Here is a 57,193-nt window from a genome sequence, read left to right on the forward strand (position 1 = left end):
GTTATCGGAGTTGAAGTCAACCTACGAAGAATTCCTTCAAACTGCTTGACACAACATAGGAGCATCACAGGGGATTTGATTACGATGCGGTTCTTAGGCTAGCAGAACCCCGCTCCTCAAACACGACCGGTGCGAGATATTTACACCAGGAATGTCGGCGCACCGTGTTATACCGAGCACACCAGCGGAAAACGTCTCGGCGACACATCAACTGGTTGGCAAACGTCTTGGAATCTTGAAGTACTTCCCGCTTGAGTGCGGCGTTGAAGGACTCCGCCAAAGCATTGTCCGCACTGGTACCAATCGATCCCATCGACTGCTTAATCCCCAACTGGGTGCAGGTGCCTTGGAATGCTCTCGAGGTATACACACTTGCGTGGTCAGAGTGAAAAATGGCACCCTTGAGGTCCCCTCGCTGGCCTTTAGCCATCAACAACGCATCCTGAACTAAGGACGTGCGCATGTGATCCGCGATCGCGAAACCCACCAACCTACGGGAAAAACAATCAATAACCGTGGCTAGGTACATATTCGAACCATCAGCAATCGGCAAGTAGGTAATGTCGCCGACATAGACGCGATTAGGTGCGGGAGCAGTAAATCTACGCCCCACCAGGTCAGGGAACACTGGTTTCTTCTGACCGGATACCGTGGTAGTGACCTTGCGTTTCTTGGTGTAGCCGAACAATTTCAACGACCGCATCACCCGAGCAACCCGCTTATGATTAGCCGGCTCATGACCTGCTTGGTCTTTCAGCTCAGCAGTGATGCGTTTAACCCCGTAGCAACTTTGTTCTGTGGTGAATACAGCCTTAACTCGGGCACCGAGGATAACATCACTGAGCAGTCGTTTCTTCCGCGAAATATTTGGCCGCCTTACGCAGGATATCTCGTTCTTCACGAAGAAGTGCGTTCTCCCTTTTTGAGCTGGCGGTTTTGTTCGACAACGGATACTGCTGTGGCCGCATTGCTGTTACGCGTGGACGCAGTGGACCCGTACTTGGTGACCCAGTTTTTCAGTGTGACTCGATTGATCCCAAGATCGGTGGCAATCTTCTGAATCGAAGCACCGTCGGAATTCTCGTACAATGCGACCGCGTCACGGCGGAACTCCTTAGAGTAGGTCTTGCTTGGCATGATGTGGAGATTACCTTTCGTTCCCAAGAAGTTGGGATATCAGGTGTCTACCAAACGGGGGTCAGGTCCCTTTCCCCGCCGTGTCAAACGCATCAGACCCTGACCTCGCCGCACTGCAAGCAAGCAGTATCACCCCAGTCAACGACAACCGTATCGCGGCCTTATGGTCAGTGATTCCAGGTCTGGATGATACGGACGGCAAACGTCTTCGACGTGACTGTACCGCCAGCTATGTGGGAGATAATTTTTGGTTGACCGCACACCACTGCGTCTCCAGTACCCCTTTTATGGATGGATTCCTCCAACAATCGGACGGGGATACCGCGGGCATCGCTGCAATCTATACCAAATCTTCCACCGATGATGTTGCCCTCATCAAGGTGGGAGATGGAATCAACGCCGATCCCCTCGTACTGGCCAACCGACCCATGGAAATAGGCGATCAAGCCCTACTAACCGGATATGGACAACCGCATGACTATGCTTCTTCAGCCCTAACAGTCATCTCTGAAGAAGTGGAGTCCCTAAACTTTGGAAACGTCACTTACACAGACCTTTTCAAAGGAAGATCATCAACGGCCTTACGATCCTGTGGCGGCGATTCAGGCGCACCTGTATACAAGGGCGAAGTTCTCTATGCCGTGCATACTGCCGGCGGTTTTAACCCAACTTGTAGTGATGGGCAAGACCGCCCTATGTGGCACACCAATATTGTCCGCAGAGTTCCTTGGGTTGAAGAAACCCTACACAACAACACGGGACTGACAGACCGGGAAAAATCCAAAGCAGATACTGGGCTGAATTATGCGGCCGCCCTCTTTCCCGACTCCAACGAGCACCAAGCGCAAAATACTCCTTCCTCATTAAGTGAAAGCCCATCTAGTTCTTTCGCGCTATCAAGTACACGGGCTCACTAGAGCCGAAACGGACCGGGCCCGAGAGAAAAGCCGGGGTTGCCCGTGCCGCGGCTTAGGGCTTCGCAATTTCCTAGAGCCGTTCCCTGTTGAGACTTCGAGGGCGGGAATGTCCTGAGGAGGGGCCGGTGAGCGTAGCCTTTCCTATTCATACTTTGGTCTAACCATTAATGAGTGGAGACTGGCCATCATTTCGGGGGTAGTTCCCAAGCGAGCTTAGACTGGGGCCATGAATTCCCCATTGCTTGAACTGACGTTGCCAGAGGACGTCGACGTGCGGACCTCGCTGATAGAGCGCACCAAGTACGCCTCCGATGCATCGCACTATTTGAATGTTCCCCAGGCTGTCATTGTGGCCAAAAATGCGGGGGAGGTGGCGCAGGCTTTCGCCGAGGGCGCCGCACGAGGAGTGCCCGTGACCCTGCGCTCCGGCGGAACGTCCTTGGCTGGTCAGTCCTCGGGAGAGGGCATCTTGGTCGATGTTCGTCGGCACTTCAAGAGTGTCGAGGTCCTCGACCGTGGCCAGCGCGTGCGCGTGCAGCCCGGATCGACTATTCGCTCGATCAATGCGCGGCTCAACCTTTATGGGCACAAGCTGGGCCCAGACCCGGCTTCGTCTAGCGCGGCGACCATCGGCGGCGTCATTGCCAACAACTCCTCCGGAATGGCCTGCGGTACTGAGTTCAATACTTACCGCACCCTGGAATCGATGACCTTCATCCTGCCCTCGGGCACCATGATCAACACCGCGGATGCGGATGCCGATGATAAACTGGCGCGCCAAGAGCCGGAGTTGGTGGAGATCCTCATTCGCCTGCAGCGCCGCGTGCGCGATAACGCGGAATCGGTGGCCACTATTCGTCGCCACTTCGCCCTCAAAAACACCATGGGTTATGGGCTCAACTCCTTCCTGGACTTTGATAGCCCAGTCAAGTTGCTCGAGCACCTCATCATCGGCTCGGAGGGCACCTTGGCCTTCGTCGCCGAGGCCGTATTCCGTACCGTGCCGATCTCCAAGTTCGCCACGACCACCGTCGCGGTATTCGACGATCTTGATTCGGCCACCCGTGCGCTGCCGGATCTGCTCGATACCGGCGCCGCCACCCTCGAGCTCATGGATTCCTCTTCCATCAAGGTGGGCCAAGCACTCAAGGGAGTGCCGGAGGCTATCACCGGCTTCGATGTGGATAAGCAAGCCGCCCTGCTCATTGAGTACCACGCCAATGAGGCCGAGGAGCTGCATTCCCGCGAGCAGGCTGGTGCGAAGCTCCTGTCTGAGCTGCCTTTGCGTTCCCCGGCGGCTTTCTCCCAAGACGCGGTCGATAGGGCCGTGGCCTGGGCATTCCGTAATGGTCTCTATGCCTCCGTTGCCGGTGCCCGCAAGTCCGGCACCACGGCACTGCTGGAGGATGTCGTCGTCCCCGTGGGCGATCTAGCACCCACCTGTGAGTCCCTCCAAGAGCTCTTCGTACGCCACGGCTACGATGACGCGGTCATCTTCGGCCACGCTAAGGATGGCAACATCCACTTCCTCTTGACCGACCGCTTCGAGGGCGATGAGGCGCTGGGCCGCTACAACGACTTCAACGAGGGTCTGGTTTCCCTCATCCTCAGCGCGGAGGGCAACCTCAAGGCTGAGCACGGCACCGGCCGCGCCATGGCACCTTATGTGCGCCGCCAGTACGGCGACGAGCTCTATGAGGTCCACCTGGAGCTCAAGCGTGCCTGTGATCCCCGCGGCATCATGAACCCGGGCGTCATCATCGATGAGGACCCAGAAGCGCACATTAAGAACATCAAGCTCAACCCGCAGGTGGAAGAGCGCATCGACAACTGTGTCGAGTGCGGTTACTGTGAGCCGGTGTGCCCGTCCCGCAACCTGACCATGACCCCGCGTCAGCGCATCGCCGTTCGTCGCGCCTGGGTCAAGGCTGTGGAGGAAGGCCGCACGGCCGATGCCGAGGAGCTCGCGCACGATTACGAGTACCAGGGCATCGATACCTGCGCGGTGGACTCCATGTGTGTCACCGCCTGCCCGGTCGGCATCGATACCGGCAAATACGTCAAGGAGCTGCGCGCCAAGCGCAATAATAAGGTGCTCTCTACTGGTTGGGCGGCCGCAGCTCAAGCCTGGCCTGCTGTGCCGGCAGTGGCGTCGGTGGCCTTGACCGGAGTTTCTTTCCTGCCCACCGGGCTGGTGAAGAAGATTACGGATGTCGGACGCGCGCTGGTCGGCGATGACGTCATGCCGCAGTACCAGCCGGAGCTGGGTAAGGGTGGCAAGCTGCGCTCGCGCATGGGCACGCTGGTGGGAGACAAGACTGCCACTCCTACCGCCGTCTACGTCCCGGCCTGCGTCAATACCATGTTTGGCCGGGCCGAGGGCGGGGATAATATTGGCACCTCCAACGCCTTCATTGCCTTGCTTGAGCGTTCCGGGCAGTCCCTCATGGTTCCCAAAGAGATTGACTCGATGTGCTGCGGTACCCCGTGGACCTCGAAGGGCATGACCAAGGGTCACGAGATCATGGAACAGCGCGTTCAGCACATCCTGCTCAACGCCACCGACCACGGCCGTCTGCCCGTTATCTCTGATGCCTCGAGCTGTTCCGAGGGCTTCAAAGCCATGGCGGAGAAGGTCGGAATCACCGTCATCGATGCAGTCGCTTTCACTGTCGATCACATCTTGCCGCAGCTTGAGGTTAAGCATCCGCTCGAATCGCTGACAGTGCACCCAACCTGTTCCTCGAAGCACTTGGGCATTATCGACGACTTGGAGACCGTCGCGCGTGCTGCGGCCAAGGAAGTTCATATTCCGGTTGATTGGAATTGCTGTGGTTACGCGGGTGACCGTGGCATGCTGCACCCAGAGCTTACCGCCTCGGCAACTCAGGCAGAGGCGGCGGAGGTCAAGGAGCTAGATTCGCTCTACCACGCATCCTTGAACCGTACGTGTGAGCTGGGCATGGAGCGCGCTACCGGCCGCGAGTACGAGCACGTCCTAGAGCTGCTCGAGATCGCCAGCCGCTAGCACTTAAAGTGCTAGCGTTTAAAGCGTCAGCACTTAAAGCGCGGGGGAGAGGCCGGCATCCTGCTGGCCGCTTACGCGGTAGAGGTGCTCGTTAACAAACTCGCCCACGCCCCAGCGTGCGAGCTCGCGGCCATAGCCGGAGCGGTTAACTCCGCCAAAGGGGAGGCCCGCACCGGTTACGGAATGCTCGTTGACGAAGGTCATGCCGTCATTTAAGCGCTGGGCCACCGCGAAGGCGGCATCCAGGTCAGTGCCCCACACGGAGCTAGAGAGCCCGTAATCGGAGTTGTTGGCTATCTCGATCGCCTCTTCCACGTCCTTCGCCTTGTAGATGATGGCCACGGGACCGAAGATCTCGTTGCAGCCGACGTCGGCTGTGGGGTCGACATCGCTAAGCAGCGTCGCCTCCATGTAGGCACCGTCACGGTCTAGCTTCTTGCCACCCACGCGGATGGTGGCGGTTCCCTCCTGTGCCGCCTTGTCTAGGCGCTCGACAATCTCGTCGCGCGCCCCGATGGAGGAAAGCGGCCCAAGATCAGCCTTATCGTCCTCATAGGTGCCGACCTGCATGGCGCCGATCTTCTTCTCGAGATAATCGACGCTGCGATCGTAGAAGTCCTCCAAGACAATGAGGCGCTTGGGCGCATTGCAGGCCTGGCCGGTGTTGTACATGCGGATCAGGGTGAACTGGTCGAGGACCCACTCCAGGTTGTCATCATCGATGACGAGGAAAGGATCGTTTCCGCCCAGCTCCAGAACGCTCTTCTTGTAATTCTCGCCGGCGGTCTTAGCCACCGCAGCACCGGCAGTCTCGGAACCAGTGAGGGAGACGCCCTTAATGCGCTTATCCGCCACGAAAGCGTCCATCTGGGAGCCCGAAGCGTAGATATTGATAAAGGCGTCCTGGGGTAGGCCGGCCTCCTCGAGGAGATCCTGGCAGGCCTGCGAGGAGAGCGGGCAAATCGAGGCGTGCTTGAGCACGATGGTATTGCCCAGCAGTAGGTTCGGTGCCGCAAAGCGCGCGACCTGGTAGTAGGGGAAGTTCCACGGCATGATGCCGAGCAGCGGGCCTAGAGGTTCCTTGCGCACGACGGTCTTATCGGCGCCTTGCGCTGGGAGGTATTCGTCCGCGAGCAGCTCGTGGGCGTGTTCGGCGTACCAGCGATAAATATCCGCCACGATCTGGACCTCTGCCTTGGCCCAGCGGGTGAGCTTGCCCATCTCGCGGCCGATGTGATCAGCCAACTCATCGGCGCGCTCCTCATAGAGGTCCGCGGTGCGGGCCAGGATGGCCGCGCGCTCGCTGATATCCGTGTCCTTCCACGACGCAAAGGCCTGCATAGAGCGGTCCAAGATGTCGTCGCGCTCGGTGTCGTCGATACGGTTGAACTCTTGTTCTTTCTTTCCGGTACTGGGGTTTTCGATAGCAAATGTACTCATGTGTGCCCTGTGTAGTCGCCATGCTCACATCTCGCAATGATCTCCCCTCATAGCCACGGTATGCGCGCCGCCGGGAGGACCTGCTTCCTCGCAGCGGAGTGGTGCTTTCCCCACCTGCGGAATAATGTGGTGGTCCATGCAAGAAAATACCGAGAACCCCGCCGAAATTGTCGTCAGCGCCGTCGTCTTCCGCGACTCAGCCGGCAAGGTACTCACCGTGCGAAAGAGGGGAAGCATGCTCTTTCAGCTCCCCGGCGGAAAGCCGGAAGCAGGGGAGAGCCCCCGCACCACGGCAATGAGGGAGGTTGCCGAAGAAATCGGCGTAGCGATTCCGCCCAGCTCCTTGCATCCTTTAGGTAAGTTCAGCGCACCTGCTGCCAACGAGCCACGGTGCAGCGTGACAGCGACAGTCTTTTGCCATTCCGGCTCCGTAGAACCGCATATCGATGCGGAGATCGAAGAGATGGCCTGGGTCAATCCTTCGCATCCGGATCGGCCGTTGGCGCCGCTTTTGGCGCAGAAGGTGCTCCCCGCCATTTAGCCTTCTCCTGCTCCGACTTCCGGTGATTGCGGATAGCCAGGATACCTATCACCAAGCCGATGAGGATGGGGACCCAGATCTTCGAGTAGTCGAGGAGAAAGAGTACCCACTCCGGCAGTTGCGGGATGTCGAAGTGTGGCAGAGACGGCAGCGGGGGCCAGTCCGGCACAGGCAGGTGAATCTGCGGCAGGGCGGGAAAGTTGATATCGAAGGAAGGTAGGCGCAAGTTCCAGTCGGGGAAGAAGCTCAAGATCCATTCAATCAACCGGCCCAGCAGCGGCCCGAGGATCACAACTGCCAGCGCCCAACCGCCCTTGCCCAGCCCGGCCACAAGCGGATAGGCCACCCGCTTGAAGCCGCTGTCCTCCATCTCTTTTCGGCGTTTCTCACCGCGGCTTCCCGGCGGGGCCGCGAACTCGACCACCTGAGAGCCTTGGCGGTATTCCACGTTGAGGATGTCGTTGAGAACGCTGGCCTGAATATAGACGTGTGGCTTGTTGCGATTGACCAAGGCATAAGTCGAGGCCAATGTTCCTAAATCCGCAGCTTTCTCTAGCGCGATCCGGCCCGTCGATACCGTGGCATAACGCGCCCGTACCTCGCCATTGACCTTGAGCTGCAGCCGCACCGAGGGGTTGGAGGCAAAGCGTTTAATGCGCTCGGGCAGTTTGGCATCGGGACCCGCCTCGATGAAGTCAGGTTCTGTTGTTTCTTGCTTGGCCCCAGACTCAGCCTTGGTCTTGTTCTTCTGTGGCCAGTCGGGATAGAGCTGGGCGAATTCCGAGTCGTATCCCCGCTCGACCTCGATGAGTCCGAGTTCAGGGTGGTTGAGTGACCAGGTTTCCATCAGCGTGCACCCTCTTCGGAATTCTCCACGGCAGGGGAGTCTTTGGTTGTGGGTTTCTCGGGGCGAATCCTCGCGCCCAGCCACTGGCCCACAACGAGCAGGATCAGGGCGCCGAGGACGTAGACCCAGGTCCCAGAGTTGTAGAACATCCGCGTGGCCTGCCAAAAGATGGCGGCGCTGATCAACGGGAAGGAGAGGTTGAAGCGGAATACAGCGCCGTCAACTAGCCCCAGACCGAGGGCGATGAGCGGCAGGGAAACCAGCGTGACGATTGTCGCGGCATCTGGGCTGAGCAGCGTTGCAACCGGGAATGGTAAGACCAAAAATGCCAATACCGGACCCAGATAGGTCAGGTACTGACGCGCAGTTCTGCCGCCCGGTTCCGCATCGTTGGTGTTCTCAGACATGGTGTCTAATATAGGTTACAAAGGGCAACGCTATCCATTCTGGGTGCTAGGCGGCAGGCCAGGTGCACCAGCCTCTGCTTAGGGGATGAAACGTGGAGCTTTCACGGGTGAATCTAGTTTGAAGGACGGCGCAGAACACGCAGGTTTTCCCACGTCAGGGCAATGATGAAGGTAACGCTCAGCGTTAGGGCGATTGTCATACGAGGTACAGTGTGCGCGGTGTCGGGCCAGGCAGAGGGGGCGAAGATCCACAATGCGGAATCCGCGAGCACGTCCCCGCCGATGGTCGCCGAAACGACGGCGAGGATGATGGTCACTATTAGCGCAGGCGGATTCCCCAGGCGCAGAACTAAGAGTAAGGAGAGCAAGAAGAGCGCGCAGCCGACGGTGATGTACAAGATTAGTCGCCGCAATTCCTCGTCGAGCGGGGCGCCGCCCGCCAAGCCTAGGAGGAAGGCGAGGAGGCTAAGGCCGGCGATGCAGAGCGCGGAGCAGCCAAGGATAGCCCTGGGGCAGTGGAAATTCTCCGTGAGCATGAGCGGCCAGGCGTCGCGCAACGTGGGCCAGAACAGGACGGGTAAGAGACCCGTGCCCACGGGCAGGATCAGAAACACGAAGAGCGCATGGACATAGGAACCCGGGTAGACGGTTGCGGTGAGGGCAAGCGCTAGAACAGAAAGCGCCAGGCAGGAGATCAACGCCGGGGTTAAGATGACGCGGCTTATCGCGGCCGTGATGCGAAGGCTGCCGGGTGTGCGGCCGCGAAGAGCGGGTTCCAGGCCCTCGGAGCTTCCGAGATCGAAGCCGCTGAGCGCGGCGTCAGCATGTGGGCGAGGTACAGTCTTGCCGCGCGCGAATGACAGGAGTGGGTGCACCCGCAGCCGCAGTCTATCGGGAATGAGGACGGCCGCAGCGATGCCGAGAGAGGCCAGTGCCAGGCACAATAGCAGGGCCGTCCAGGGATCTTCCGCAGCTAGGGCTGAGCCGGGCTCGAGGGGCGTGGCGTTTTGATGGATGCGAGCTACTGGAAGCACTAGGCGTAGCGGCCAGGCCATCGGCCACAACCACCACGTCCTGCCCTCGACTACCGAGGGCAGGATCCCAATGAACTGCCAGGCTACGAAGACGACCAGCGTCGTGATGAGATTTGTCACCCGTGCTAGTGCCGAGGCGAGCCCGGCGATTCCCAGGCAGCCGACGAAGGCTAGCAGGCCCAGCCATAGTATGCGCAAGCTCCCAATTCTGCCCGTCAGCACGCTGGCCAGCCAGGTTCCGCCGAAGTTGAGAAAGTGGAAAGCCGCCAGGGATAACACGACGACGAGCAGGCGGGCGATGTGCTGAACCTTCTCATTGATGGGAAGCCATGCTGCTCCGCCATAGTTGGCGGCCTTCTCCCTGGCTTCTGCGGAGGCCGCGAATACCGCTATCAGCGGTGCTGCCATGCCGGTGAGGTAGAGCGCCTGCCAATATAAGAGCGCGGTCGCATCCCCGGTGGAGAAGCTAAATCGAGAGAAGTTGAAGGTCATCAATACGAGGGGCAGCGCGAAGAGCGGGAGCCACTGTAGGGCGGTACCGCGCGCTGAGAGTAGTTCGGCGGGGAGATAACGGCAAGCGAAATGTTTAAGCATGTTGAGCACCAGTGGTGAGGCGGAAGAACTCCTCCTCCAGGTTGCCGCTCGGCGCGAGCTCGTTGAGTGGGCCCGAATAAGCGACGCGGGAATCTGAGATGATGGTGACATCATCGGCCAGGTGCATCACCTCACCGAGTTGGTGCGAGGAGACCAAGACCGTTGCACCGCGGGCTGCCCAGTCCCGCAGCAGATGGCGAAGATCGCTAATGCCCTGCGGATCTAGCCCATTTTGCGGCTCGTCGAGGACGAGGATTTGTGGGTTGCCCAACATCGCTTGCGCCAATGCCAGGCGGGCTTTCATGCCGGTGGAAAAACTCTTGGCCTTCTTCTTGCCAGTGTCCTGCAGTCCGACGATGGCAAGAGTCCTATCTGCCTCGGTGGCAGGCAGCCCCAAGAGCTTGGTGTGGACGAGCAGATTGTTGCGGGCACTGAGGTGGCCGTAGAACGCCGGGCCGTTGATCGAGGCGCCGATATTGCGCAGATCCACGCGACTAAAAGGGTGGCCGTCGATTGCTACCTTGCCCGAGTCGGCCGGGAGCAGGCCTAAGAGGATGGAGAGCAGAGTGGATTTGCCCGCGCCGTTGCGTCCCAGAAGGGCGTGGACGCGGGCGGGGGAGACTTTAAAACTGATTCGGTCGAGGACCTGGTGTTCCCCAAAGCACTTGGAAACGGCCTCAAATTCGATCTTCGGTGTGTCCATGCTTTAATCCTGGCCCCGGAACGCTAGGGGAGGGATCCGCCTGGAAAAGGAAATGTCTGCGGGGAGCCTCCTACTGCGGTAGGAGGCCGGCTCTATGCGTGATGAGCACCAGCGCGACGCGATCGCGGGCGTGGAGTTTCGATAGCAGCGCGGAAATATGAGTCTTGACCGTCGTCTCAGCGATGCACAGACGCTGCGCGATCTCCCGGTTGCTGGCGCCGGAGGCAATGGCGAGCAGCACTTCTCGCTCGCGCGGCGTGAGCAACGCCAGGCCCTGTTCCTGCTCGGGCGAGAGTGATTTCTTGTGGCTTAGGGAGGCGCGATAGGCCGAGATGATCGGCTCGGTTACTGCGCTGGCCAGCACGGACTCGCCCGCGTGTACCGCGCGGATGGCCCCGATGAGCTCCTCCGGCTCGGCATCCTTGAGTAAGAAGCCATGAGCGCCGGCCTGCAAGGCAGCCGATACATATTCCTCGTCGCCGAAGGTGGTGAGCATGATGACCTTGATGTTTGGTTTTCGCGCGAGGATGGCTTGGGCGGCGGCGATGCCGTCCATGCCGGGCATGCGGATATCGATGACGGCGACGTCGATTAGGCTTTCCAAAGCGCTCGCGATCGCCGAGGCGCCGTCGGATGCCGTGGTCTTGACCTCGATATCCTCCGCCGAGTTGAGGATGGTGGATAAGGCCGATACCAGCAGCGTTTGATCGTCGGCGATGAGGACCCTAATCATGATTCGCTCCTGGTCGGTAGCTCGACGCGGAGCAGGAAATGTTGCGCATCCCCGCAGGATTCGAGACTCCCGCCGAGCACCTCGGCGCGCTCCTTGAGCCCGATGATCCCGGTTCCCGTTCCCTCCCTGGCGGGGCCAACTGCTGCCACGAGCGCATCCTCTCGCTCCCTGTCCTCAGCCAGGGCCTGCCAGGATTCGACGCGGAGCTGGACGGTGGCATCGATCTGCACCGAGACAATGACTCTGGAACCCGGGCCTTGATGGCGCAAAACGTTGGTCAGGGCCTCGGAGATGATGCGTGTAAGCGCTAGCTGCAACACCGCAGGGAGGTGATAAGCCGCAGGATTGAGATCTTCTTCGATTGAGAGTCCGGCGTTGCGGAAGCCGCTCAGTAGCGCTTCGAGATCGTGGAGTTGATGGGTAGGTTGTCTGCTCTCTGATTGTGGGGAGCGTAAGGTATGCACAATTCGCCGTAGCTCCTTCAGAGCTTCGGCGGAGGTGCCTTTGATGCTTTCTAGTGCGGCCGATGCCGCGCCGGGATCCTTGTCCGCGGCAATGAGCGCCGCGCTGGCTTGCACCTTAATCAGGGTCAGGGAGTGAGCTAAGACGTCGTGCAACTCCCTGGATATCAGCAGCCGCTCCTCCTCTTGGGCAGCAAGCAGGCCGCTGAGGCGTTCCTTTTCTCGCGCACGGCGCTCCTGTGCCTGTCCGCGCAGCCGAGTCGCGGCGAGATAGGCGGATACCAGGATCAGCCAATGAAAGGATAAGCCGAAGAGCCAGGGCTTTCCGGTGGTATAGGATAGCGTCAGGTTATCCTCGAGCGCCCACATCGCCGGCGAAATTACCGAGGCCACCATGGTCAACCCGAGGATGGAACGGGGAATGCGGCGATCCGGGCAGTATCGAGCGTTGGAGAATACCGCCATTGGGGCCGCGAGAAGCCAGGGTGTGATACCTGTGGAGTAAGGCAGTCCCCACAGCCACGTCGCAGACCATCCAGCGAGGCAGAGCAGCAGCCCTGTCGCGCTAAAGACCGGTCGCGAGCGCCAGAACCAGCAAAAGGGCACAAAGCACCACGCAAGGATGGCCTGGGTGGTGGCTATGCCTGTCGGGATATCGCCGGGGGAAAGGCTGTAGAAAATGGCTAGGATGGTGGCCACAATGGCGAGGATTTTATCGCCGAGTTTTGCGGAGCTCATGGCCGCCATCCTATTCCCTGCCAGTCGGGCTGCTGAGCAAGCGCATGCCAAGCAGGATGCGAGAGGATCGATGTGAACGATAAACAAGGCGCCACCGCCGCCGAGAGCGTGGGCTCTACCGTCGACGTCATCGTTGGAGCCATCGACGGTGAAGGCCGCTGCGCGCATTGGCATGCTGCGGTGGATGTGGTGGCGAACAGGTGCGCCACCTGCAATAAGTGGTTCGCGTGCTCGTTGTGTCACGCGGAGATAGCTGATCATCCCTTCGGCCCTATGCCGCTAGACGTTCCTGCCGCGATGTGCGGAGCCTGCGGACACACCATGAACTATCACGAGTATTCTGCTGCCACCTCCCGCTTGGCCCGCCCAGCCTGCCCCGCCTGTGGGCACGGATTCAATCCTGGCTGTGGGCTGCACGCCGGCATCTACTTTGAGCTCTAGATCTGTTCCGCGTGTGGCTTAGGCGGAAAGGAAGCGGTGCACCAGGCTGTCGTAGCCGCGCACGGTGAGCTCGAGGTCCTCGAGGTAGAGGTGCTCGTCGTGGCTGTGTAGCTGCGAATTGGCGCTGGCCATATCGCGGTTAGCGGCGTGGAGGGCAAAGCCATAGGCGTTGCCACCCAGCCGGCGGGCAAAACGCAGATCGGAGCCGCCGGTGGCTAGGACGGGGAGGACATCCTTGTCGGGGAAGAATTCCTTGGCGGTGGCTTCGATGGCATGCCACAGGGCGGTATCGGTGGAGGATTGGGTGGCGTCCTCAGTGATGAGGTGCTCGATCTCCACCTCATCGGCGAGATCACCTAAAGCTGTGCGCAGGAAATCATCGAGGTCATCCTGGGTTTGACCAGGGAAGGGGCGAATGTCCATCTCGAGGTAAGCATGGGAGGGAAGCACGTTGATGGCGTTGCCGGCACGCAGGACCGTCTCCGCGATGGTGGTGTGGCTAAAGGCATGGGCGTAGGCTGCCAGGGAGCCGAAGGCGCTGTAGTCCCCAGTGCCATCGATAAGCGCGGCCTCAGTGGCCGGATCGAAGCCGAAGGTGCGGACAAAACCTTCCCAGACCTCATTGGATACAGCCGGGGGCTCGGCGGCGGCGATGCGGCGGGCCACCTCGCCTATCTTGACGATGGCGAAGTCCTTCCCGTAGGGTGTGGAGCCGTGCCCGGCGTCGCCGTGGACGTGCAGGCGGCGCTGGCCAGCGCCCTTTTCCCCGACGTTGAAGGCGATTGCGCCCGGCAGGTGACTCCCGCCCGTCTCGGAGAGGCAGTTCTTCCAAGAGAAGGCGTCAGGGTGGTTCTCCACGAGCCACTTGCCGCCGAGTCCGCCGCGCGCCTCCTCATCGGCCATGCCCACAAAGGTCAGCTCGCCGCCGGGGTTACCCTCCTGGGCCACCTTCTTGGTCACTGCGGCCATTGAGGCGGTGATAAAGAGCATGTCTACGGCGCCACGGCCGTAGATTTTTCCATCCTCAATGAGCGCCTCGAAGGGTGGTTTGCTCCACTTGGGGGCGTCGATAGGCACAACATCCGTGTGGCCGAGCAATGTCAGTGGCTCCTTGGAGGGATCCCCGGGGACGGTAAAGGCGATGGAGACGCGGGTGGGGTGGGATTCGAAGCGCTGGATCTTGACTGGGGTATCGGCGAAGAAGCGCTCGAGGGTGTCGGCGTTGCGGACCTCGTTGCCCGAGTCGGGGGTGAGATCATTGACGCAGGCATTGCGGATGAGTTCCTGCAGGAGTTCTAGGGTTTCTTCATAAAGGTTCATGGTGGCTAAGGGTAATACTCTTGGCGGATATGCGAGCCTTTAACCAAACCTGAACGTCGTTCAAGTATGGTGCTTTTCATGAGCATTATAGATATCGCCCGGACCAAGACCCTCGAGCAGGGCATCGGCCTCAACGAGGAAGAGATCCTCCAGGTGCTGCGTGTGCCCGATGAGCAGCTAGAGGGAATCGCCGACGTTGCCCACCAAACTCGTCTCAAGTGGTGCGGCCCCGATGTCTCGGTGGAGGGAATCATCTCCATCAAGACCGGCGGCTGCCCGGAAGATTGCCACTTCTGTTCCCAATCCGGTCTCTTCCAATCCCCGGTCCGCGCCGTGCGCCTCAACATCGCCGAGCTAGTCGAGGCGGCGCAGAAGACCGCCAAGACTGGCGCCACCGAGTTCTGCATCGTCGCCGCCGTGAAGTCCCCCGATGATAACCTCCTTGACCAGGTGGGTGAGGCCATTGCCGCCATCAACGATGCGGTAGACATCGAGATCTCCTGTTCCCTGGGCACGCTCACCCGCGAGCAGGCGCAGCGCCTCAAAGACATGGGTGCCCAGCGCTACAACCACAACCTGGAGACCTCCCGCTCCTTCTTCCCTAACGTTGTGACCACCCACAGCTGGGAGGAGCGCAAGGACACCCTCGACCACGTCCGCGCCGTGGGCATGGAGGTCTGCTGCGGCGGCATCATCGGCATGGGTGAATCCGTGGAGCAGCGCGCCGAATTCGCCGCACAGCTCGCGGAAATTGACCCCTGTGAGGTGCCGATGAACTTCCTCGACCCGCGGCCTGGCACCCCCTTCGCGGATCGTCCCTTGGTTCCCCTCGGCGAGGGGCTGCGCGCCGTGGCGGCCTTCCGCTTGGCGATGCCGCGTACCACCCTGCGCTTCGCCGGCGGCCGAGAACTCTCCCTCGGTGACGACGGAACGGAAAAGGGCCTGCTCGGTGGCATCAACGCCATCATCGCCGGCAACTACCTGACCACCCTGGGCCGCCAGATTGAAAAGGACGTCGACATGCTGGGGCGCATCGATCTGCCGATCAAGGCGCTCTAATGCGCACGAGCTCATCCACCGAGCTGGCCGCCGCCGTCCTGGCGGGGGAGACCCCAATCTTCCACCCCAATACAGGCGAGCCCTTCGGGGAAGTCACGCACCTGCACCCGGCGGCCGCCGCCGGTTTAGACGTGCCGCGCTACTGCCAGCTGTGCGGGCGGCGCATGATGGTTCAGGTGCGCCCCGATGGCTGGCTGGCGCAATGCTCTCGGCACGGTGAACTCGATTCCGAGTGGCTCTATGAGGAGAAACTGCCGGACTAGGGTTTCACCCCAGCGTGATTAGACTGGGGGACATGGTTTTCGAGGATGCGGCAGTAGATCATGCCCACCAATCCGCGCTGCGTTCGATCGCGCGCGTAGTTAAAGAGACTGCCCCGCACACCCCCAGCGCGCAGGCCTTGCAGGAAGTGACCCAGCAACTGCGCCGCGGCGGGGTCATGGTGCTCACCGGGGCAGGCATCTCGACCGATTCTGGGGTTCCCGATTACCGCGGCCCCAACGGTAGCCTCAGCAGGCACCGCCCGATGACCTACCAGGAATTTCTCCACGATCCGGCGGCCTCGCACCGCTACTGGGCGCGCAGCTTCCTGGGCTGGCGGGTCATGCGGCAGGCGCGTCCCAACCGTAGCCACTTCGCCCTCGTTGAGCTGGAGCGCGCCGGGCTAATAAGCGGTGTGGTTACCCAAAACGTCGACGGCCTGCATAAACAAGCCCGAACGCGCAATCTTATCGCTGTCCACGGTGACATGGAGGAAATCGTTTGCCTCAACTGCGGCTACCGCGAGGAGCGCGGTTTATTCGACGCGCGGCTTGCGGCGGCGAATCCCGGCTACGCCGACAGCGTCATCGTGGCCTCCCAAGAGGTTAATCCAGACGGCGATGTCACGCTCAGTGCCGCTGACGTCGCCCGCTTCAACATGGTGGGCTGTAGGAATTGCGGCTCGGTATTGCTCAAGCCCAACGTGGTCTACTTCGGCGAATCGGTCCCAGCCCCCGTGAAACAGGCCGCCGACAAGCTCCTGGAGGACTCGGACTCGCTGCTCGTGGCCGGTTCTTCCCTGGCCGTGATGAGTGGCCTGCGCTTCCTTCTCAATGCCCGCAAGGCCGGCAAGCGGGTGTCCGTCATCAACGGTGGCCCGGGCCGCGGCGATGACCGCGTCGATACCTTGTGGCGCACGCAGCTGGGCCCGGCTTTCGACGCCATTATTGATGAGTTGAGGCTTTAGGGTTGCGCTGTTATGTCCAGGGAGTTAGTTGATCTGCTCGAGCAGCGTGCGCACGATGGCATGTACCCGCTTGTCCATGGGCATGTCTTCGTGCAAGACCACTGCTCGGCGGTCGAAGTCCTGGACGTAGATATTGCGTACCGTGCCTTCGGGCGCATGGCGTGGATCAAGAAAGCAGGTCTCAGGGGGCACGACCACGGCATCGCTGCGGGTTGCTATGCAGGTATAGCTCACGCCTGGTTCCAAGTCTCCGTCCCGGTTGACTGCGAGCAGGGTCTCGCTGCCGACAATCTGCTCCATTCCAGCCGGGCCGAACCAGCTGTCGATGATCGAGCGCATCACCGATTCTTGGCGTGGTCCTCGCACGAGCCGGCTGGCGATGCCGCCTTGGGTGGTCCCGTGGTTCGGGGAGCTGATGCAGATAAGGTGGCGCACGTGATCCGCACCGCCGTCTATGCGCATCCAATAGCGAGCCAGCAGGCCACCTTGGGAGTGGCCGATGAGAATCGCTTTCTCGGCGCCAGTGACCTCAAGTACCGCCTCGATATAAGCGCCGAGCTGCTGCGAAGATTGCGGGAGGGGTTGCGTGGCACGGTTGCCGTAGTCAGGGGCGAAGACCGCCCAGCCATCGGCGCGAAGCTGGATGCCGAGAATCTCCCAGATCCCCTTGGTATCGCAGGTTCCGTGGATCAAGATGACCGGCCATGGGCGCTCCTTGCTGGGGCGGGCTGCCCAATCATCCTCGAAGATGCCGCGCGGTTTGAAGCGCGCGCCTAGGGGGAGGCTCGCCGCCGTGGCTATTCCGAGGGCTGCCTCACCAGGGGTTTCGTCACTATTCTGGTGGAGGAGATCCCCAAAGCCACGCCGCTCTTGCCGCAGCCGGCCAGCGATTTCGGCGGCCACATCCTCGCGGAGGCGACTCGGCGGCGCCGGGGAGACTATGCCGATGCGCGGGGAATCAACTGCCGGGGGAGCAGTTACTTCCGTGTCGTTGGAAGCATCTTCGCTGGGGTCGGCGCGCCAAAATCGGCCCAGTTGTTCGGAGATAGTGGCGCGGAGTTCCGCGATCGGATCAGTTGGCATCGCCGCCATCCTACCTGTTGTTGCTGCTAGGTGCCTGTTGTGGGATCTTTTTTAAAGCAAGATTAAAAAAGATTGGCCCGAGGGGTTGACCATCAACCAAAAGGTTTATAAACTAAGGCTTGCCTAATCACGGGTCGTTGTTTGGGGGAGATGCGCTCCACTTCTCCGCTAAGCACCGAAGATTAGTCATGGGGAGAGAGCCCGCTAGTGTGCAGCTAGCGGGCTTTCATTATTTCTGTATCTTAGACACGTTGTGCGGGCTAATGCTCAGAATGTGTTGTTTTGCAGCGCCATCTAGTTGCCTCCTTGGACAGCGTCCTGTTTAATTTTCCCTTTACACACGCGGCATAGAGGCTGGCTTTTGGAACAAAGAACAGGAACTCGTAGCTACTAGCATGCTCTTGGCCTAAAGCGCGGTATTGACCGCATAAAGGGCGTTTATATTCCAACAGGGAATATAAATCCGGGATTTACGCACGCTCACCAGCGTAAAGAGGAAGATCTAGACACACTTCCTGAACTCGGTGATCACCAGCACCATCGGTACCGTCCTAGAAGTCACCCTCGCCATCTTCTGTGCCTATGCTTTCGCGTTCATCCGCGCGCCGTTTAAAGGCACGCTTTTCGTCATTCTCTTGGGTTCGATGATGCTTCCCGGTCACGTGACCTTGCTGGTCAACTACATCACCATTGCCAAGCTGGATTGGCTCAACACTTATCAGGGTTTAATCTTGCCCGGCATTGGTACCGCTTTTGTGATGTTCCTCCTGCATCAGCAGATGCAGCAGGTACCGAAGGAACTGATCGATTCCGCCCGCATCGACGGTGCCGGCCACTTGCGCCGCCTGTTTTCGATCGTGCTGCCGATGAGCTCTCCGATGGTCATCACGGCCTCACTCATTGTCTTCATGGGTAAGTGGAACAGCTATGTCTGGCCCCTCATCGTCACCAGCACGGTGGAGATGCGCACCCTGCCAATCGGGCTGAAGTTCCTGCAGAGCCAAGAAGGCTATACCAACTGGGGTTCGGTGATGGCTGGTGCCGTCATCGTCTCCGCACCGATGCTCATCGTGTTCTTCCTCGCACAGAAGCGCATCATCGGCGGCATCAGCGCCGGTGCACTCAAGGGCTAAGCCTTTCACCTCTCATGTACTCCCATCATTCAAACTTCAAGAAAGAAGCACATTCTCATCATGCATAACCGCCGTGATCTCATTTTGAGCCGTCGTTCCATACTCGCAGCTATGGGCCTTGGCGCTGCCGGCCTCGGCTTGAGCGCCTGCGTAGGCGTCTCCAGTGAAGGCTCGAAGGGCGCAGACGCCGCCGAGGGCAGTAGCTTACGCGCCGATTTCCAGCAGGCTCCGGTCGAAATCCCTGCGGAGTATAAGGATCGCACCCCCATCGTGTTCTGGGCACCTTTTACCGGCGTCAACTTCGACGCGGTAACGAAGCTTTTCGACGAGTTCAACAAGTCCCAGAGCGACATCTACGCGGCAGCTCAATCCCAAGGCAGCTACAACGATCTCTATCAAAAGTTCACTGCTGCACTGCGCGCTCGCAAGGTACCGGACATCGTATGCTTCCCCGAGCACCGTTGGCTCCAGTACTGGGAGGCCGATGCTTTGGCACCGCTTGACGGTTACTTCGATGATTCCTGGTCTCTCGACGTCTACATGGAGAACTACGTCGGAGAGGGCCAGGTCGGGGACCAAACCTACGTGGTGCCTTTCGCTCGCTCGACCCCGCTGTTCTACTACAACAAGGATCGCTTCCGCGAGGCAGGCCTTCCTGAAGAGGGGCCGAAGACCTGGTACGAGTACGCAGAGATGGCTCCGGACCTGCTGCGTCTCGATGCCGGCGGAAACCCGCTAAGCGCCTTCGCCTTCAGCAACGGTGACCAGTGGTACGGCCAGTCCCACATCTGGGCCTGGGGCGGCAACTTCTCCCGCGATACCACCATCACTGTCGACGAGGGGCCGATGACTGAGTGGCTCGACTGGAAGCGCAAGTTCATCCACACCGACCACTTCGGCTACATGGCGAAGTCCGGTTTCACTGATTTCACTACCGGAATTGCTGCAGCCTGCCACGGCTCTACTGCCTCGCTCGCAGGAGCAAAGAAGACTGCGGAGTTCGAGATTGGTACCGCCTTTATGTTGGGCAAAGACACTGCCGGCCCCAAGGTTCCCACCGGCGGTTCCGGCCTGTCCATTGTGAAGTCGGAGTCCCAAGAACGTCAGGATGCCTGTGCTGAACTCTTCCGTTTCTTGGCTCAGCCTGAGAAATCCGCACAGTGGCACCAAGAGACCGGCTACCTTCCTATCGTGAACGCTGCTCGTGACACCGACATTGTTAAGAAGCTCGTCGCCGAGGATCCGAACTACAAGACCGCGCTCGACCAGGTTCCCAATGCACAGACCGCTGACACCATCACCTGGTGGGAGGCGCCCGTTGAGAAGATCGACGAGGCAATGGCGGCCGTTTATGGCGACAACGCAGATCCTGCGGGCGAGGTCAAGAAGCTTCAGGCCGCCTTGGAAGACAACATGAAGAAGTACGCTGACACCATCACCGAGGTACAGCAGTGAATGAGCAACGCCTCCTAGTCATCTCCGTCGATGCGATGGAGGATGTCGACGCGAACTATGCGCGAACACTTCCCTCCTTCGCGCGCGTGCTCGAGGGCTGTGCCCAAGCGCAGATCCGCTCGGTTTATCCCACGTTGACTTACCCGGCCCATTCGGCACAGCTCACCGGGTGTCCGCCGGCACAGTCCGGAGTGTTTAATAACGTGCTCATGCAACCCGGCATCGATCACCCAGATTGGTTTTGGGACTATTCATTCTTGAATGTGCCTTCTATCTTGGATGCCGCGCATGAGGATGGACGTCGCGTCGCTGCAGTGCAATGGCCAGTCACGGCTGGTGCGCCCTTCGACATCATCATTCCGGAGATCGGAAATGTTGAGTCCACAGGAGGACTGCAGGCAACGATGCACTCGGTGTGTTCGGAGCGTGGCTTCGAGCTCTTTGAGCGGCATCAGGGCAAGATCATCACGGAACCGAAGACCAACCACGGCCCCTTCGCGGCGGCAGTGGGGGCGGATATATTGCGTGAAGATCATCCGGAAGTCATGTTCATTCACTTTGTGGAGCTCGACAGCGCGCGCCACAAGTATGGGCCAACCGGGCCACACGTCAATGCCGCACTCGAGGCCGTTGATGAGCGTCTCGGCGTTCTCTTCGCGGGACTCGATGATTCAGGTCATGCCGAGCAGACCAATATCGTCATTGTTTCGGATCACGGGCAGCTAGAAACACTCCAGCACACCAACCTCAATATCCTTTTCCGGGATCGGGGCTTTTTGAAAACCGATGAGGAAAACAATCTCCTCGATTGGGATATTTACCTGCATAGTGCGGGTCTATCTGGGCAGATCTTCTTGAAGGAAGGGCTCAGTTCACAGCGCCTGCGCGAGATCGAGGACCTTTTGGATGAGATCGTGGCGGAGCCGAAGTATCGCATTCGCGAGATCCTCACGGCAGCGGATGCACGCGAGCTCCACGGACTTGACGGTCCGTTTAGCTGGATCGTGGAATCCGAGCCGGGCGTTATCGTGGGCGGTGCCCTTGACAGACGCGTCGTCGTTCGGCGCCAGGACGAGGATTTCCGTGGCTATCTTGGAAATCACGGTCACCATCCCACGCAGGGGAATCAGCCGGTGTTCTTTGCCAAAGGCCCGGCGTTTCTGCCGGAGGCGGACGGCGGGCGCCGCGAGATGATCGAGGAGGCCGCGACCTTTGCCAAGGTTCTCGGTGTCGAACTGCCCACCGCGGTCGGTTCGGCGATGAGTGATCTGCTCATTCCTGAGCTGCGCTAGAAAAGGTCGGACGCTCGCTTTTCGCGTGCGTCAATAAGGGGTGTCTCGGCATGTGCGGCACCCCTTGGCCTACTGTGGGGCCCCTATCAGTTACTTTCTGCCGCCCTGCTGAATCGCAGTCCGGCAACTACACTTGTATGCATGACTGACCTGCAGCAAGTCCATTCTGTGGATGAGGCCGTCGAACGCCTCATTGAGCTCTATGACACCTCGTGCCTCTTGGCAAAACAGGCGTTGTCCACTGGAAATTACGAGGAATACCGTTATGTGACCTATCCCAAGATTGCGGTGGAGGTCCGGGAGTGGACGCCAATCGATCGTTCTGAGCCCTTCGGCTATGTTGATGAGGCGGGGCGTTATAGCGCGGTTATTTCCAAACCTCACCTCATCCGGGCGTATCTCCGCGAGCAGCTGGCGCGACTGGCAGGCAACTACCATTGCGATATATTTGTTGGCTACTCGGATCAGCGAATCCCGCCTGAGTACATCCGTGATTCGGGTGATGCCTCCGAGGCGCGTAGAGCAGGGGATAAGGCAGCCGAGATTCCGCGCCCCACTCTCGATGAGGTCAATGACGCGATCATTGACGGGGAATGGGAAGCATTCCATGGAGAGGAAAAGCCCCTCTTTCCCTTTGGGCCCCAGCGCTTTGATATTGCTTGCGCGCGCATCGAGCATTACACCGGCATTGAGGTGGACTCGGTGCAAAAGTACATCCTCTTCACCAACTACGCCATGCATACCACCGAGTTTGTATCCTTCGGGCTGCGCGAGCTAACGAAGGAAGACTCTCGGTATAAGGCGCTAGTCTTGCCCACTGGGGAGACCATTCATCCCAACGATGCGGTGGCGCTCGATATTGATGAGCTCACTTTAACGTCCCGTTTCCAGATGCCACGTTTCGATCTCATCACCGATGTAGGGGATGGAATCACCATGATCAATATTGGCATCGGCCCCTCTAATGCCAAGACGATCACGGATTGCCTAGCGGTCTTGCGCCCCGAGGCTTGGATCATGATCGGGCACTGTGCAGGCCTGGATGGGCGCATGCGCATCGGTGACCTCATCTTGGGCAACGCCTATCAGCGTGAGGATCATATTCTCGATAACCGGGTGGCCACGGGGAATCCCATTCCGGCTATCCCGGAGATTCAGCGGATGCTGGAAGCCTCTGTGGACGAGGTCTATGGCAGTGACAATCCGCTGATGCGCACGGGCACAGTGCTTTCCACCGATGATCGCAATTGGGAGTGGCGCACCAACCGTGACCTTTGGGGTTGGCTCCAGCATTCGACGGCGGTGGCAGTGGACATGGAATCCTGCACTTTGGCTGCCAACGGTTATCGTTATCGCATTCCCTATGGAACACTGCTTTCGGTCTCGGATTTACCCTTGCATGCGGTGCCGAAGCTGCCCGCCCAAGCCCAAGCATTCTACTCCAACTCCAAAGAAGCCCACGTCATGTGTGCGGTACGCGCGATGGAACAGTTGGCGGAGAATCCGGAGCGGCTGCGCACGCGCAAGCTGCGCCGAACCTTGGGTGAGGTTCCTTTCCGCTAAACGTCTGATACTCGCCCGGTACCTACCTGCCACTCTTTTGGGCAGTTTTTGACGCTCTTTTCTCCCATGACGCGTGGCCTCGCTACACTATGGGGAAAGCCAAAAGGATTCTTCTAAGGAGCCAGCTGCATCGTGAGCGTCAATAACACCCCGGAGTGGGTTCACCCAGAACGCGAGAACCTAACGTGGGAGACGTTCGGCGAAGCCAGCCGCAACCTCTCTCAGCAGATCATTGACTCGGGGTGGTTTCCGGATCTGATCGTTGGCGTTGCTCGAGGCGGTCTCATCCCGGCCGGCGCCATTGGCTATGCCATTGGTGTCAAGGCCATGGGCGCCATCAACGTGGAGTTCTATACCGATATTGGTCAGACTCTCCCGGATCCGGTCATCCTCGACCCACAGCTAGATACCGCCTCTTTGCGCGACAAGAAGGTCCTCATCATCGATGACGTGGCGGATTCAGGCAAGACGCTCGACTTGGTGGTCAACTTCTTAGAGGAGACCGCGTCCGAGGTACGCTCCGCGGTGATTTACACCAAGCCGACCACCATCTTCGAGCCGGACTTCTCCTGGCTGAAGACGGATAAGTGGATCAACTTTGCTTGGTCGGTCCTGCCGGTCATCACCGCTGATGGCTCCTTTAGGGAAGGCGCCTAAAGCGCACTACACTGCTGTTGCGTGCCTAAACAACAGCAATCAGCGTCCGCCCGCTCGAACGCTAACGCCGCGCCCACCGGCGTCATCGCGAGCTTCCGCTATGCCTTTTCCTCCCCCGCACGGTTGCGGATGGAGGTATTCGGCGGCATTGCGGTCGCCCTCGCGCTTATCCCCGAGGTCTTGAGTTTTTCCATCTTGGCCGGGTTAGATCCGCGCACGGGCCTGTATGCCTCGGTCATCATGGCTATATCCATTGCATTTACCGGTGGGCGCCCAGCAATGATCTCGGCTGCGGCCGGCGCGGTGGCGCTGGTCATTGCGCCTTTGGCCAAGGCTCATGGCCTCGATTATGTGGTCGCGGCTGTGCTTCTGGCCGGTGTTATTCAGATAACTTTGGGCCTGCTCGGCTTTGCCAAGCTCATGCGGTTTATCCCGCGCAGCGTGATGATAGGTTTCGTCAACGGTCTGGGCATCTTGATGTTTCTGGCGCAGCTGCCCTACCTGCACGATGTGCCGTGGACGGTCTACCTCCTCGTTGGCCTGGGCTTGGTCTTGATGCTGGGATTGCCCCGCCTCAACCCCGCCATTCCGACACCCCTAGTCGCCATCGTCGTTGTCACCGCCGTGGCGTGGGCCGCGGGCTGGCGGGTCCCCGAAGTTGCAGATACGGGCGAGCTTCCCAGAGGCTTGCCCGGCCTATTTCTGCCGCAGATTCCTTGGAACATGGAGACGTTTATAGTGATTGCGCCTTATGCGGCCGCCGTGGCTTTGGTGGGTTTGATGGAGTCGTTGTTGACCGCCAAGCTCGTTGATGACATCACGGATGTGCACTCCGATAAGACCCGCGAATCGCTGGGGCAGGGCGTGGGCAACATACTTTCTGCAGCCATTGGTGGCATGGGTGTGTGCGCGATGATTGGGCAGACCATGATCAACGTCAAGACTTCCGGAGCACGCACGCGCTTGTCGACGTTCCTCGCCGGCGTCTTCCTCCTCATCCTCTGCCTCGGGCTGGGAGACTTCGTGGGCAGGATCCCCATGGCGGGGCTCGTCGCTGTGATGATCGTGGTGGCGGCAACGACCGTGAATTGGCATTCGGTACGGCTCCGCACGCTGCGGCTGATGCCGCTTTCGGAGACCCTATGTATGGTGATCACCGTCGTGGGAACCGTGCTGACAAAGAACCTTGCTATCGGGGTTATTCTGGGTGTAATCGCCGCCACCTTGGCCTTTGCGCAGAAGGTGGCGCACCTAGTCAGTGTCGAGGAAACCGCGCCAGGGAAGTATCAAGTGCTGGGACAACTGTTTTTCGCTTCCTCGAATGACCTGGTCTATAGCTTTAACTACCGCGCTGCGGAATCCACGGTCATCATCGATCTTTCCAAGGCGGAGATCTGGGATGCTTCGGCCGTTGCCGCGCTGGATTCGGTGAGGCATAAGTACAGCCAGCATGGAGTCATCGTGGAGTTTCGCGGCCTCGATGGTCCGAGCCAGAGGCGTTTAGCGCGCCTGAGCAAGGCGATGGGGGAGTAGCTGCGAGTAGTACTTTCGAACCAATTTTCATTCCCCCTGTTGCACTTTAGGTAAGGCTAACTTTATTCTGTTGGCAGTACTTTGTTGCAGGATATCTATGAAGCGTAGGAGGGTGAATGATGACCATCGCAATGGAAAGAACCAGCCTGGCACAGCCCCTGTCGGATGCATTGTATAAAGAGACTGTCCGTGCACACATGGGTGCCGGGGTTAGTCACCTTGGTTTGACTCCGCATAGTGCGGGCAATCGAGGTTTGTCCGTCTATCGGGGCCAGTTGTGGTTCATTTACGAGGCGCTCGAGCGCTCGGCGAGGGCCGTGGCTGGTACCGAATTTGGTTCGCTCATCTTTGGCTACGCGGGTAGAAGCCGCAGGGAACTTGAGCAGGACCTGGAAGGCACTTGGGGAGGTAACTGGCGTGAGCGTCTAAGGCTCCTGCCTGCCACTGCAGCTTATGTGGCGCGGCTCGAAGAAACTGCTGATGCGGAGTTTTCTCTGCAGGTCTTAGCCCAGCATTGTGCACGCTGTGTGGGCGATTCTGCCGTGGGGGTTATGTGTGGGCCAGGATCTGCTTGGATTGATTCCTTGCGCTTGGGCGAAGGTGAGCGCGCGCAGTTCATGCAAGAGGTGGCAACGGCCTGCAAGTTCAGTGCACTTCTGTCGAGCGAAATTGTCCGGCAGAGGCGGCATATAGGCAGTCATAACTAAGGTGAGCCTACCGGAATTGGTGGTTGACATGCAGGTTTGGTTAAGCAAGCCTCGCTAGCGTGTGCCAAATAATTCTGTAAAGTAAATAGCAGTTGTTAATAAATCACTCGCACAGAGAGGTATTTTCTTATGAACGAGAAGCTACAGACCCTTCTAAATACTCAGGTCATCAACGAGCACGGCGCTGCTCTTGTCTACACCCAGCTCGCTTACGAGATGGATGATCTTTCTTTCCCCGGTATGCGTGACTGGTTCTACGCACAGGCCGAGGAGGAGCGCACCCACGCGCAGAAGCTGGCTGATCACCTGCTTGACCGCGGCTACCGCGTAGAGCTCGGTGACATTCCGGTGCCCTCCATCAAGGCTGCCACCCCGCTGGATGCTTTCGAGGCTGCTTATGCTCACGAGCAGAAGGTCTCCGGTCAGATTCGGGAGATCGCCCGCCTGGCTGATGAGGTGCAGGACCTCGATTCCCGCGCGCTGGTCAACTGGTTCCTCAACGAGCAGATCGAGGAAGAGGACACCGTTTCTGAGATCATCGACCAAATCAAGCTCGTCGGCAATGACGGCTCTGGTCTGCTGCGCATCGATGCTCGTCTCGGTTCCCGTGACAACTAAGAGCTAGACGCCGAGTGGGCTAAGCACTAAGCCATAGTTCTTTCATCTCCCACCTCGCCCCGCTTCGGGCAGGTGGGAGATTTTTTCTGGCTCTTGCCGCGCCCGCGGCTAAACTAGTTTCATGGCGCAACTTCTATTCGATATGTATGGCGTGCTCATGCGCCCTGCAACGGTGCAGTCGCGGGAGCAGCTAGAGAGCTTTATCGCCCCACCCTCACCGGCGAAGTTTTGGGAAGCCTACGAGGAATTGCGCCCAGCCTATGACGTGGGTGAGCTCAGTGACACCCACTATTGGGAGCAGGTAGCGGCCCTAGCAGGAATCGCCGAATGTGACGTTGCCGGCGCGGTGGAGATTGATAGCAGCGCTCTCGTGGAATCGGATCCGGAGATAGTGGAGTTGGTTCTGCAGCTCATTGCCCGGGAACATGCGGTGGGCATTCTCTCCAATGTCCCGGCCACGGCTGCCGAGTTGGTGCGCGCGAAGCATCCATGGCTGGAGGAGTGCGCGGCGGTGGTTTTTAGCTGTGATATCGGCGTCTCCAAGCCGGATCCGGAGGCCTACGCCGTGGCTATTGATGCCCTGGGGGGCGGAAAAGCTACCTACTTTTTCGATGATTGCGCCGATAACGTCACTGCAGCCACCAAGGCTGGCCTGCGCGCGCATCTTTTTACTGGGGTGAATGCGCTGCGCGGGGTCCTAGCGGACGTCTCCTAGCCTCCTAAGCTGGGGAAACCCGCTGCTTAGACGTGGGAGGTGGCCAGCTCCAGCGGGGTGCGTAGGAGCGGGTCGAGGGCCACGGCGCGGGCGATGGCGCGCACTACTTCCTCATGGGAGGGGATCATGCGCAGCTTGACGGAGCGGCCGACGGATTCGCGGACGGCGGCGGCGAAGAGCTGGGGGGCTGCCGGATCGTCCAAGAAGGCACCGCCGGAGATGACTGCAGCCCCGGGTCGATGCGAGGAGATGAGCCGAGAGGTAATGGCGCCGAGTTGGCGGACGCGCTCGTCGAGGATGTTACGTGCTGCGGGGGAGTGCTCCGCGAGCGTGACTGCCTCGGGGAGGGAAGAGGCGCTTAAACCATGGCCTGCGAGTTCGCGGAGCACGGCTGCAGTGGTGAGCAGATCCTCAGATGCCCCAGAGCCAAAAACTGCAGAATCTGTGCTCGGAAGTGGGATAACTTGGCTGACTTCATCGCCCGCAGAGTAGGCGGCGCCGATGGAATCGGCAGCAAAGAGGGTCAAGACCTTTTCCTCGCTGCCGAATTCGGCGGCTTGGGTTTCGGAACCCAGAATCGCAGGGATGGCGGAGGACACCACGACCGGCACACCGAATTGGTAGTCAAGGCGTGCGGCGATGTCTACTCCTTCCCATCCCAAGTTGGATGCGGTGACGAGGCCTTGGGAATCGACGGTGCCCGAGGTGGTAATTCCCACCGATACCAGTGGGCGCTCTAGCCCCGTCATCAGGCGGTTGACCCCGGCCAGGATGTGTTCGATGAAGTCATCCTCGCTCAGTTTTGCCACAGGGGTGGCGAATTCGCCGTTCTTGATGGTGCGGCCGAGGACGTCGTAAATCCCAATGAAGGTCACGGACGTGCCCACGGCAATGCCTGCGAGCACCCAATCATTGTCCGCTGCTTCAAGCGGCACGGTGGGGCGGCCACGCCCGCGTGATTGGGTGAACTCGTTACGTTGCCGGATGAGGCCGGCTTTGATGAGGGCCGCGGTGGCGCGGGTGATGGTGGGCTGAGATAAACCGGTGGCCGCTACCAACTCGCTGCGGGTGATGATGGGGTTGTGCCGGATTAAATGCAGGCACTTGGCCGCAGGTGTTCGGGGGCGTGTGAATACCGGGCCAGGTTTGATCATGCAAAGGAGTATAAACTCGATAGACTGCATTGTCTAATGGGTGATACCAGTTATAGACCGCATGGTATGCACGTGGTCTGCGGTGTTGCTCCTGCGCTGCCTGGGCTAATGTGTATCCCGTTCTGTGGCAAGCTGGGGCAAGGCTCGCGCGGCAGTGCTTTTCCATAACACGCTGGCCAGAGGGCTCAACTCCGTTTCCTGGGGGGAAATCTCCACGATGGGCACGCCCGCCTCTTCGGCCAGGAAGGGCAGCTGCGCCGCCGGGTAGACCACGCCGGAGGTACCCACGATAAGGAGGAGATCGCAGAGAGAAATCTCCTCCTCCGCCATCTCCCATTCGCGCTGGGGTAGGGCCTCACCAAACCACACCACGCCGGGGCGGATGAGACCCCCGCAGGCCGGGCAAAGGGGTGGAACCTCGGTCTCCACGTCCCCAGAAAAAGCCCGCGCGCACTCCGCGCAGCGAAACTCAAAGAGGGAACCGTGCAGATGAACAACGGATGTGGCGCCGCCGCGCTCGTGGAGATTATCAATATTCTGGGTAACAACCTGGGCTTTGTTGCCCCAGGCGCCAATGGCCAGGTGCCCCGCGTTGGGCTCGGCTTGAGCTGCTTGGCGACGACGCTTGTGGTACCACCGCCACATCGGCTCTGGGTCGCGCTCCCAGGCGTCAATGGAGGCCATGTCCAGTGGATCCACCCCTTCCCACAGCCCGCTGTCCGCGTCGCGGTAGGTATTCAACCCCGACTCGGCCGACATCCCGGCACCGCTGAATACCACGACGTGCTGCGCTGATGCGAAGATCTCGCGGGCGCGCGCGGCTGCTGGGCCGGAGGATTGGTGTGTGCTGTGCTTCATAATTAATGAGTGGATGCGGTGGACTTCACCTTATTTCTTGTTCACCACGACTCTAGCTCACTGGAGTCTTATGCTGAAGGGCATGAAATCTGTTGCTGTGTATTGCGGTTCGGCGTTGGGTAATTGCGAAGAATACGTCGACGCGGCGCGGCAACTGGGGTCCGAGCTGGCGGCGCGGGGCATCAACCTGGTCTACGGTGGCGGCAATATTGGGCTTATGGGGGTCATTGCGGACTCCTGTCTGGCGGCCGGGGGAACTGTGACGGGTGTGATCCCCGAGCAGCTGGTAGACCTTGAGCTCTCCCACCCCGGTCTCAGCAGCCTCGAGGTGGTCCCCACCATGGCCGAGCGCAAGACGCGGATGGAGGAACTCGCGGACGCATTTGTGTGTCTACCAGGCGGAGTTGGCACCCTGGAAGAATTGGCGGAGGTGCTCACCATGCAGCAGCTGGGCACCATCGCCGGGCCGGTGGGCCTGGTCGATGTGGGGGGCTTCTGGCAGTCCTTTTTAGAGATGTACGCGGGTATGGCGCGCGCCGGGTTCGTGCAACAACGCTTCGTAGAAGCTATCGTGTTAGACAGTTCACCAGCCACAGTGCTCGATAAATTCGCTGGTTGGAGGCACCCCGGCAATAAGTGGGACAACAATTAGTTAACAAGCTGGCAACAGACCGGGCTGGGGCTGGCACCGAGATACGTTTGGTGGTTAGACTTCACCCTCATGAGTTCAGAGCAAAATGCGAAGCGTCAGCCCTCTCTCCTCGATGCTTCCTGCGACAACTTTGTCCATGATCTGGCAGAGTTGAGCCCCACCGAGGCCACCGCCTGGGGCATCCCCGGCTACGAAGGTGAGTTGCAGGACTTTTCCCCCGCCTACTTCGAGGAGGTCGCCGACCGCACCCGGGAGATGATGGCGGACCTCGACGCACTCGATGACACGACCGATGAGTCCGATGATGAGGATGACTTCGACGACGTCGACTACGTCACCGCCGCAGTCCTGCGTGACCGCCTGTGTCTCGAGCTAGACCTTCACCACCACGGCGAGGACATCCGCTCTCTCAATAATATTTCCTCGCCCGTGCAGACCATCCGCGATTCCCTGCTGCTCATGCCGCAGGAGACGGATGAGGACCACGAGGCCATCCGCTCCCGCCTCTCCAAGGTCGGAACGGCGCTCCACGGCTACCGCGATTCCCTGGTCGAGGCCGCCTCGCGCGGCATGATTCCCCCGCAGCGCCAGATCTCCGAGGTCATCGTGCAATGCGAGCGCCTAGCAGACGCCGATTCCATGCTCGATGGCCTAGGCGTCCACGGCAGCGAGATCGACTCCGCCAAGACCGCCTTCGGCGACTTCTCCGATTGGCTCTCCAACGAGCTCCAGCCCCAGTCCTCCACGGAGGACGCCGTGGGCCGCGAGCGCTATGAGCGCTTCTCCCGGCTCTTCGTCGGGGACACGGTAAACCTCGATGAGGCCTATGAGTGGGGCCTACAGCGCTTGCAGGAAATCCGCGTTGAACAAGAGGCCATTGCCCACCAGCTTTATGGCTCGGAGTGCAGCACCCGTGCGGCCATGCGTAACCTCAATCAAGAGGAGCGCTACCAGCTGCGCGGTACCGAGGCCTTGGTGAAGTGGATGCAGGAAACTGCCGATAACGTCATCACCGAGCTCAACGGCTCCGCCTTCGATATCCCGGAGGAGATCCTGGACATCGAATGCTGCATCGATCCAGCTGGCACCGGCGGCATCTTCTACACGCCACCGGCCGATGACTTCTCCCGGCCGGGCCGTATGTGGTGGTCTGTGCCCGCAGGCCAAGACCTCTTCCACACCTGGCAGGAACTGACCACCGTCCACCACGAGGGCGTACCCGGACACCACCTGCAGATCGGCACCGCACTCGTCCAAGAAGATCTCAACCTGTGGCGCCGCGCGGTGACGTGGAACTCCGGGCACGGCGAGGGCTGGGCGCTCTACGCCGAGCAGTTCATGGCGGACATGGGCTACCTCGAGGACCCCGGCTTCCGCATGGGATTGCTCGACTCGCAGCGCCTGCGTGCCGCCCGCGTTGTGGTCGACATCGGACTGCACTTGGGCAAGAAGCTGCCGGATGCCAATAGCTCCGGCAAGTGGGATAAATCCCACGTCAAGACCTTCATGCGGGAGAACACCGCCATGGATGATGCCAACCTCAACTTCGAGGTCACCCGCTACCTGGGGTGGCCGGGCCAAGCCCCCTCCTATGCCCTCGGCGAGCGCCTGTGGCAGAACACCCGGGACTCCGCCGTGGCCCAGGGCATGGAGGTCAAGGACTTCCATTCGCAGGCCCTAGCCCTAGGCTCTGTGCCCATGTCTATCCTGCGCGACATCATCCTCAACTAGCGCGAAAACATGCTCAGCTAGTCTGCGCCTTCAGTAGCGCCACTGCCACCGTTTCCGCCCCTGTGCCGGCGGAAGCGGTCGTAGAGGGAAATAAGCTGCGGCAAGTAGCCGGCAATGCCAAGAACCAAGAGCAGCCGGATTATCTGCAGCGCCACCACAGCCGGGCCTGCCCCACCCTCTGAGGACAAGGCCAGCACCGTCTCGAGCGCGCCGGGACTCGTGGCCAGGTAGGCCTCGAAGTAGGAGATGCCCATGATCCACACCAGGGGCACTGCCGATGCCGCGCAGACGCCGATGACCAGCACGATGTAGAGGATCGTGGCCGGAAGCTGTTTGCTAAAGCTCTTGAGAGCCTGCATGGAAAGCCCGCCGCCGCACACCCAGCCGATGCTCAAGAAGGCCAGGATCCTGAAAGGCTCGATGGGCTGCATCGTCATATCCGGTGGCAAGAAAGCGGAGATTATCACCGTGAGCAGCAGCGGGCCCATGACCGTTGCCACCGGCAAGTGAATGCGTTTGCCCAGTGGCTCTCCCACCAGCGCCACCAGCAGGACAATGAGAACCATCCACCAGTGCGGGTCGGCGTCGGCAGCCTTGAGGTGCTCCCCGCCGCTGGGAGTGGCCATGAAACTGACCACCATGGGCAGGCTGATGGAGACCGCCAGCAGACGCAAGTACTGCGTGAGCGCCACGTAGCGATAGTCCGCGCCAAGCTCATCTGCCAACACCGGCATCATCGACGCCCCGCCGGGCAGCATGGACAAGATGCCCGTCTCCCGCCCCACCGCCCGTGGTTGCGCGCGGTGTAAGAGCACGCCGCCACCAATGCCGACGAGGATGGTGATCAAGGCGATGGCTATGCCGATGGGGAGGTAGCCAAGCAAAGAGCTTATCGACATCGTGGTGAGCGGAAGCGCAGCCAGGATGCCGATGAAGCCGCGACTTAAAGAGTAGACGTGCTTGTTGACGGGCACCTCGTGGTGAGTAACCAGCGCCACTCCCGCGGAGACCACAATTGCAGCTATAATCCACGCTGCCGGCACTCCCCAGCGATCAAAGAGCCATCCCAACAAGACCGATACCGGTACAACGAAGGCCCAGCGCAGCGCCAGGCTCCTATCAAAGGGGCGCCGATGCGATTCTTCTGCCAAACCAATCTCCCAACTAATACCGTTGCCGAGTCTAACGCGGTTTAAGATGTCACCCATGGAATTAGAGCTAGGGCAGTGGGCCATTTTGCTCATTGGGGCCGCCGGTGCCGGTTGGATCGATGCGCTCATCGGCGGCGGGGGACTCATCTTGGTTCCTCTTATCATGGCGGTGCTGCCCGGTCTGCCGCCGGCGGCAGCGCTCGCCACCAACAAGCTGGCTGCGGTCTCCGGAACTGCCTCTGCCGCCTTTACCCTGGTGCGCAAGGTTCGCCCTCCGGCGGGCGAACTCATCCGCTATGTCCTCGTGGCTCTCCTCTGCGCCGGGATGGGCGCGAGCGTGGCGGCCAGCCTCGACAAGGACATCATGCGCCCGCTCATCATCATGCTCATGGTGGCGGTGGGTATCTTCGTGGCCTTCAAGCCCAGCTTTGGTACCACCCGCTCGGAGGGACTGCGCGGGGGATGGCGCACCTGGGCCGCGCTGGCAGCCGTGGCGGTGGTCTCCTTCTACGACGGCATCTTCGGGCCCGGCACCGGAATGTTCCTCATCATGGCCTTCACCTTTGTCTTTCAACAGAACTTCTTGAAATCGGCGGCCATGGCAAAGGTAGTCAATACCGCCACCAACCTCGGTGCCTTGGCCGTGTTCATCGCGGGAGGACATGTGTGGTGGTTGCTAGGCATCACACTGGCCATTGCCAATATTATTGGGGCACAGCTGGGGGCTCGCACCGTCCTCAACGGCGGAACCAAGCTCATCCGCTACGCACTGTTGGCGTTGGTGGTGGTGATGAGCGTGTATCTTTCCATCCAGCAGTGGGGATAGGAGAGACCGGCTAATGCCGGTGCTGCCTATTCTTGGTGCGCGCGGTGGCCTGCGCGCTGCGAGGGTCCTCGGGCCACGGGTGCTTGGGGTAGCGCCCGCGCATCTCGGAGCGGACCCCGGCGTAGGGGCCATCCCAGAAGCTGGCGAGATCGTCGGTGACTGCCAGCGGCCGCCCAGCGGGGGAGAGCAGGTGGAATTGCACCCGCTGCCCGCAGTATTCGGGCGAGGAAGCAAGGCCGAAGCACTCCTGTAGCTTGACGCTGACGACGGGGCGATCCCCGGACCAATCAATGGCGGCACTGCGCCCCGAGGGGACCGGCAGGCGGGTGGGGGCTAGCTCGTCGAGGCGAGTGGCTTCCGGCCAAGGCAACAGGCGTTGCAGGGCGGGGTAGAGGTCGATCTTCTTGGCTGGGGTGCCGCGCGCTATCTGGTTGAGCTCCGGGCCCAGCCACTGAGAAGGATCGGACTTAGCGATGTCCGGCCAAGGCGCACCGTAGTAGTTGTGCAGGTGGCGCAAGCGATCCCGCAAGGCGCGGGCTTTCTCGCTGAAGTGGAAGAGCCCCAGGCCTTCTTCCCGGATGCCGGCGGCGAGAGCAGCAGTCGCAGCCGCGCCGCTTATCTGGACCGGGGTGGAGGAAAGCTCGATGGCACCTGCCCGGCGGATCTTGCGCCCGCGCACCTTGCCGCCCTCTAGAGTGGCTGTGGCCTCTTCGCTCACGCCGATCGCCGTCAGCGCGGCAGCTTCATCGATGCGCGCGGCGGCGCGGATGATGGCGTTTCCCGCGTTGGACAAAGATACCTCCGCTATCGCCAGCCACGGGGCGCCGGTCAGACCCGAGGCGTCGAGAAGCTTGGCCCTGGTGCCACTGGCCAGCAGGTACTCTGTGCCCTCCCGGCCGACCTGCCTGGCCACCTGGCTGGGAAAAGCGGCGGCGACCACTGACCCGGGATCCGCTGGTCCCTTGTCCTCCACCAGGCGGGAGAGGCGCTCGACCTCGCGGCGTGGCGGGTGGGCGCGGGTGATGTCTCCACGCGGAGTGTCCCCCAGCGCAGCCACCGTCGCCGCCGCGCGGGAACCGTACTTGAGCAGCGCCGCCCCCAGGCGTGGGTCCGTGGGCAAAAGCACCAGGCGCTGAGCGGTCTTGCCCTGCGCCCCAATCTCTTGCAGAGTTTGTTGGGCCTGTTCTAGTGCGGGTGCTGGTGGTGTATCAAGCAGCGGAAAATCCGGGCCCGCGCCCCAGCACTCGAGGAAGAGTGCCGCCGAGGTGAGATCGGCGCTTAAGATCTCCGGGGTGATATGCGGGCTAAAGTGCTGGTAGTCCTCGGCGGAATAGCAGCGCACCACGGTGCCCGGAGCCTCACGCCCGGCGCGACCGGCGCGCTGGTCGGCACTCGACTTTGAGGTGGAGACTGTCACCAGGCCTGACATACCGCGTTGGGCGTCGCGCCGGGGAACCCGAGATAGTCCAGCGTCAACCACCGTGCGAATGCCGGGCACGGTCAGGGAGGACTCGGCGATGGAGGTTGCAACGACGATGCGCCGGGCGTCGGTGTAGAGCGCCGCATCCTGTTGGGCGGAGGTCTGCTGGCCGTGCAAGGGGAAGACTGGTGCCTCGCTTTGTTCGGAGAGAGCCGAACAAACCAGGTTGACCTCGCGGACGCCGGGGACGAAGACCAAAGTGGATTCGGATTGCCGGGCGGCGATGCGCGCCACGCCGCGGTAGAACTCGGGACTTCCCGCAGCGCGCCCGGGCACAGGGGAATAGGTGACGTCGAGGGGATAGGTCACGGCCTCGGTGCGGTGAATGGGCGCGTCCATGAGCTGCGAGAAGCGTTGCGCATCCACCGTCGCCGACATGGCGATGACGCGGAAATCATCGCGCAGTTGGGCAAGCTCCAGGCACATGCCCAGCACCAAGTCGGTGTCGAGCTGACGCTCGTGGACCTCGTCGATGGCCACGGCGGAGACTCCCTCGAGCTCCGGGTCACGCAGCAACCTCCGCAGGAGCACGCCAGGGGTGAGAAACTCCACGGATTCGCCGTGGCGCGATTCCCCGCGAATGGCAAAGCCCACTTCCCCCGGCTGCCCCGACAGGGAGCGTAGCCGGTGTGCCGCCGCGCGCACTGCCACGCGGCGAGGCGCAGTTACCAGCACTTTGCCGGTGGATTGATTGGCCAGCGCGGGCGGGACCAGCGTGGTCTTGCCTGTGCCAGGCGGAGCCTGGACAACGACGTTGCCGGTAGTGGGCAGGGAGCCGATGGTCGCGGCGATGGGCAGGCCGGCGCCGATGCTGTCTAAGTCAAACATGATATGAGGGCAATACTATTGCCCGAGCCGTCGAAAGGGCTAGTCCCTTGACCTTGCGCTAGCGCAATACAAGTCTTAATATCTGCGTATGTGTGAAGATAATAAGACTTGCAGTTTTGGTGTAAAAAGCCAGTACGTGGATCTAGCGGCGGAAGTGTTCTCGCTATTGTCGGATGCCACGCGCATCAGGATTATTTTGGCTCTGCGGGACGGCGAACTCGCGGTAGGGGAGCTTGCCGAGCGAGTTGGAAAGCCACCGACAGCGGTTTCTCAGCATCTGGCGAAGCTGCGGTGGGGCAAGATAGTCGCCACCCGGCAAGAGGGGACGCGCGTGTACTACAGCTTGATAGATGAGCACGCACGGGCGTTGGTAACGCACGCGGTGTTCCAAGTAGAGCACGTTGTGGAGGGTATTCCTGCGCACCACAGGAAATCAGACGGGACTATAAGCACGAATGCGGAACTCAAAACCGAGGAAATCAAATGAGTGTGGCGGATACGCGCCAAGACGATGCCATCGCATTGACCAGCGCGGTGAACCTGTGGCGGAGAATTGACCGCGGCGATCTGGCGCGCACGCTGTTTGTTGCAGCCTGCACCCTAGCGGTTGCGCTCGGCATCAGTTGGCCGTGGCAGCAGGCGCCCGCGATTGCAGTCCTCGGAGTGGTGGTGGGCTGCTGGCCAATCCTCAAGGAGGCGTTCGAGGATGCTCGCGAGCGGCGCATGAGCATGGAGTTGTCGATGCTCATCGCTGTCGTTGCAGCAGCCGCGATTGGCGAGTGGGTTACAGCGCTGCTCATCACCACTTTCGTACTCGCCGCCGAGATACTCGAGGATCTCGCGATGGATCGTGGCCGCGATGCCCTCACCGACCTCATGACATTCTTGCCCGACATGGTGCAAGTACGACAGGGCGAAGACGCCGTGAATGTAGCGCTGGAACAGGTGAAGCCGGGGCAGATCATTATCGTTGCCCCTGGCGGACGCATCCCCGTTGATGGCGTCGTTGTAGCGGGTGAGTCGACAGCGGATCAGTCACGAATTACAGGCGAGTCATTGCCAGTCGAGGTATCTCCTGGAACCGAGGTCTTTGCCGGTTCGATCAACCAGATGGGTGCTGTTGAGCTACGGGCTGAGCGTGTCGGAGCGGAGTCTTCCTATGGACGCATTGTCTCAGCGGTGCGGCAGGCGCAGGAGTCTGAACCTCCCGTGCAGCGGCTGGCCGACAGGTTGGCTTCTTGGCTGATTTATTTAGCCCTCGGCGGCGCGGTCATCACGTACCTGGTTACACAAAACATCACCTCAACGATATCGGTCATCGTCGTCGCGGGTGCTTGTGGTGTGGTCGCAGGTACACCACTCGCTGTACTGGCAGCGATTGCTCGTATCGCACGTTCTGGCGCGTTCATCAAAGACGGCGCGCACCTCGAGGCATTGTCAACTGTCGATACAGTTGTGTTCGACAAAACCGGTACTCTCACCACAGGCACTCCCGCGGTCACTCAGATTCGCACAGCTCCAGGGGTGGCTGAAGAAGAACTGATGGCTATCGCAGCTGCGGCTGAATCTTACTCAGAGCATCCACTCGGGAAAGCAATAGTCGCGCATGCGCGTGAACTGGGGTTGCCCGTAGGCTCTGCTAGAGACTTCACCTACCGGCCCGGTTACGGTGTTAGCGCCACCGTCGCAGGAAAAGCTGTGAAGGCAGGGAGCCGAGCCCTTATCGCTGAGGCTCCCGACAATGTCGAGGGACGGGGCATTGCTACCGCTGTGCATGTGAGTATTGATGGTGCTTATGCAGGTACAATCTTGCTCGCAGATACGATTCGTGATTCCGCGAAGCAGGCAGTTGCCGAGCTACATCGCAGCGGACTGCGCACTCTCATCGTCACGGGCGACCAAGAAGCGACCGCGCGGGAAGTTGCCAACGAACTCGGGATTGATGAGGTGCACGCGGGCCTTTTCCCCGAGCAGAAGCTCAGCACTATCGATGCCGAACGAGCGGTCGGGCATCGACTGGCAATGATCGGGGACGGGGTGAACGACGCCCCCGCACTCGCTCGCGCGGATGTCGGCATCGCAATGGGATCAGGTACGGAGATTGCTCGTGACAGCGCAGACGTGGTGCTCATCAGCTCTGACCTGAACGATCTCGTGCGCACAGTGCAGGTTGCTAAGCGGGCGCGAAGAATTGTGATGTTTAACTTCGCGGGTACCATCGCCGTAGATATTATAGGAGTTGGTCTTGCCGCCTGTGGACTTCTTAGCCCTGTTGCTGCCGCGCTTATCCACGTCGGCTCAGAAACTGCATTCATCCTGAACTCTGCCCGCCTTATCCCAGGACGACGCGCCCGGTAGTGCAACCTGACTCCTTCGCCATGGGCCGAGAGGATCCGTATCCACGTGAAGCGCGGTAGGGTGTTCGCATGCTTTTTGATTCGCTTCCGCGGCCATCGGTGCAGGTAGCGCCGGGGGTGGCGCATATCCCGAATTGGCTAGACACTGCCAAGCAGCGCGAATTGCTAGAGGAGTTCCGAGAGATTGCGTGGCGCTATGCGGGAAGCCCCATGGCGATGGTGCGCCCGAAGCTACAGTCGGGGCAGATGAGCGTCCATCAGCTGCACCTGGGCAGATTCTGGGACTACGCCAGCCATCGCTACGTGGATGTCATGTCTGGTACGCGGGTGCCGGCGATGTCGCAGGCCTTGCGTGATATTGCTGCTCCTGCCCTGCACGCGGCTGCCGCTGTTGCAGAGGATCTAGCGCCGTGGGCGGATTCCTATAGCCCGGAGGCCGCTCTCATTAACTACTATCCGCCGGGGGCATCGATGGGCATGCACGTTGATGCCTTCGAGGAATCTGCCGCACCGGTGATTTCCTTATCCATTGGTGATGAGGCCCTGTTCCGGATTGGCGGGAGCCAAAATCGCAATAAGCCCTGGGATGAGGTGACGCTGTGCTCGGGGGATCTCATTGTCTTTGGCGGGCCGAAGCGCTATGCCTATCACGGGATCGTGCGTCTCAATGAGCACACATTGCCCGCGGATTGTGGCTTGCGTGAGGGGAGGATAAATATCACGATTCGCCAGGTCAGTGACGGTAATAAACTTAAAGGGTGAATTAAGAAGGGACTGATGAGGTGCTGCAGGCGGCGAAGAGTTGGAGTAGAATTCGATGTTGATCAATCAACAAGGATTAATCGAGAGGATGTTTCATAATGGCAAAAGTTGGTATTATTCTCGGCTCCACCCGTGAGAACCGCGCGGGCGAGGCCATTGCAAAGTGGGTCGCAGACCTAGCGGAGGGCCGCGAGGCCGGAGTCGAGTTCGAGCTCATCGATCTCAAGGCTTTCAACGTTCCGATTCTCAACTCCCCAGTTGTGCCCATGGCCGCCAACAAGAGCTATGACGATCCCAACGTTCAGGCGTGGTCGAAGGCCATCGATTCCTGCGACGGCTTTGTCTTTGTCACCCCGGAGTACAACCACTCCGTCCCTGGCCCGTTCAAGAATGCCTTCGACTCCCTAGGTTCTGAGTGGGTAGGCAAGACCGTCGCCTTCATTGGCTACGGTTTCTCCGGTGGCGTCCGCGCGGTTGAGGCATGGCGCCTGGCAGTAGCCAACCTTTCGATGAAGCAGCTGCGCAACCAGGTGGAGATTTCCCTCATCACCGATATGCGTGATGATGTATTCACCCCGGCTGACTTCAAGGAAGGCCTCGTGGAGAATCTCCTCTCTGAGGTCGAGGACGCCGTCCAGGCTTAATCCACCACAGTAAGGCCACTGCAGAATTTGCAGTGGCCTTAAATCGTTTTTCTTTCCCCGCGGCGGGGAGCCAAGGGCTAACATCGCCACTATGAGCGATAAAAAAGTAGCAGTAGTAACCGGAGCATCCTCTGGAATCGGCGCGGCCTCGGCGCGTGCCTTGGCCGCCGATGGCTGGCACGTCGTGGTGGGGGCACGGCGGCTGGAGCGCCTCGAGGCCCTCGCGGCGGAAATCGGCGCCGAGGCCTATGCGCTGGATGTGACCTCGGATGAATCGGTGGCGGAGTTCGTTTCTCATCTGGACCGCGTGGATCTTTTGGTCAATAACGCGGGCGGCGCAAAAGGCATGGAGCCCCTCGTGGATACGTCCATCGATGATTGGCGCTGGATGTACGAGGTCAATGCGCTCGGCACAGTCCGCATGATCCAAGCGCTCATGCCCAAGCTGGAGGCCGCCCCGGATAAGTCCGGCCTCATCATCAACATGGGCTCTATCGCCGGCTGGGCACCCTATGCTGGCGGCTCTGGTTACAACGCCGCGAAGCATGCGGTGCGGGTTATCTCCCGCGTGCTGCGTCTAGAAGAGCACGATGTCCGCGTCACGGAGCTTGACCCGGGCCGCGTGGCCACCGAGGAGTTTTCCCTCAACCGTTTCGGCGGGGATGCCGAGCGCGCCGCCGAGGTCTATAAAGGCGAGGTCAACCTCGTGGCCGAGGATATCGCCGAGGCCGTGCGCTGGGTGGCTTCCCTGCCCGCGCGCACGAACATCGACACCATGACTATCAAGCCGCGCACGCAGAGCTAGTCCACCCAGGGTTAGTGCATACAGAGCTAGTGCATACAGAGCTAGTGCAAGCAACCGGCGCCAGCGTGCGCCGGGTTAGTCCTTCATCCCGAACTGATTCCAGGCTGCGGGCTGCAGGTTCTGGTAGACGTGCTTGTGCTCCTGATACTCCGCCAGCCCGGTGGGCCCGAGCTCTCGGCCGTTGCCGGATTGCTTGTATCCGCCCCACTCGGCCTGCGGCAGGTAGGGGTGGAAGTCATTGATCCAAATGGTGCCGTGACGCAGCGCCCGCGCCATGCGCTCGGCCTTGCTGGCATCGCTCGTCCATACCGCTCCGGCCAGGCCGTACTCGGTGTCGTTGGCAATAGCGACGGCTTCGGACTCCGTGGAAAAAGTCTCCACCGTAACCACGGGGCCAAAGGCCTCATCGTGGACGCAGTCCATGTCCCTCGAAGCGCCGTCGATAATCGTGGGGAGGTAGAAGATACCCGCGCCGAGATCGCTGTGCCCTGTGCCGTGCGGCCCGGTGGTATCGGCGGAGGTGGCGGCGCGCCCACCGGTGAGGATCTCCGCCCCTTGCTCGCGGGCCTTGTCCACGTAGGTCGCGACCTTCTCCCGCTGTGCCTGCGTGATGAGCGGACCCGCCTCGGCCATATCATCGCTGGGTCCGCCGAGTTTGATGCGCTGGGTACGTGCGACGATCGCGGCGATGAACTCATCGTGCAGAGATTCCTCGACGATGATGCGGGAACCTGCAGAGCAGACCTGGCCGGAGTGGAAGAATGCGCCGTTGAGCGCGTTATCGACAGCAACCTCGAAGTTGGCATCGGCGAAGATGACGTTCGGGTTCTTGCCGCCGAGTTCCAGGGCCGTGCGCTTGACGGTCTCCGCCGCATTGCGGGCGATGATCTTGCCGGTGGCCAGGCCACCGGTGAAGGAGACCATGTCGACGTCGGGGTGCTGGGATAGGGGGTTGCCGCAGCGCGTCCCTGCACCCGTAATCAGGTTGGCCACGCCCTTTGGTAGACCGGCGTCCTGCAGGGCATACATCAACAACATCGCGGTATGCGGGGTTAGCTCCGCCTGCTTGAGCACGAAAGAGTTGCCGGCGGCTAGGGCCGGGGCTACCTTCCAGGAAACCTGCAGAAGCGGGTAATTCCAGGGCGTAATGAGCCCGCAGACACCAATGGGCTCAGCGTCGATGCGCGAGCGCAGGTTCGGGTCCCCGGGATCGACCACACGGCCGGCTTGGTGGGAGGCCAACGTGCCGAAGTAATCGAAGGCGCCGGCGATATCATCCATATCCGTCAGCGATTCCGCGTAGCGCTTGCCGGTATCGGCAGACTCGGCACTGGCAAAGAGCTCCTTGTTGACGCGGATGAAGGCGGCCACTGCCATGAGCAGCTTGCCGCGCTCGATGGCCGGTGTGGTGGCCCACTCCCCGGAATCAAAGGACTCCCGCGCCGCCGCGATGGCGCGCAGAGTATCGGCCTCGCTGGCCTCCGAGACCACGCCGACGGTGCTGCCATCAGCTGGGCATGTAATGGTGCGGGTCTCGCCGTCGGCGGCGGCCTCCCACTCCCCGTTGATAAACAGCGAACGCGGGGCTGGACCGGCGTGCACATCGTGGAGGAACTCGGTGGTGGTGGGGTCAAAGAGCGTGTTGTGGTTGTCTGGGGTGCTCAAGAAGTAGCTTGCCTTTCTGTTTAAGTAAACGAACGTGAAGCGGTGACACGGTGGCGCAGTGCCACCGCGAAACGGTGATGTCCTCTGTGCGCCAGCCTAGCTATCCTCGCGCCAGGTGCGCTCGGGCTCGGCGCCGTCTGAAACGTCTGAGTCGCCGGGCTGGGTTTGCTGCATGTATAGGAATGCCAGGTGGCGCTCGTAGAGGTCGAGGACGTTGTTGATGATCTGGTTCTCGGAATAGCCATAGACGTCATAGCCCAGTGAGCCGGTGAGATCGTAGACCTCGAGTCGGTAGTACTCCGCCTCCTCACCCTCACTAAAGTCTGGGCGCTCGGCGGCGACGGGGAAGAGCTGGTAGCGGAACTTTCGCTCGTGCTCCAGGGTCACCTGCAGGTCAAGCTGTGGGAGCTTGAGATCTGGCAGTTCGCTGGTCAAGAGGATGGCATCGTAGCCGCGAGCGCGCATCTGCACCGCGACCTTTTCCAGGGCAAAGGTGGCTGTATGCCGCAGGTAGTCATCCATCTTTTGCCTATCCGGGTAGGCGTTGACGCGGTCGAGGCGCAGCTTCCAGCGCTCCCCGGATTCCGGTGCCAGTTCCGTGCGCCCGGAGATTGCTCCGTGCAGCGCCGTCTGCCGCGCGGCCCGCTGGATGGTCTCCAGACGCAGGGACTTCCACAGCGAGTACATGATGAGGTAGATCACGATGGCGAAGGGCAGGCCCATGACCACGGTTGCTGATTGCACGGTGGCGATGCCATCTATCTGCAGCAGCGCGAGGGTTAAGGCGCCGACGGTCACGGACCAGAACACGCGCATCCAGCGCGGCCCATCCTGGCGGTTGTCGGTGATCTTCGAGGTGAAGTTGGACATGACCAGCGCGCCGGAATCTGCGGAGGTGATGTAGAGCAAAAGCCCGATGAAGGTGGTGATCAAAACGACGATGCCAGAGCCCGGGAACTGGGCCAGCATATCGTAGAAGCCCTGTTCAGGATTGTTTATCGCCGCTTCGGCGAAGTCAGAGTAATCGCCCGAGCGCACCATATCGAGGGCCGTGTTGCCGAAGAAAGACATCCACATCAAGATGAACAAGAAGGGGAAGGTCAGGGTGCCGAGGATGAATTGGCGCAGGGTGCGCCCACGAGAGATGCGCGCCAGGAACAATCCAACAAAGGTGGCCCAAGCGATCCACCAGGCCCAGAAGAACAGGGTCCAGGATTGCATCCATTCGGCGGTGGAGGCGCGGTCATCGGCGAAGGCGAAGGTTTCCATGGTCCACGAGGGGAATTTGGAGATGTAGTCGCCCACGTTGGTGGTAATCGCATCGAAGAGGTAAGCGGTCTTGCCCACGACGACGATGTAGATCATCAAGGCCAGCGCCAGATACACGTTGAGCTCGGAGAGAAAACGGATGCCCTTGTCGACGCCGGATACGGCGGAGAGGGTGGCAATGAGAATGGCGATGACAATGAGTGCGGACTGCAGCCCGATACCCTGCTCGACCCCGAAGATGAGGTGGAAGCCATAGGAGAGCTGCACCACGCCAATGCCTAGCGAGGCGGTTACGCCGAAGACCGTTCCCAGCATTGCGGCGACGTCGACCGCGTCCCCCACGGGGCCGTGGATGCGCTTGCCAATGAGGGGGTAGAGCGCCGAGCGAATGGCCAGGGGCATGTTGAGGCGATAAGCAAAGTAACCAAAGGCCACACCCATGAGTGCATAGAGCGCCCAGCCGGTTAGCCCGTAGTGGAACATAGCCCACACGACGGCCTCTTTGGCGGCCTCCATTGTCTCGCCTTCACCAACAGGTGGGGACATATACATGGTGACGGGCTCGGCCACGGCGAAGAACATGAGGTCAACGCCGATGCCGGCGGCGAAGAGCATCGATGCCCAGGAGAAGGTGTTGAACTTGGGGCGGGAATGATCGGGCCCCAAGCGGATATTGCCCACGTTGGAGAAAGCGATGTAGAGGACGAATACCACGGCGATGGTGGCGGTGAGAACGTAGAACCAGCCAAGGTTGGTGCCAATCCAGCCCGTGACGTTGGCCAACGTATTTGCAGCGGACTCGCGCCCTAGCCCTGCGTAGAGGACAAGGGCGATGATGAGCGCGCCGGAGATGGCGAAAACCGGCCAATTGGGCTTGGGGGCGGGCACGGTGTCCGCGCCGACTTCTGGTCCGGTCTCTGCCTTGAAGCTGCCCACGAGTGCGTGGACCTGATAGCTGGGGCGCCGCCGCGACTTCTTCTGGGCAGGAGCCGCCGTGGCTGCAGCGCCTGCAGCTCCTCCGGTGCCAACTTCGCCTGCGTCACCTGCAGCGCCAGCATTACCCCGTTGTGGGGGTGTGGGAGCGGGGCCGGGCCCTTCCCTGTCGTGCGGGTCAAAGTTCGCCATCACTTACTCCTCGTTGCGTCTATGAAAGATGAGAAAATCCTTGCGGGCGCGGGCGGCAATTTCCTGTCTCACAGGGGGAGAAGCCCTCCGTGTGATGCAAATTACTGCGGGGTTGAGTATGCGGAATCTCCGCGTCCGGCGGGGCCATAATTCCAACCCCCAGGCATTCCAAACATACCTTAATGAGGGCAAATTGCGAATGAAATCTGTATGCTGGGTCAATGCCGGACGTGGCACCTAGACAATAAAATACGGATAAGTGAATAGTATTTACATTTCCACGCACGCGTAGGCGCGCCTGGAATATGAATTGAGTCATAGAAACGGAGTTTGTATATGGGAAAACTGGACGCATTGACCGCAAGAATCGGGCAGAAACTCGCCCCCAAAAACCTCCGCAGCGCCTTCGGCATGAAAGCCGCTAAGGCCACGAAGGCCAAGCACGTCACTGATGAAGTCTGCGACGTAGTTGTCGTCGGCGGCGGCTCCGCAGGTTCCGTTGTGGCGGCGCGCCTGAGCGAGGACCCGCACACTCGCGTGCTCGTCCTTGAGGCCGGTCGGCCCGATTCACTCTGGGATCTCTTCGTCCACATGCCCTCTGCATTCTCCTTTCCCATCGGTGCCAAGAACTACGACTGGCAATATGAATCCGAGCCCGAACCGGAGATGAATAACCGCCGGATCTACCATGCCCGCGGCAAGCTGCTGGGAGGGTCCTCCTCCGTCAACGGCATGATCTTCCAACGTGGAAACCCCCTGGACTACGAAAAGTGGGCTCAGAATCCAGGCATGGAGAACTGGGATTTTGCCCACTGCCTGCCCTATTTCAACCGCATGGAGACCGCGGCCGCTGCTGAGGATGACGATCCCCGCCGCGGGCATTCCGGGCCGCTTTACCTTTCCCGCGGCCCAGCCACCAGCCCGCTCTTTCAGGCGCTGTTCCGCTCCGTTCAGGAGGCCGGATATGAACTGACCAATGACGTCAACGGCTACCGCCAAGAGGGCTTTGCACCCTTCGATCGCAATATCAAGCACGGCCGGCGCTGGTCCGCAGCCCGGGCGTATCTGCACCCCAACTTGGGCCGCGACAACTTAGAGATCCGTACTCGCGCGCTGAGCACGAGGATTCTTTTCAAAGGCCAGCGCGCCGTCGGCGTGGAGTATGAATGGCAGGGTGGGTTCCACCGCGTCTATGCGGAAAAGATCGTGCTCTCCGCCGGTGCCATCAACACGCCGCAGCTCTTGCAGGTTTCCGGCGTGGGTGATGAGGCGCTGCTGCGTAAGTATGGAATCGACGTGGTTAAGAACCTGCCGGGCGTGGGCGAGAACCTCCAAGATCACCTCGAGGTCTATATCCAATACGAGACCACCAAGTCCACCGACTCCTCCCAGCCCTACCTGGATAAGTGGCGCTGGCCGGCAATGGGCCTGCAGTGGCTTTTGACCAAGAAGGGCCCCGTGGCCACCTCGCACTTTGAGGGCGGCGGCTTCGTGCGCTCCAATGACAAGGAGGCCTATCCCAACCTGATGTTCCACTTCCTGCCCATGGCCGTGCGCTATGACGGGCAGAAAGCGGACGTCAAGCATGGTTTCCAGTGGCATGTCGGCCCGATGTTTTCTGATACCAAGGGGCACGTGCGCATCAAGAGCGCGGATATTCACGTTAAGCCGGAGATTATCTTCAACTACCTCAGCACCGATCAGGATCGTCGCGAGTGGGTCGAGGCAGTCCGCGTCGCGCGCTCCTTGCTCGATACCGCTGCTATGGATGCCGTAGGTGCGCGAGAGATTAGCCCCGGCCCGCAGGTGCAAAGCGATGAGGAGATCCTCGAGTGGGTGCGCAAAGACGGGGAGACCGCGCTGCACCCTTCCTGCACCACCAAGATGGGCTCTGTCGAGGATCCAATGGCTGTTGTCGATCCGGAGACCATGCAGGTCTGGGGTATTGAAGGCCTCTATATTGCGGATGCCGGCGTGTTCCCCAGCGTGACCAATGGAAACATCTATGCCCCGACCATGATGGTGGGGGAGAAGGCCGCCGATCTCATCGCGGAGCGCTCTCCGCTGCCCCCGCTTGGCGATGTCGCCTTCTACCGCGCCGGCCAAAACATGCCCTTGTATGCAGAGGGTGAGGCCGTGCGCGATCACACGCAGGCGACCAAGGGTGCTCACTAGGCCGCGCACGGCACCGGCACGGCGCCAATGCGGCACTGGAGCGACACTGGCAGGCAGTGCACATGAGCGGCACCTAACTTGGCTGAGGGCACAGTGCTTTAAGTTTGGGTAGACTACCCGCCATGACCAAATCTATTGCGCATGTTTCCACCGAACGCCCAGGCCGCTACGGCAAGCAGCTGGCCTCCCATTTCTCAGCCAAGATTGAGGCTTGGTGGGACGCTGATTCGGAGACCGGACACTGCGTCTTCGACCGCGAAGGTGCGCGTGGCACCCTCGACTTGGCGGTGGACCCGGGCGCCTTGGTGCTCGACATCGATGCGGCTGAAGAAGATCTGGATGGCTTAGAAAACGTCGTCGCCAGGCACTTGGTGGGCTTTGGAAAGAAGGACGGCCTCAAGGTCGCCTTCGTGCGCGTGGACGGAAGCGCGGGCCTAAGCTTTGCTCCGGAGGATCTTCCGGCCAAGCGTGGGTAGTCTGGTCTCATGATTTTTACCACCACCAATAACGTTGACGGACACGAGATTACCCAGTACATCCGCGTCGTAGCGGGTGAGACTGTTACCGGAATCAACTTCCTGAAGGATCTAGGAGCTTCTCTGCGCAATTTCACCGGCGGACGCTCCGCAGGTTACGAGGAGGAGGCCGTCAAGGCCCGCGAGGCCGCGCTCAACGAGCTGTGGAACCGCGGTCAGGAACTCGGCGCAGACGCCGTCGTGGGCATCTCCTTCGATTACTCGCCCATGGGTCAGACCAATGACATGCTCATGGTGACCGCAACGGGCACCGCCGTTAAGCTTCGGCCTATTCAATAGACATGAAGCTCACTCGGGGGTGGACAGCGCACGCAAGGCCCACGCTTATTCTCGCACGGCCTTCGCTTATTATTGTGCTGATAGTGCTGGTGGCGGCCGCACTCATTGCTGCCACCGTCTATGCGGGTGCGGGAAAGCGGGTGGATGAACCTGCCTATGGCTCCTTCCCGCCGGCCAGAGCGCAAGAGGTAGCCGCAAACAAGTACCCGCCTAGCTCAGGCAGCACCAAGACGGGGCACTACGAGGAAGTCGGCCTGCCTAGTGGTCGCTCCTTCATCATTCACGTGCCTGATAGCTATCAGCCTTCGCATCCGCTGCCCGTGGTGTTGGCGCTGCACGGATACAAGGGCAATGCCGCCTCGATGCTGCTTGATACCAAACTTTATGAGGCCGATGCACTCACCGTTTTTAGTACCGGCAAAGGCAAGGCGTGGGCGCCCGCGCCCTATGCGCGCACCTCGGTGGATGAGGATCTGGCCTATATCGACGCGATCTTGAGCTATACCCGCGCCGTCTATGCCACCGATGGGCGCTTCTTTGCCGCCGGGTTCTCCAACGGTGGCGGGCTCATTCACGTGCTCGCCTGCCAGAGGTCCGCGGAGTACTCCGGCCTGGCAGCCATCTCGGCCGCCAACTACGATGCCGTTAACGATGACTGTGAGCGTGGGCCCATTCCCTACCTCGATATTCACGGTACGGCTGATGTGGTGATGCACTATGACGGCGGCAGCGCGCATGGCAAGCACTACGAATCCGTGGCGCAGGACATGGAGCAGATAGCCAAGCACAATGGCTGCAACCCCTTCCCCGAAAGGCAGCGTAACGGCGCTAGCAGTGCCAACAGTGTGAACAGCCCCATAGCCACCGGAGCAGTCAAGAAGTATCGCTGGCACGCGTGCGATGCTCCCACCGAGCACTATGAGGTGGTAGGCGGCACGCACACGTGGAACGGCAGTCTCTCGGACAGCCGTGGGCTTGTGCCCCAAAAGTGGGCCACAAGTACCGTCCTCGATTTCTTCGGGATTGCCCGCAGCGCACCTTTGCAGGGCACCTAATCCCCTCATCCACCCACTCGCGAGGGTAAAAAGCGTAGCTCGGTAAGGTGGTGGCCATGTTAGAAGTCTCAATAGCTGGTGATTCCATCAAGCTAGGCCAGTTCATCAAATTGGCCTCCCTCGTCGCCACGGGCGGCGAGGCCAAAGAGTTCATCGCCCAAGGCGTAGTCACCGTCAACGGTGATGCCCAAACCCATCGCGGCGCGCTCGTGCACCCGGGCGATATCGTCTGCATCGAGGATGCCTGCGCCAAGGTCGTCAATGCCGCGGCGGAGGATGAGGATTACTTCGACGAGGCCACCGCCGATGATGATTTTGACCCAGAAAAGTGGAGGAATATCTAAATGCCCGCATTCCAGGCCGAGGTCGGCATGCCCTATTGGATCGATTTGGCCACCTCCGATCCCCGCAAGTCCACCCGCTTTTATGAGGAAGTCCTGGGCTGGGAGGTCTCCGGCGAGGAGTACCGCCTAGCCCGCGTGCAGGGCCTGCCCGTCGCGGGTTTCATTCCGCAGCCGGCGGAGGCCGCGCGCCCAGATACCTGGATCACCTATTTCTTGAGCGCGGACATCGACACCGATTGCGCCCGTGCCCGGGAACTAGGCGGGCGCGTCCTCTCACCGGCACAGTCCGTCGAGTTGGGGGACATGGCCCTGCTTGTCGATGTCGCGGGGGGCATGTTCGGCCTCATCCAACCGCGCGGCGCCGAGCACTTCGTCGCTGCAGGCGAGCCCGGGCTGCCCGTGTGGCACGAGCTGAGCGCCACCGCGAACTTTCGTGGCGTCCTCGATTTCTATGGCGAGCTTTTCAATTGGGACATCCGCGCCCTTTCCGCGAACACGGAACAAAGCAGCTCAGAACAAAGCAGCTCAGGGCAGTCCTCTGCCGAGCACATCGAGTATGCCACGGCTGAGGAAGAGGGCGCTCCCTTCGCCGGCTTCTGGAATGCCGAGGGTGCATTTCCCCCCCAGGTGCCCAGCTTCTGGCAGACCTATCTCGGCGTGCGCAGCATCGAGGCGGCGGCCGCGGCTGCAGTAAGCCTCGGCGGCGAGGTCATCCGCCCTGCGTGGGACTCGCCCTTCGGGCGCCTGTGCCTGCTGGCGGATTCCACCGGAGCCACGATCACCCTCGCTGAGGTAGAAGATGCCCCGCAGGAGGAGCCGCGCGAATCCGATGATCTGCTCAACCTCGATCTGTAGATGACGCCCGCCCAGCCACAGCCACCTGCACACAAGCGTATTGCCGCCGTTCTCTCAGTGGTGCGCGTCATTCCGGTGGGAAACGTCGCCACCTATGGCGAGGTGGGCAAGGTAGCTGGCTGCGGCGCGCGCTACGTGGGCTGGGTACTTGGCCACCACACTGGTGATGCGCCGTGGTGGCGAGTGGTCAACGCCCAAGGAAAAACCCACGCCCCCGCGCGAGTCACCGCGCTGTGGGAAGAAGAGGGGATTGCGTACCGCGGCGAACGCGCTGACCTGTCTCGCCACGGCCTGGATACCGAGGAACTGCGGGAGATGCAGAGGCGCGGCTAAGCCGTCGCTCAATCAAACTACAGTGCGCAGGCTCTCCGTCCCTGGAGAGTAGCTATAGCTTGAGTCCTGTTTGGCCAGGCGGTTTCCGCGGATAATGAGATAGATGCTCAGTGGGTAAAGAACCAGCGCCACCAGCACCGCCTTGATGACGACAAGCACCTCGCTTGAGAAGGTGTAGTTCCACGCGAAGTGGAGGGCAAAAGCCAAGAAGAGGAATCCAAAGATCATGGCTAAGCGCCACCGCAGGGGGCGATAAGCAGCAAAGATTGCCCAGCCGATTCCCCATCCGGCCAGGCCGGTGAGGAATACATGCAGGCCCGGCCCGGCGATGAGGCGAATGCCCCAGGTCTGCCACAAGCCGATCCAATCGGAGGCCGGGTGCATGACGACACCGGTGATTCCATACATGATGTTTTCTAAGGCCTCGAAGCCCATCCCTATGGTTGCTCCCACCACCCAGCCATGCCATGGTCGGTTGAGCTGGCGGAAGGCCAAAAGCACGAAGAATACTCCGGAGGCTTTGGCGATCTCCTCCGGATAAGCACCAGCCCAGGACATCAGCGAATCTTCCCAGCCCGAAGCGGTGGCCAAGGTGAGAACCGAGCCCGAGGAAAGCAAGGCCAAGCCTACTGCCGTGCCGCTTCCCCACAACAAAGACATGGCGACCCAGCCTGTGGCGGGACGCGCCCACATGGGACTAAGCCGCATGAGAAAGAGGAATACCGCGATGAAGAAGGCGGCCAGAATCAGACTCGGCACCACGAGCGCGGGGGCGACGAAAAGAAAGCTCGCAATATTGAGCAGGAGAGCTAAGCAGCCGAGTACGACACATACCCACAGGGCGATTCGGAATAGCTTATTCACTTAGACATCCTCCGTTTGCAGCAGGGAATCCGAGTCAGGTGCGGGCAACTGGCCGTTGAAGGGCGCCTCGATATCCCCAGTGAAGCCTGCGGGTAACTCTGCGGAGCCAAAGGCATTCCACAGGCGCTGACTGATGCGCTCGATATCTCCCAGCATCTGTCCGTCGACGGTGACCGTGGCTGCCATGGGGTCTGGGCCAATGAGCACCAAGTAGTCATCATTGGCTGAATCGCCCTCGCCGGCGCGAGATAGTGCGGCGGTGGCAGTGGGTTCGTCGAAAAGCAGGTGCCCACGATCCTGGGAATAAACCTGCGCGGTGGACACGGATCCGAAGCCATAGCCGCGGATGGCGCGCCGCAATGCCAGCTCTTCCGAGTCGGCATCTACGCCCTGCTGGAGGACGGCCTGCACGGTAATCTTCCCGCAATTCCAGGCCAAAGTCGCCATGGTGTCACTATTAGGAGTGCAATAGAGATCCGGAACGGGCACTTCCCACTTGCTGCCGGGGGCGGCGAGGGTGACCTTCTCGAGCTGGGGCTGCGGCAGAGTCATGTTGGCGTTGACCAAGGCTGGCAGTGCGAGGACCGCCAAGACACAGCCCGAGACCACGAGAAAGGTTCCCCGCAGAGTCGGTGGTGGGAAGCGATAAAAAGCCATAGCTCATACCTTAACTGCAAGCTTTAGCCTAGAGTGGCTGGCATGAAAGATCTTTATCAATTTGTCAATGGCCCCTGGATTAAGGCCCACGTTATCCCTGATGACCGCGGTATCGACGGCACTTTTCACGCCCTGCGCGATGAGGCCGAGGAACTTGTCCACGGCATCGTTCAGGAAGACTCGGGCCGCCCGGGAACCGTCTACCAATCCTTCATGGATACCGAGGGCGTCAACGCGGCGGGCCTAGCCCCGCTCGACGCCGATCTCGATCGCCTCGCCGCCTCTACTCCGGAAGAGTTGGCCTTTAACCTTGGCGCGCTGGAAAGGGAGGGCGTGGGTTCTCCGGTCACCTTCTGGGTGGAAAAGGACTCGGGCTCCGAAGAATCTCTGGCCTATATCCATCAATCAGGACTGGGCCTGCCCGATGAGGCTTATTATCGCGAGGAAGCCCACGCGGAAACCCTCGCTGCTTATCGCGAGCACGTCGCAGCAATGCTAGAGTTCGTGGATCCAGCACGGCTCTTTGGGCTTGGCGTGCAGGCTGCGGCCACCCGTATAGTCAACCTCGAAACCGAGCTCGCTGCCGGTCACTGGGACGTTGTGGCCAGCCGTGATGCCGTGAAGACCTATAACCTCAGCGAATTCGCTGAGCTCCCGGGCTTGGTGCAATCGATGCTGGCCGGCGGCGGTCTACCCAAGCACCGCGTGGTCAACATGATGCCTTCCTACCTTGAGCACCTAGCAGGACTTTTTAACTCCGAGCGCATGGCGGACTGGCAGCTGTGGGCCACCTGGCGCATCCTGCGCTCACGCGCGGCCTACCTGCCGGAAGAGGTCGGGGAAAAGAACTTTGAGTTCTACGGCACCCGCCTGTCTGGTGCTACGGTGCAAAGGGATCGCTGGAAGCGGGCCCTCGCCCTGGCTGAAGGATTTGTGGGCCAAGAAACCGGCAAGGTCTTCGTGGAGAAGTACTTCCCGCCTTCATCCAAGGACGAGATGGACACCCTCGTGGATTACCTCATCGCAGCCTACCGCGAGCGCATCAGCACGCTGGAGTGGATGACTCCCGCCACCCGCGAGCGTGCGCTGGAGAAGCTCTCGCAGTTCAAGGCCAAGATCGGGTACCCGGAGAAGTGGCGCGATTACTCCGGCCTGGAGTTCTCACCCCGCGGTGCGGATCTGGTGGATAACGTGCGCACCGGTTGTGCATGGTCCCACGATTTCGAGCTTAACAAGATCGGCAAACCTGCCGACCGTGACGAGTGGTTTGCCACCCCGCAGACCGTCAACGCCTTCTATAACCCGGTGGTCAATGACATCACCTTCCCAGCCGCGATCCTGCGCCCGCCCTTCTTTAACCCAGAAGCCGACGCCGCAGAGAACTTCGGTGCCATCGGTGCCGTCATCGGCCACGAGATCGGGCACGGCTTCGATGATCAGGGCTCGCAGTATGACGGACACGGCAACCTCAACTCCTGGTGGACCGATGAAGACCGCGCTGCCTTTGAGAAGCTCACCGCCAAGCTCGTCGAGCAATTCAATGGTCAGGTGCCCACCGTCCTGCGCGACAAGGGCATCGAATCTACCGGGGTCAACGGCAAGTTCACCCTGGGGGAGAACATCGGTGACCTTGGCGGACTAGGGATCGCCGTGGTTGCTTACAAAAAGTACTGCGCGGATAACGGCATCGATCTCACCGGCGCGGAGGCTCCCTTCGTTGCCGAGGGCGCCCAGCCGGAATTGGCGGCCCAGGAATGGAACGGCCTGCAGCGCTTCTTCCTCTCCTGGTCACGCGTATGGCGCACAGCCATCCGCCCGGAAATGGCTACGCAGTACCTAGCCATTGATCCTCACTCACCGGCCGAGTTCCGCTGCAATCTCATCGCCGGCAATGTCGCCGAGTTCTATCAGGCCTTCGACGTGTCACAGGATTCACCGATGTACATTGCGCCTGAGAACCGCGTGACCATCTGGTAGTTCCGGGAACGAGAGAAGCGGCGCGGGTAATCTCGGGGTCATGGCTAAAGAAGAAACTTCCGCTCATGACCCGCACCGCCCCCTCGAGGAGGGCCAGGAATGGCACATCGGCGGCAGTGACCGCCAGCTCAGCGAGCCTGAGCAGCTAGAACAGCTCGCCTCCTACCTAGAGGCGCATTATCCGCTCCCGGATTTCCGTCCGCCGTGGGCCGGGGGAGGCTCGCCGGCGGCGGATCGCTATTGCGCACTCCTGCCGGACCGCATTACGCATGCCGCCATGATGGTCCTCGGCGCAGGCGTAGATCACAGCCTGCCGGGCACTAAGTTCACCGCTGAGATAACCCGCCACGACAGCGAGGTCGGTGCCATCTTTGTACCGCCCACCCCGACTGGGCGCTGGGCGGTATCGCTGCACTCTGGCGGTTGGTGGCGGGGCAATGGCCAGGCTCTGGAGATGCAGTGGCGCCCCGAGGTGGCCGCCGCAGCGCAGCTGTCCGGTACCACGCTTATCGATGTCGATTACCCGCTCGCGCCCGAGCACACCGTCGACGAAATGGTGGCTAGCGTGCGCCGCGCAGTCGAGCATGCCCGAGCCCAAGGCGCGGAATCGGTGACTGTGTGGGGCTATTCCTCCGGCGGTGCCTTGGCGGCGCTGCTATCGAAGGACGTCGATGCGCTCGCGCTTACCTTCCCCGACTTCGCCGCCCTGGGTAATCTTCCCGATACTCTGCGTGCAGGTTATGAGCTGCCCGCTGTCGATTCTTATCCCCGCACGCTCGTGCAGACCGCGCTCTATGACGAGGTGGCCAGCCCGGTGACCATACCCAGTGCCGAGCGCGCCGACTACGTCTCTCAGCACCGTATCTCCACCCCGGCTGTGGCGCGGCAGCGCATCATCGATACCGCGGAGTTCCTCAAGTCGGTGTAGCTACTTGTCGTCGGAGCCCTCGGGGCGAACCTTCATCTTCGATTCCTGCCACCATCCGGCGCGCGAGATTGTGTCGTGCTGGATGGCGGCGTCGGCAGGCGCCTGGCCCTGGGAGTTGGTGCGCAGTTCGTACTTTTCGACGGCGCCCCAATCCCGCGCCCAATCATTGTTGAGGTAGCTGGGGATCTCGTAGGAGTAGTTCACTGCCTCAGCCGTGGACATGGCTCCGCCGCCGGAGAAGGACTGGAAATCCGTGAGCGAGGTCTGCGCTGCCGCGTCCGGAAGGATGCGGTACTGCGGGATCTCAGTCACGCCGGCGTAGTGATTGAAGGTGCGCTGGCAGGGGAATTGCAGTGCCACTGACCAGTCGAGCAAGGCCGGGGTCTCCGAGGAGAATTGGGAGTTGAGGGTGGCGAGCTCAGGGACGCGCGGCGGGGTAAAGGCCACCCAATCGTCCTCATCAGTCGAATCATCGACGGCGACGAGGCGTACCGCATTTGCCTCGGCGGGGATCTTATCCATGGCGATGCGCAGGTTGCGCCACTTGGGCGTGGCCCCGACGTCGGAAAGCTCAAGCTCCCCGGTGTCGGAGGCCTTGCCCTGCGCGTCCACGGTGCCATACTCCAGGGTCAGCTCCATGCCCTCCTGCTCGACGCCGTTGACGTCGTGGTGGTAGATGTCGCCGGCGGCGGACACGGCCAGCACAGGCGCGTTGTCCTTGCGCTCGGGCAGACGGTACCACTGGGTGGTGACTTCCGCGGTGGACTGCTGGTTCGCAGCGTAGGAGCCGAGGACAGGGACCTTGGTGTAATCGAGGTTGAAGGGCAGGTGCATCTGGGAGCCATTGACGCCCTCAGTGCCGCGTACCCCGCCTTCGGAGGTGGAGTTGGAGCCGCTGGACTCGTTGGCGCTCTTGCTGCTTCCCTCGCGCGAATCCTGCGCGTTGGTGGCGCCGCCAGCGGAGCCGGAACCCTGGTTGCTTTGGTTTGCAGAACCGGTGGAATCATCGCGGTTGACGTTGCCACCCAGTGAAGGATCGGTCCCAGAGGTGGCGCTGCCGCTGTCGGTAGCACCGCCGCCACCGATGGCGCCGACGGATGCGGAGTTCATGTTCTCCGGCTCGATGGAATCAGGGATGCCATTGGGATCGAAGCCGCGGAAATCCTCGTCCGGATTGATGAGGGAATCACCGAGATCACCGCGGACCGGGGCGAGGAAGGAATCATTGGTATTGGTCTCGACCATGGTGGCATCCGCCAAGGAGCATACGTCTCCCTTCAAGGAAGCGAGGTTGCCCTTGCCCACCGAATAGGAATCCGCCTGGGCCACGTAGCCCTTGGCAAAGGAGGCGCAGGAGAAGGCCACCATGAGGACGCAGGCGATGCCGATAGGAGCGGACATCAAACCAGACCAACGCGAGGCCTTCGCGGCGGCGGAGCGCTCGAATTCCGCGATGTTATCCTTGGCGCTGGCCTTGGATTTGCGGTGATTGTGCACCAGGGACTGGCCGACCCCGATTGCCAGGATGACCATGGCGATGAGGAGGAGGATCGTATTCGCCTCCACCGCCTTGAATTGCACGGTGCGATCCCACCACGGGATGCCGAAGGAAGAAACGTACCACCAGGCATTCCAGCCGGCGAAGGAGATGGCCAAGAGGAATACCACCGAGGCGATGGCGAAGGTTCGCGCGCGGGGCGAGCGCATCGCAATCTGGGAAAGCACCACCGCCCCGAGCGCGGCGATGACCCCGGCCACGCCGGCGTAGATGCCGAAGTGGTGGGTCCACTTGGTGGGAGTAAACATCAGGAAGAACATGGACAGCGCCACGATGAGGAGCAGGCGCTGGGTCGGGCCGACCTCGGCGCCGACAACGCGGCGATCCTTGATGAAGGCATAGGCAATGAGAGCCAGGCAGAAGAGCATGGTGAACATGGCGAAACGCCTTGTCATCGAGCCATCGACCGATTGCTGGAACAAGGTGGTGTAGCGAACGTACTCCGAGTACCACGGCAGCGAAGGGCCTACCTCCGAGCGCACTCGGGTGGATTCTAGGACCGTGGCCAGCGTCTGGTCCCCGAAGGCGGCGACCATGATCGCGGTGCCGACAGCAAGGAAAGGCGCCACCATGGTCAGCCAGCCGCGGACCCCGCCGCCCATTGCGCTTACGCGCTGCGACATGATGGCAAAAAGGCGCGGCAAGCAGACCAAGAACACCCCGACGGCGAAGAGGCCCGTGGGGCCTGCGCCTAGGGTGATGGTGGCGAAAAGCGTGCCGAATGCAGCGGGCAAAAGGCGCTGGGTGGCGATGGCGCGCTCGAAAGAAGCCCAGGTGAGCATGACGCCGAGAGCCACAATGGGCTCTGGGCGGGTGCCGTTGTTATAAGGCAGCCAGAAGGCTAGGAACATGAAAGCGGCGGTCCACTGGGCCACGCGGCGATCACTGACCACCGCGCCGAAGCGCGGGAGAATCTCGCGCGAGAGGATGAACCAGACTAT

The 57,193-nt window shown here is 60.8% G+C and carries 51 protein-coding genes and 1 pseudogene (1 of these 52 cut by a window edge); 33 read left to right on the forward strand and 19 right to left on the reverse strand.

Going from position 1 to position 57,193, the window contains the following annotated elements; genetic code table 11:
- Nucleotides 1-79 precede the first annotated feature (79 nt).
- Nucleotides 80-1,137: pseudogene (locus tag F4V60_RS00555) on the reverse strand (IS3 family transposase).
- Nucleotides 1,138-1,217: 80 nt separating this feature from the next.
- Here F4V60_RS00555 and F4V60_RS00560 point away from each other — a divergent pair.
- Nucleotides 1,218-2,054 (forward strand): trypsin-like serine protease, encoded by an 837-nt coding sequence (locus tag F4V60_RS00560; protein ID WP_075728855.1) that lies wholly within the window; start codon nt 1,218-1,220, stop codon nt 2,052-2,054.
- A gap of 226 nt (nt 2,055-2,280) precedes the next feature.
- Nucleotides 2,281-5,082, forward strand: a complete 2,802-nt coding sequence (locus tag F4V60_RS00565; RefSeq protein WP_075728856.1) for an FAD-binding and (Fe-S)-binding domain-containing protein — start codon at nt 2,281-2,283, stop codon at nt 5,080-5,082.
- A 33-nt stretch (nt 5,083-5,115) separates the two neighbouring features.
- Here F4V60_RS00565 and F4V60_RS00570 read toward each other — a convergent pair whose 3' ends face one another.
- Nucleotides 5,116-6,522, reverse strand: a complete 1,407-nt coding sequence (locus F4V60_RS00570; RefSeq protein ID WP_075728857.1) for an NAD-dependent succinate-semialdehyde dehydrogenase — start codon at nt 6,520-6,522, stop codon at nt 5,116-5,118.
- Between the two features lie 136 nt (nt 6,523-6,658).
- Between F4V60_RS00570 and F4V60_RS00575 the strand changes: the two genes are divergently transcribed.
- Entirely contained in the window at nt 6,659-7,063 is a 405-nt protein-coding gene (locus F4V60_RS00575) for an NUDIX hydrolase (protein WP_075728858.1), read from the forward strand.
- Here the strand turns inward: F4V60_RS00575 and F4V60_RS00580 are convergent.
- The 6 genes from F4V60_RS00580 to F4V60_RS00605 all read right to left on the reverse strand — a co-directional run bounded on the left by F4V60_RS00580 (nt 6,996) and on the right by F4V60_RS00605 (nt 12,580).
- Nucleotides 6,996-7,910, reverse strand: coding sequence for a hypothetical protein (locus tag F4V60_RS00580; protein WP_075728859.1), 915 nt, complete (start codon nt 7,908-7,910; stop codon nt 6,996-6,998). The two genes, F4V60_RS00575 and F4V60_RS00580, sit on opposite strands and share 68 nt — an antisense overlap.
- The gene (locus F4V60_RS00585; RefSeq protein ID WP_075728860.1) at nt 7,910-8,317 is read right to left on the reverse strand and encodes a hypothetical protein; all 408 of its coding nucleotides are present in this window, start codon (nt 8,315-8,317) and stop codon (nt 7,910-7,912) included. The genes F4V60_RS00580 and F4V60_RS00585 overlap by 1 nt, the downstream gene beginning before the upstream one ends.
- 113 nt (nt 8,318-8,430) lie before the next feature.
- On the reverse strand, nt 8,431-9,945 hold the full coding sequence (locus F4V60_RS00590; protein WP_075728861.1) for an ABC-2 family transporter permease: 1,515 nt from the start codon (nt 9,943-9,945) through the stop codon (nt 8,431-8,433).
- Nucleotides 9,938-10,648 carry an ATP-binding cassette domain-containing protein gene (locus tag F4V60_RS00595; RefSeq protein WP_075728862.1) on the reverse strand — a complete coding sequence of 237 codons (711 nt, stop codon included), beginning with the start codon at nt 10,646-10,648 and terminating at the stop codon, nt 9,938-9,940. Before F4V60_RS00595 ends, F4V60_RS00590 begins: the two co-directional genes overlap by 8 nt.
- Before the next feature lie 70 nt (nt 10,649-10,718).
- The gene (locus F4V60_RS00600; RefSeq protein ID WP_075728863.1) at nt 10,719-11,381 is read right to left on the reverse strand and encodes a response regulator; all 663 of its coding nucleotides are present in this window, start codon (nt 11,379-11,381) and stop codon (nt 10,719-10,721) included.
- The gene (locus tag F4V60_RS00605) at nt 11,378-12,580 is read right to left on the reverse strand and encodes a sensor histidine kinase (protein WP_075728864.1); all 1,203 of its coding nucleotides are present in this window, start codon (nt 12,578-12,580) and stop codon (nt 11,378-11,380) included. Before F4V60_RS00605 ends, F4V60_RS00600 begins: the two co-directional genes overlap by 4 nt.
- A 72-nt stretch (nt 12,581-12,652) precedes the next feature.
- On the opposite strand from F4V60_RS00605, the gene F4V60_RS00610 reads away from it, so the two are divergent.
- Entirely contained in the window at nt 12,653-13,021 is a 369-nt protein-coding gene (locus F4V60_RS00610) for a CHY zinc finger protein (protein ID WP_232315948.1), read from the forward strand.
- 18 nt (nt 13,022-13,039) lie between these two features.
- Here F4V60_RS00610 and F4V60_RS00615 read toward each other — a convergent pair whose 3' ends face one another.
- Entirely contained in the window at nt 13,040-14,341 is a 1,302-nt protein-coding gene (locus tag F4V60_RS00615; RefSeq protein ID WP_075728865.1) for a M20/M25/M40 family metallo-hydrolase, read from the reverse strand.
- Nucleotides 14,342-14,419: 78 nt separating this feature from the next.
- Here F4V60_RS00615 and bioB point away from each other — a divergent pair, with 78 nt between their 5' ends.
- From bioB to F4V60_RS00630, 3 genes are read left to right on the forward strand one after another with little or no spacing between them, the layout of a single operon-like run.
- Nucleotides 14,420-15,400, forward strand: a complete 981-nt coding sequence (bioB, locus tag F4V60_RS00620) for a biotin synthase BioB (RefSeq protein ID WP_075728866.1) — start codon at nt 14,420-14,422, stop codon at nt 15,398-15,400.
- On the forward strand, nt 15,400-15,663 hold the full coding sequence (gene bsaP, locus F4V60_RS00625) for a biotin synthase auxiliary protein BsaP (RefSeq protein ID WP_075728867.1): 264 nt from the start codon (nt 15,400-15,402) through the stop codon (nt 15,661-15,663). The genes bioB and bsaP overlap by 1 nt, the downstream gene beginning before the upstream one ends.
- A 32-nt stretch (nt 15,664-15,695) precedes the next feature.
- Nucleotides 15,696-16,628 (forward strand): Sir2 family NAD-dependent protein deacetylase, encoded by a 933-nt coding sequence (locus F4V60_RS00630; RefSeq protein WP_075728868.1) that lies wholly within the window; start codon nt 15,696-15,698, stop codon nt 16,626-16,628.
- A gap of 24 nt (nt 16,629-16,652) precedes the next feature.
- Here the strand turns inward: F4V60_RS00630 and F4V60_RS00635 are convergent, their stop codons facing one another.
- Entirely contained in the window at nt 16,653-17,711 is a 1,059-nt protein-coding gene (locus F4V60_RS00635) for an alpha/beta fold hydrolase (protein ID WP_084559095.1), read from the reverse strand.
- Between the two features lie 524 nt (nt 17,712-18,235).
- Between F4V60_RS00635 and F4V60_RS00640 the strand changes: the two genes are divergently transcribed.
- From F4V60_RS00640 to F4V60_RS00680, 9 genes are all read left to right on the forward strand, one after another.
- Nucleotides 18,236-18,844: a carbohydrate ABC transporter permease gene (locus F4V60_RS00640; protein WP_075728869.1), complete on the forward strand. Its 609-nt coding sequence runs from the start codon at nt 18,236-18,238 to the stop codon at nt 18,842-18,844.
- A 60-nt stretch (nt 18,845-18,904) separates the two neighbouring features.
- Complete coding sequence (locus tag F4V60_RS00645) at nt 18,905-20,299, forward strand: ABC transporter substrate-binding protein (protein ID WP_075728870.1); 1,395 nt, start codon at nt 18,905-18,907, stop codon at nt 20,297-20,299.
- Nucleotides 20,296-21,591 (forward strand): alkaline phosphatase family protein, encoded by a 1,296-nt coding sequence (locus F4V60_RS00650; protein ID WP_075728871.1) that lies wholly within the window; start codon nt 20,296-20,298, stop codon nt 21,589-21,591. The genes F4V60_RS00645 and F4V60_RS00650 overlap by 4 nt, the downstream gene beginning before the upstream one ends.
- A 141-nt stretch (nt 21,592-21,732) precedes the next feature.
- On the forward strand, nt 21,733-23,154 hold the full coding sequence (gene amn, locus F4V60_RS00655; protein ID WP_075728872.1) for an AMP nucleosidase: 1,422 nt from the start codon (nt 21,733-21,735) through the stop codon (nt 23,152-23,154).
- Between the two features lie 129 nt (nt 23,155-23,283).
- Complete coding sequence (locus F4V60_RS00660) at nt 23,284-23,811, forward strand: phosphoribosyltransferase (protein WP_084559097.1); 528 nt, start codon at nt 23,284-23,286, stop codon at nt 23,809-23,811.
- A gap of 129 nt (nt 23,812-23,940) precedes the next feature.
- The gene (locus tag F4V60_RS00665) at nt 23,941-25,344 is read left to right on the forward strand and encodes a SulP family inorganic anion transporter (RefSeq protein ID WP_084559243.1); all 1,404 of its coding nucleotides are present in this window, start codon (nt 23,941-23,943) and stop codon (nt 25,342-25,344) included.
- A 116-nt stretch (nt 25,345-25,460) separates the two neighbouring features.
- Nucleotides 25,461-26,051 (forward strand): biliverdin-producing heme oxygenase, encoded by a 591-nt coding sequence (locus F4V60_RS00670; protein ID WP_075728875.1) that lies wholly within the window; start codon nt 25,461-25,463, stop codon nt 26,049-26,051.
- Between the two features lie 129 nt (nt 26,052-26,180).
- The gene (locus F4V60_RS00675; RefSeq protein WP_075728876.1) at nt 26,181-26,669 is read left to right on the forward strand and encodes a ferritin; all 489 of its coding nucleotides are present in this window, start codon (nt 26,181-26,183) and stop codon (nt 26,667-26,669) included.
- 121 nt (nt 26,670-26,790) lie between these two features.
- On the forward strand, nt 26,791-27,384 hold the full coding sequence (locus tag F4V60_RS00680; RefSeq protein ID WP_075728877.1) for an HAD-IA family hydrolase: 594 nt from the start codon (nt 26,791-26,793) through the stop codon (nt 27,382-27,384).
- 26 nt (nt 27,385-27,410) lie between these two features.
- Here F4V60_RS00680 and F4V60_RS00685 read toward each other — a convergent pair whose 3' ends face one another.
- On the reverse strand, nt 27,411-28,538 hold the full coding sequence (locus F4V60_RS00685; protein WP_141255909.1) for an ROK family protein: 1,128 nt from the start codon (nt 28,536-28,538) through the stop codon (nt 27,411-27,413).
- 105 nt (nt 28,539-28,643) lie between these two features.
- Nucleotides 28,644-29,396: an NAD-dependent deacylase gene (locus tag F4V60_RS00690; RefSeq protein WP_075728878.1), complete on the reverse strand. Its 753-nt coding sequence runs from the start codon at nt 29,394-29,396 to the stop codon at nt 28,644-28,646.
- Between the two features lie 82 nt (nt 29,397-29,478).
- Here F4V60_RS00690 and F4V60_RS00695 point away from each other — a divergent pair, with 82 nt between their 5' ends.
- Entirely contained in the window at nt 29,479-30,048 is a 570-nt protein-coding gene (locus F4V60_RS00695; RefSeq protein WP_075730941.1) for an LOG family protein, read from the forward strand.
- Nucleotides 30,049-30,117: 69 nt separating this feature from the next.
- On the forward strand, nt 30,118-31,779 hold the full coding sequence (locus F4V60_RS00700; protein ID WP_075728879.1) for a DUF885 domain-containing protein: 1,662 nt from the start codon (nt 30,118-30,120) through the stop codon (nt 31,777-31,779).
- 17 nt (nt 31,780-31,796) lie between these two features.
- Here F4V60_RS00700 and F4V60_RS00705 read toward each other — a convergent pair whose 3' ends face one another.
- Nucleotides 31,797-32,987: an AbrB family transcriptional regulator gene (locus F4V60_RS00705; RefSeq protein WP_084559098.1), complete on the reverse strand. Its 1,191-nt coding sequence runs from the start codon at nt 32,985-32,987 to the stop codon at nt 31,797-31,799.
- Here F4V60_RS00705 and F4V60_RS00710 point away from each other — a divergent pair.
- Nucleotides 32,986-33,756, forward strand: coding sequence for a TSUP family transporter (locus F4V60_RS00710; protein ID WP_075728880.1), 771 nt, complete (start codon nt 32,986-32,988; stop codon nt 33,754-33,756). The two genes, F4V60_RS00705 and F4V60_RS00710, sit on opposite strands and share 2 nt — an antisense overlap.
- A gap of 10 nt (nt 33,757-33,766) precedes the next feature.
- Here the strand turns inward: F4V60_RS00710 and F4V60_RS00715 are convergent, their stop codons facing one another.
- Nucleotides 33,767-36,064, reverse strand: coding sequence for an ATP-dependent RNA helicase (locus F4V60_RS00715; RefSeq protein WP_075728881.1), 2,298 nt, complete (start codon nt 36,062-36,064; stop codon nt 33,767-33,769).
- An 88-nt stretch (nt 36,065-36,152) separates the two neighbouring features.
- Between F4V60_RS00715 and F4V60_RS00720 the strand changes: the two genes are divergently transcribed.
- The 5 genes from F4V60_RS00720 (at nt 36,153) to F4V60_RS00740 (ending at nt 40,632) form a co-directional block, all read left to right on the forward strand.
- A complete protein-coding gene (locus F4V60_RS00720; RefSeq protein WP_075728882.1) occupies nt 36,153-36,551 on the forward strand; it encodes an ArsR/SmtB family transcription factor in 399 nt (132 codons plus the stop codon).
- Entirely contained in the window at nt 36,548-38,422 is a 1,875-nt protein-coding gene (locus F4V60_RS00725) for a heavy metal translocating P-type ATPase (protein WP_075728883.1), read from the forward strand. Before F4V60_RS00720 ends, F4V60_RS00725 begins: the two co-directional genes overlap by 4 nt.
- A 68-nt stretch (nt 38,423-38,490) precedes the next feature.
- Nucleotides 38,491-39,183: an alpha-ketoglutarate-dependent dioxygenase AlkB family protein gene (locus F4V60_RS00730; RefSeq protein WP_075728884.1), complete on the forward strand. Its 693-nt coding sequence runs from the start codon at nt 38,491-38,493 to the stop codon at nt 39,181-39,183.
- A gap of 98 nt (nt 39,184-39,281) precedes the next feature.
- Nucleotides 39,282-39,827 carry an NADPH-dependent FMN reductase gene (locus tag F4V60_RS00735; protein WP_075728885.1) on the forward strand — a complete coding sequence of 182 codons (546 nt, stop codon included), beginning with the start codon at nt 39,282-39,284 and terminating at the stop codon, nt 39,825-39,827.
- Between the two features lie 91 nt (nt 39,828-39,918).
- A complete protein-coding gene (locus tag F4V60_RS00740; protein WP_075728886.1) occupies nt 39,919-40,632 on the forward strand; it encodes an SDR family oxidoreductase in 714 nt (237 codons plus the stop codon).
- Nucleotides 40,633-40,707: 75 nt separating this feature from the next.
- On the opposite strand, the gene F4V60_RS00745 is transcribed toward F4V60_RS00740, so the two are convergent.
- Nucleotides 40,708-42,297 carry an aldehyde dehydrogenase family protein gene (locus F4V60_RS00745; RefSeq protein WP_075728887.1) on the reverse strand — a complete coding sequence of 530 codons (1,590 nt, stop codon included), beginning with the start codon at nt 42,295-42,297 and terminating at the stop codon, nt 40,708-40,710.
- Between the two features lie 96 nt (nt 42,298-42,393).
- Nucleotides 42,394-44,691 (reverse strand): choline BCCT transporter BetT, encoded by a 2,298-nt coding sequence (betT, locus tag F4V60_RS00750; RefSeq protein WP_075728888.1) that lies wholly within the window; start codon nt 44,689-44,691, stop codon nt 42,394-42,396.
- Nucleotides 44,692-45,102: 411 nt separating this feature from the next.
- Between betT and betA the strand changes: the two genes are divergently transcribed.
- The 7 genes from betA to F4V60_RS00785 all read left to right on the forward strand — a co-directional run bounded on the left by betA (nt 45,103) and on the right by F4V60_RS00785 (nt 50,268).
- A complete protein-coding gene (betA, locus tag F4V60_RS00755) occupies nt 45,103-46,866 on the forward strand; it encodes a choline dehydrogenase (protein ID WP_075730945.1) in 1,764 nt (587 codons plus the stop codon).
- A 122-nt stretch (nt 46,867-46,988) separates the two neighbouring features.
- The gene (locus F4V60_RS00760) at nt 46,989-47,342 is read left to right on the forward strand and encodes a DUF2218 domain-containing protein (RefSeq protein ID WP_075728889.1); all 354 of its coding nucleotides are present in this window, start codon (nt 46,989-46,991) and stop codon (nt 47,340-47,342) included.
- A 9-nt stretch (nt 47,343-47,351) separates the two neighbouring features.
- Nucleotides 47,352-47,681 (forward strand): YbjQ family protein, encoded by a 330-nt coding sequence (locus tag F4V60_RS00765; protein WP_075728890.1) that lies wholly within the window; start codon nt 47,352-47,354, stop codon nt 47,679-47,681.
- A 2-nt stretch (nt 47,682-47,683) separates the two neighbouring features.
- On the forward strand, nt 47,684-48,736 hold the full coding sequence (locus F4V60_RS00770) for a CE1 family esterase (protein ID WP_141255905.1): 1,053 nt from the start codon (nt 47,684-47,686) through the stop codon (nt 48,734-48,736).
- Between the two features lie 56 nt (nt 48,737-48,792).
- Entirely contained in the window at nt 48,793-49,080 is a 288-nt protein-coding gene (locus tag F4V60_RS00775) for an RNA-binding S4 domain-containing protein (protein ID WP_075728891.1), read from the forward strand.
- Nucleotides 49,081-49,935 carry a VOC family protein gene (locus F4V60_RS00780; RefSeq protein WP_075728892.1) on the forward strand — a complete coding sequence of 285 codons (855 nt, stop codon included), beginning with the start codon at nt 49,081-49,083 and terminating at the stop codon, nt 49,933-49,935.
- Nucleotides 49,936-50,268 (forward strand): MGMT family protein, encoded by a 333-nt coding sequence (locus F4V60_RS00785; protein ID WP_075728893.1) that lies wholly within the window; start codon nt 49,936-49,938, stop codon nt 50,266-50,268.
- A 12-nt stretch (nt 50,269-50,280) separates the two neighbouring features.
- Here the strand turns inward: F4V60_RS00785 and F4V60_RS00790 are convergent, their stop codons facing one another.
- Both F4V60_RS00790 and F4V60_RS00795 read right to left on the reverse strand, forming a co-directional pair.
- Nucleotides 50,281-51,132, reverse strand: a complete 852-nt coding sequence (locus tag F4V60_RS00790) for a PrsW family intramembrane metalloprotease (RefSeq protein ID WP_075728894.1) — start codon at nt 51,130-51,132, stop codon at nt 50,281-50,283.
- Nucleotides 51,133-51,789 (reverse strand): hypothetical protein, encoded by a 657-nt coding sequence (locus F4V60_RS00795; RefSeq protein WP_075728895.1) that lies wholly within the window; start codon nt 51,787-51,789, stop codon nt 51,133-51,135.
- A 42-nt stretch (nt 51,790-51,831) separates the two neighbouring features.
- Here F4V60_RS00795 and F4V60_RS00800 point away from each other — a divergent pair, with 42 nt between their 5' ends.
- Nucleotides 51,832-53,766, forward strand: a complete 1,935-nt coding sequence (locus F4V60_RS00800; RefSeq protein ID WP_075728896.1) for a M13 family metallopeptidase — start codon at nt 51,832-51,834, stop codon at nt 53,764-53,766.
- Between the two features lie 40 nt (nt 53,767-53,806).
- The gene (locus F4V60_RS00805) at nt 53,807-54,694 is read left to right on the forward strand and encodes an alpha/beta hydrolase (protein ID WP_075728897.1); all 888 of its coding nucleotides are present in this window, start codon (nt 53,807-53,809) and stop codon (nt 54,692-54,694) included.
- Here F4V60_RS00805 and F4V60_RS00810 read toward each other — a convergent pair whose 3' ends face one another.
- Nucleotides 54,695-57,193, reverse strand: partial view of an arabinosyltransferase domain-containing protein gene (locus F4V60_RS00810; RefSeq protein WP_075728898.1) — the 3' portion only. Its footprint extends 1,011 nt past the window's final position; 2,499 of the gene's 3,510 nt are visible here — the last part of the coding sequence; the start codon falls outside the window, past its right edge — the gene reads right to left on this strand; it ends in the stop codon at nt 54,695-54,697. It abuts the gene before it with no gap.

It is taken from the genome of Corynebacterium flavescens (genome assembly GCF_008693105.1).
Taxonomy (GTDB): Bacteria; Actinomycetota; Actinomycetes; order Mycobacteriales; family Mycobacteriaceae; genus Corynebacterium; species Corynebacterium flavescens.

What these genes read in the sequence shown, in the direction of transcription:
- F4V60_RS00565 (WP_075728856.1), top strand. Translation starts at nt 2,281, where the DNA reads ATGAATTCCCCATTGCTTGAACTGACGTTGCCAGAGGACGTCGACGTG.
- F4V60_RS00570 (WP_075728857.1), bottom strand. Translation starts at nt 6,522, where the DNA reads ATGAGTACATTTGCTATCGAAAACCCCAGTACCGGAAAGAAAGAACAA.
- F4V60_RS00575 (WP_075728858.1), top strand. Translation starts at nt 6,659, where the DNA reads ATGCAAGAAAATACCGAGAACCCCGCCGAAATTGTCGTCAGCGCCGTC.
- F4V60_RS00580 (WP_075728859.1), bottom strand. Translation starts at nt 7,910, where the DNA reads ATGGAAACCTGGTCACTCAACCACCCTGAACTCGGACTCATCGAGGTC.
- F4V60_RS00585 (WP_075728860.1), bottom strand. Translation starts at nt 8,317, where the DNA reads ATGTCTGAGAACACCAACGATGCGGAACCGGGCGGCAGAACTGCGCGT.
- F4V60_RS00590 (WP_075728861.1), bottom strand. Translation starts at nt 9,945, where the DNA reads ATGCTTAAACATTTCGCTTGCCGTTATCTCCCCGCCGAACTACTCTCA.
- F4V60_RS00595 (WP_075728862.1), bottom strand. Translation starts at nt 10,648, where the DNA reads ATGGACACACCGAAGATCGAATTTGAGGCCGTTTCCAAGTGCTTTGGG.
- F4V60_RS00600 (WP_075728863.1), bottom strand. Translation starts at nt 11,381, where the DNA reads ATGATTAGGGTCCTCATCGCCGACGATCAAACGCTGCTGGTATCGGCC.
- F4V60_RS00605 (WP_075728864.1), bottom strand. Translation starts at nt 12,580, where the DNA reads ATGAGCTCCGCAAAACTCGGCGATAAAATCCTCGCCATTGTGGCCACC.
- F4V60_RS00615 (WP_075728865.1), bottom strand. Translation starts at nt 14,341, where the DNA reads ATGAACCTTTATGAAGAAACCCTAGAACTCCTGCAGGAACTCATCCGC.
- bioB (WP_075728866.1), top strand. Translation starts at nt 14,420, where the DNA reads ATGAGCATTATAGATATCGCCCGGACCAAGACCCTCGAGCAGGGCATC.
- bsaP (WP_075728867.1), top strand. Translation starts at nt 15,400, where the DNA reads ATGCGCACGAGCTCATCCACCGAGCTGGCCGCCGCCGTCCTGGCGGGG.
- F4V60_RS00630 (WP_075728868.1), top strand. Translation starts at nt 15,696, where the DNA reads ATGGTTTTCGAGGATGCGGCAGTAGATCATGCCCACCAATCCGCGCTG.
- F4V60_RS00635 (WP_084559095.1), bottom strand. Translation starts at nt 17,711, where the DNA reads ATGCCAACTGATCCGATCGCGGAACTCCGCGCCACTATCTCCGAACAA.
- F4V60_RS00645 (WP_075728870.1), top strand. Translation starts at nt 18,905, where the DNA reads ATGCATAACCGCCGTGATCTCATTTTGAGCCGTCGTTCCATACTCGCA.
- amn (WP_075728872.1), top strand. Translation starts at nt 21,733, where the DNA reads ATGACTGACCTGCAGCAAGTCCATTCTGTGGATGAGGCCGTCGAACGC.
- F4V60_RS00665 (WP_084559243.1), top strand. Translation starts at nt 23,941, where the DNA reads ATGGAGGTATTCGGCGGCATTGCGGTCGCCCTCGCGCTTATCCCCGAG.
- F4V60_RS00670 (WP_075728875.1), top strand. Translation starts at nt 25,461, where the DNA reads ATGATGACCATCGCAATGGAAAGAACCAGCCTGGCACAGCCCCTGTCG.
- F4V60_RS00675 (WP_075728876.1), top strand. Translation starts at nt 26,181, where the DNA reads ATGAACGAGAAGCTACAGACCCTTCTAAATACTCAGGTCATCAACGAG.
- F4V60_RS00680 (WP_075728877.1), top strand. Translation starts at nt 26,791, where the DNA reads ATGGCGCAACTTCTATTCGATATGTATGGCGTGCTCATGCGCCCTGCA.
- F4V60_RS00685 (WP_141255909.1), bottom strand. Translation starts at nt 28,538, where the DNA reads ATGATCAAACCTGGCCCGGTATTCACACGCCCCCGAACACCTGCGGCC.
- F4V60_RS00690 (WP_075728878.1), bottom strand. Translation starts at nt 29,396, where the DNA reads ATGAAGCACAGCACACACCAATCCTCCGGCCCAGCAGCCGCGCGCGCC.
- F4V60_RS00695 (WP_075730941.1), top strand. Translation starts at nt 29,479, where the DNA reads ATGAAATCTGTTGCTGTGTATTGCGGTTCGGCGTTGGGTAATTGCGAA.
- F4V60_RS00700 (WP_075728879.1), top strand. Translation starts at nt 30,118, where the DNA reads ATGAGTTCAGAGCAAAATGCGAAGCGTCAGCCCTCTCTCCTCGATGCT.
- F4V60_RS00710 (WP_075728880.1), top strand. Translation starts at nt 32,986, where the DNA reads ATGGAATTAGAGCTAGGGCAGTGGGCCATTTTGCTCATTGGGGCCGCC.
- F4V60_RS00705 (WP_084559098.1), bottom strand. Translation starts at nt 32,987, where the DNA reads ATGGGTGACATCTTAAACCGCGTTAGACTCGGCAACGGTATTAGTTGG.
- F4V60_RS00715 (WP_075728881.1), bottom strand. Translation starts at nt 36,064, where the DNA reads ATGTTTGACTTAGACAGCATCGGCGCCGGCCTGCCCATCGCCGCGACC.
- F4V60_RS00720 (WP_075728882.1), top strand. Translation starts at nt 36,153, where the DNA reads ATGTGTGAAGATAATAAGACTTGCAGTTTTGGTGTAAAAAGCCAGTAC.
- F4V60_RS00725 (WP_075728883.1), top strand. Translation starts at nt 36,548, where the DNA reads ATGAGTGTGGCGGATACGCGCCAAGACGATGCCATCGCATTGACCAGC.
- F4V60_RS00730 (WP_075728884.1), top strand. Translation starts at nt 38,491, where the DNA reads ATGCTTTTTGATTCGCTTCCGCGGCCATCGGTGCAGGTAGCGCCGGGG.
- F4V60_RS00735 (WP_075728885.1), top strand. Translation starts at nt 39,282, where the DNA reads ATGGCAAAAGTTGGTATTATTCTCGGCTCCACCCGTGAGAACCGCGCG.
- F4V60_RS00740 (WP_075728886.1), top strand. Translation starts at nt 39,919, where the DNA reads ATGAGCGATAAAAAAGTAGCAGTAGTAACCGGAGCATCCTCTGGAATC.
- betT (WP_075728888.1), bottom strand. Translation starts at nt 44,691, where the DNA reads ATGGCGAACTTTGACCCGCACGACAGGGAAGGGCCCGGCCCCGCTCCC.
- betA (WP_075730945.1), top strand. Translation starts at nt 45,103, where the DNA reads ATGAAAGCCGCTAAGGCCACGAAGGCCAAGCACGTCACTGATGAAGTC.
- F4V60_RS00760 (WP_075728889.1), top strand. Translation starts at nt 46,989, where the DNA reads ATGACCAAATCTATTGCGCATGTTTCCACCGAACGCCCAGGCCGCTAC.
- F4V60_RS00765 (WP_075728890.1), top strand. Translation starts at nt 47,352, where the DNA reads ATGATTTTTACCACCACCAATAACGTTGACGGACACGAGATTACCCAG.
- F4V60_RS00770 (WP_141255905.1), top strand. Translation starts at nt 47,684, where the DNA reads ATGAAGCTCACTCGGGGGTGGACAGCGCACGCAAGGCCCACGCTTATT.
- F4V60_RS00775 (WP_075728891.1), top strand. Translation starts at nt 48,793, where the DNA reads ATGTTAGAAGTCTCAATAGCTGGTGATTCCATCAAGCTAGGCCAGTTC.
- F4V60_RS00780 (WP_075728892.1), top strand. Translation starts at nt 49,081, where the DNA reads ATGCCCGCATTCCAGGCCGAGGTCGGCATGCCCTATTGGATCGATTTG.
- F4V60_RS00785 (WP_075728893.1), top strand. Translation starts at nt 49,936, where the DNA reads ATGACGCCCGCCCAGCCACAGCCACCTGCACACAAGCGTATTGCCGCC.
- F4V60_RS00795 (WP_075728895.1), bottom strand. Translation starts at nt 51,789, where the DNA reads ATGGCTTTTTATCGCTTCCCACCACCGACTCTGCGGGGAACCTTTCTC.
- F4V60_RS00800 (WP_075728896.1), top strand. Translation starts at nt 51,832, where the DNA reads ATGAAAGATCTTTATCAATTTGTCAATGGCCCCTGGATTAAGGCCCAC.
- F4V60_RS00805 (WP_075728897.1), top strand. Translation starts at nt 53,807, where the DNA reads ATGGCTAAAGAAGAAACTTCCGCTCATGACCCGCACCGCCCCCTCGAG.